General features: G+C 47.3%; 50 protein-coding genes and 1 other RNA gene (1 of these 51 running past the window's edge). 43 read left to right on the top strand and 8 right to left on the bottom strand.

Features of this window, described 5'->3' with window-relative positions; translation table 11 throughout:
* From HMPREF0240_RS20680 to trpA, 6 genes are all read left to right on the top strand, one after another.
* On the top strand, positions 1 to 360 hold the 3' portion of the coding sequence (locus HMPREF0240_RS20680; RefSeq protein WP_009005353.1) for an aminodeoxychorismate/anthranilate synthase component II. The gene continues 216 nt to the left of window position 1, outside the view; the window shows 360 of its 576 coding nt (coding positions 217-576); the start codon falls outside the window, past its left edge; it ends in the stop codon at positions 358 to 360.
* 87 nt (positions 361 to 447) lie between these two features.
* Positions 448 to 1,464 carry an anthranilate phosphoribosyltransferase gene (trpD, locus tag HMPREF0240_RS20685; protein ID WP_009005354.1) on the top strand — a complete coding sequence of 339 codons (1,017 nt, stop codon included), beginning with the start codon at positions 448 to 450 and terminating at the stop codon, positions 1,462 to 1,464.
* 12 nt (positions 1,465 to 1,476) lie between these two features.
* Positions 1,477 to 2,340 (top strand): indole-3-glycerol phosphate synthase TrpC, encoded by an 864-nt coding sequence (trpC, locus tag HMPREF0240_RS20690; protein WP_009005355.1) that lies wholly within the window; start codon positions 1,477 to 1,479, stop codon positions 2,338 to 2,340.
* The gene (locus HMPREF0240_RS20695) at positions 2,337 to 2,960 is read left to right on the top strand and encodes a phosphoribosylanthranilate isomerase (RefSeq protein WP_035314414.1); all 624 of its coding nucleotides are present in this window, start codon (positions 2,337 to 2,339) and stop codon (positions 2,958 to 2,960) included. Before trpC ends, HMPREF0240_RS20695 begins: the two co-directional genes overlap by 4 nt.
* Positions 2,938 to 4,122: a tryptophan synthase subunit beta gene (gene trpB / locus HMPREF0240_RS20700; RefSeq protein WP_035314417.1), complete on the top strand. Its 1,185-nt coding sequence runs from the start codon at positions 2,938 to 2,940 to the stop codon at positions 4,120 to 4,122. Before HMPREF0240_RS20695 ends, trpB begins: the two co-directional genes overlap by 23 nt.
* Positions 4,115 to 4,891, top strand: a complete 777-nt coding sequence (gene trpA / locus HMPREF0240_RS20705; RefSeq protein WP_009005356.1) for a tryptophan synthase subunit alpha — start codon at positions 4,115 to 4,117, stop codon at positions 4,889 to 4,891. The genes trpB and trpA overlap by 8 nt, the downstream gene beginning before the upstream one ends.
* A gap of 43 nt (positions 4,892 to 4,934) precedes the next feature.
* On the opposite strand, the gene HMPREF0240_RS20710 is transcribed toward trpA, so the two are convergent.
* Positions 4,935 to 5,558: an HAD family hydrolase gene (locus HMPREF0240_RS20710; RefSeq protein ID WP_009005357.1), complete on the bottom strand. Its 624-nt coding sequence runs from the start codon at positions 5,556 to 5,558 to the stop codon at positions 4,935 to 4,937.
* A 370-nt stretch (positions 5,559 to 5,928) separates the two neighbouring features.
* On the opposite strand from HMPREF0240_RS20710, the gene polA reads away from it, so the two are divergent.
* Genes polA through HMPREF0240_RS20740 form a run of 6 tightly spaced genes read left to right on the top strand, consistent with a single transcriptional unit; the run spans position 5,929 to position 12,515 of the window.
* Positions 5,929 to 8,544 carry a DNA polymerase I gene (gene polA / locus HMPREF0240_RS20715; protein ID WP_009005358.1) on the top strand — a complete coding sequence of 872 codons (2,616 nt, stop codon included), beginning with the start codon at positions 5,929 to 5,931 and terminating at the stop codon, positions 8,542 to 8,544.
* Between the two features lie 26 nt (positions 8,545 to 8,570).
* The gene (gene coaE, locus HMPREF0240_RS20720) at positions 8,571 to 9,152 is read left to right on the top strand and encodes a dephospho-CoA kinase (protein ID WP_009005359.1); all 582 of its coding nucleotides are present in this window, start codon (positions 8,571 to 8,573) and stop codon (positions 9,150 to 9,152) included.
* Complete coding sequence (locus HMPREF0240_RS20725; RefSeq protein ID WP_009005360.1) at positions 9,149 to 9,946, top strand: MBL fold metallo-hydrolase; 798 nt, start codon at positions 9,149 to 9,151, stop codon at positions 9,944 to 9,946. Before coaE ends, HMPREF0240_RS20725 begins: the two co-directional genes overlap by 4 nt.
* Before the next feature lie 20 nt (positions 9,947 to 9,966).
* Positions 9,967 to 10,239, top strand: a complete 273-nt coding sequence (locus tag HMPREF0240_RS20730) for an ACT domain-containing protein (protein ID WP_009005361.1) — start codon at positions 9,967 to 9,969, stop codon at positions 10,237 to 10,239.
* 37 nt (positions 10,240 to 10,276) lie between these two features.
* The gene (locus HMPREF0240_RS20735; protein ID WP_009005362.1) at positions 10,277 to 11,641 is read left to right on the top strand and encodes a PFL family protein; all 1,365 of its coding nucleotides are present in this window, start codon (positions 10,277 to 10,279) and stop codon (positions 11,639 to 11,641) included.
* Positions 11,642 to 11,657: 16 nt separating this feature from the next.
* Positions 11,658 to 12,515 carry a DegV family protein gene (locus tag HMPREF0240_RS20740; protein WP_009005363.1) on the top strand — a complete coding sequence of 286 codons (858 nt, stop codon included), beginning with the start codon at positions 11,658 to 11,660 and terminating at the stop codon, positions 12,513 to 12,515.
* Between the two features lie 793 nt (positions 12,516 to 13,308).
* On the opposite strand, the gene HMPREF0240_RS20750 is transcribed toward HMPREF0240_RS20740, so the two are convergent.
* Positions 13,309 to 14,595: a nucleotidyltransferase gene (locus HMPREF0240_RS20750; RefSeq protein WP_035314421.1), complete on the bottom strand. Its 1,287-nt coding sequence runs from the start codon at positions 14,593 to 14,595 to the stop codon at positions 13,309 to 13,311.
* Positions 14,596 to 14,747: 152 nt separating this feature from the next.
* Between HMPREF0240_RS20750 and mgtE the strand changes: the two genes are divergently transcribed.
* The 13 genes from mgtE to HMPREF0240_RS20820 all read left to right on the top strand — a co-directional run bounded on the left by mgtE (position 14,748) and on the right by HMPREF0240_RS20820 (position 29,364).
* Entirely contained in the window at positions 14,748 to 16,088 is a 1,341-nt protein-coding gene (gene mgtE / locus HMPREF0240_RS20755) for a magnesium transporter (protein ID WP_035314424.1), read from the top strand.
* Positions 16,089 to 16,292: 204 nt separating this feature from the next.
* On the top strand, positions 16,293 to 17,288 hold the full coding sequence (gene pta, locus HMPREF0240_RS20760; RefSeq protein ID WP_009005366.1) for a phosphate acetyltransferase: 996 nt from the start codon (positions 16,293 to 16,295) through the stop codon (positions 17,286 to 17,288).
* Between the two features lie 61 nt (positions 17,289 to 17,349).
* The gene (locus HMPREF0240_RS20765; protein ID WP_009005367.1) at positions 17,350 to 18,540 is read left to right on the top strand and encodes an acetate kinase; all 1,191 of its coding nucleotides are present in this window, start codon (positions 17,350 to 17,352) and stop codon (positions 18,538 to 18,540) included.
* A gap of 174 nt (positions 18,541 to 18,714) precedes the next feature.
* Positions 18,715 to 19,242, top strand: coding sequence for a DUF177 domain-containing protein (locus HMPREF0240_RS20770; protein ID WP_009005368.1), 528 nt, complete (start codon positions 18,715 to 18,717; stop codon positions 19,240 to 19,242).
* 3 nt (positions 19,243 to 19,245) lie between these two features.
* Positions 19,246 to 19,425 (top strand): 50S ribosomal protein L32, encoded by a 180-nt coding sequence (gene rpmF, locus HMPREF0240_RS20775; protein WP_004068723.1) that lies wholly within the window; start codon positions 19,246 to 19,248, stop codon positions 19,423 to 19,425.
* 368 nt (positions 19,426 to 19,793) lie between these two features.
* Entirely contained in the window at positions 19,794 to 20,057 is a 264-nt protein-coding gene (locus HMPREF0240_RS20780) for a Mor transcription activator family protein (protein ID WP_009005369.1), read from the top strand.
* Between the two features lie 765 nt (positions 20,058 to 20,822).
* The gene (plsX, locus tag HMPREF0240_RS20790; RefSeq protein WP_347462637.1) at positions 20,823 to 21,833 is read left to right on the top strand and encodes a phosphate acyltransferase PlsX; all 1,011 of its coding nucleotides are present in this window, start codon (positions 20,823 to 20,825) and stop codon (positions 21,831 to 21,833) included.
* Between the two features lie 30 nt (positions 21,834 to 21,863).
* A complete protein-coding gene (gene acpP / locus HMPREF0240_RS20795) occupies positions 21,864 to 22,094 on the top strand; it encodes an acyl carrier protein (RefSeq protein ID WP_035314469.1) in 231 nt (76 codons plus the stop codon).
* A gap of 98 nt (positions 22,095 to 22,192) precedes the next feature.
* Entirely contained in the window at positions 22,193 to 22,882 is a 690-nt protein-coding gene (gene rnc, locus HMPREF0240_RS20800) for a ribonuclease III (protein WP_035314430.1), read from the top strand.
* A 12-nt stretch (positions 22,883 to 22,894) separates the two neighbouring features.
* Positions 22,895 to 26,455 carry a chromosome segregation protein SMC gene (smc, locus tag HMPREF0240_RS20805; protein ID WP_009005373.1) on the top strand — a complete coding sequence of 1,187 codons (3,561 nt, stop codon included), beginning with the start codon at positions 22,895 to 22,897 and terminating at the stop codon, positions 26,453 to 26,455.
* A gap of 18 nt (positions 26,456 to 26,473) precedes the next feature.
* Positions 26,474 to 27,412 (top strand): signal recognition particle-docking protein FtsY, encoded by a 939-nt coding sequence (gene ftsY / locus HMPREF0240_RS20810; protein ID WP_009005374.1) that lies wholly within the window; start codon positions 26,474 to 26,476, stop codon positions 27,410 to 27,412.
* A gap of 57 nt (positions 27,413 to 27,469) precedes the next feature.
* On the top strand, positions 27,470 to 28,684 hold the full coding sequence (gene ilvA / locus HMPREF0240_RS20815; RefSeq protein ID WP_009005375.1) for a threonine ammonia-lyase: 1,215 nt from the start codon (positions 27,470 to 27,472) through the stop codon (positions 28,682 to 28,684).
* A 182-nt stretch (positions 28,685 to 28,866) separates the two neighbouring features.
* Entirely contained in the window at positions 28,867 to 29,364 is a 498-nt protein-coding gene (locus HMPREF0240_RS20820) for a DUF1653 domain-containing protein (RefSeq protein ID WP_009005376.1), read from the top strand.
* A 936-nt stretch (positions 29,365 to 30,300) separates the two neighbouring features.
* On the opposite strand, the gene HMPREF0240_RS20825 is transcribed toward HMPREF0240_RS20820, so the two are convergent.
* Entirely contained in the window at positions 30,301 to 31,476 is a 1,176-nt protein-coding gene (locus HMPREF0240_RS20825; protein WP_009005377.1) for a ribose-phosphate pyrophosphokinase, read from the bottom strand.
* A 173-nt stretch (positions 31,477 to 31,649) separates the two neighbouring features.
* Here HMPREF0240_RS20825 and HMPREF0240_RS20830 point away from each other — a divergent pair, with 173 nt between their 5' ends.
* From HMPREF0240_RS20830 to HMPREF0240_RS20900, 15 genes are all read left to right on the top strand, one after another.
* A complete protein-coding gene (locus tag HMPREF0240_RS20830) occupies positions 31,650 to 32,957 on the top strand; it encodes a DUF512 domain-containing protein (RefSeq protein ID WP_009005378.1) in 1,308 nt (435 codons plus the stop codon).
* A 38-nt stretch (positions 32,958 to 32,995) separates the two neighbouring features.
* Entirely contained in the window at positions 32,996 to 34,324 is a 1,329-nt protein-coding gene (der, locus tag HMPREF0240_RS20835; RefSeq protein WP_009005379.1) for a ribosome biogenesis GTPase Der, read from the top strand.
* Between the two features lie 2 nt (positions 34,325 to 34,326).
* Entirely contained in the window at positions 34,327 to 34,971 is a 645-nt protein-coding gene (gene plsY / locus HMPREF0240_RS20840; RefSeq protein WP_009005380.1) for a glycerol-3-phosphate 1-O-acyltransferase PlsY, read from the top strand.
* 25 nt (positions 34,972 to 34,996) lie between these two features.
* Positions 34,997 to 36,016 carry an NAD(P)H-dependent glycerol-3-phosphate dehydrogenase gene (locus tag HMPREF0240_RS20845; RefSeq protein WP_009005381.1) on the top strand — a complete coding sequence of 340 codons (1,020 nt, stop codon included), beginning with the start codon at positions 34,997 to 34,999 and terminating at the stop codon, positions 36,014 to 36,016.
* 143 nt (positions 36,017 to 36,159) lie between these two features.
* Positions 36,160 to 37,632 (top strand): stage IV sporulation protein A, encoded by a 1,473-nt coding sequence (gene spoIVA / locus HMPREF0240_RS20850; RefSeq protein WP_009005382.1) that lies wholly within the window; start codon positions 36,160 to 36,162, stop codon positions 37,630 to 37,632.
* 870 nt (positions 37,633 to 38,502) lie between these two features.
* Positions 38,503 to 39,324 (top strand): purine-nucleoside phosphorylase, encoded by an 822-nt coding sequence (locus HMPREF0240_RS20860; RefSeq protein ID WP_035314434.1) that lies wholly within the window; start codon positions 38,503 to 38,505, stop codon positions 39,322 to 39,324.
* Positions 39,325 to 39,389: 65 nt separating this feature from the next.
* Complete coding sequence (locus HMPREF0240_RS20865; protein ID WP_009005384.1) at positions 39,390 to 40,667, top strand: amidohydrolase; 1,278 nt, start codon at positions 39,390 to 39,392, stop codon at positions 40,665 to 40,667.
* A gap of 174 nt (positions 40,668 to 40,841) precedes the next feature.
* Complete coding sequence (locus HMPREF0240_RS20870; RefSeq protein WP_009005385.1) at positions 40,842 to 41,306, top strand: molybdopterin-binding protein; 465 nt, start codon at positions 40,842 to 40,844, stop codon at positions 41,304 to 41,306.
* Positions 41,303 to 42,037 carry an MBL fold metallo-hydrolase gene (locus tag HMPREF0240_RS20875; protein WP_035314436.1) on the top strand — a complete coding sequence of 245 codons (735 nt, stop codon included), beginning with the start codon at positions 41,303 to 41,305 and terminating at the stop codon, positions 42,035 to 42,037. The genes HMPREF0240_RS20870 and HMPREF0240_RS20875 overlap by 4 nt, the downstream gene beginning before the upstream one ends.
* A gap of 59 nt (positions 42,038 to 42,096) precedes the next feature.
* The gene (rnhA, locus tag HMPREF0240_RS20880; RefSeq protein WP_009005387.1) at positions 42,097 to 42,570 is read left to right on the top strand and encodes a ribonuclease HI; all 474 of its coding nucleotides are present in this window, start codon (positions 42,097 to 42,099) and stop codon (positions 42,568 to 42,570) included.
* Positions 42,571 to 42,659: 89 nt separating this feature from the next.
* An RNA gene (rnpB, locus tag HMPREF0240_RS23630) (RNase P RNA component class A) lies at positions 42,660 to 43,009 on the top strand.
* A gap of 133 nt (positions 43,010 to 43,142) precedes the next feature.
* Positions 43,143 to 44,174 (top strand): 3-deoxy-7-phosphoheptulonate synthase, encoded by a 1,032-nt coding sequence (locus tag HMPREF0240_RS20885; RefSeq protein ID WP_009005388.1) that lies wholly within the window; start codon positions 43,143 to 43,145, stop codon positions 44,172 to 44,174.
* A 340-nt stretch (positions 44,175 to 44,514) separates the two neighbouring features.
* Positions 44,515 to 45,414 carry a tyrosine-type recombinase/integrase gene (locus tag HMPREF0240_RS20890; protein ID WP_009005389.1) on the top strand — a complete coding sequence of 300 codons (900 nt, stop codon included), beginning with the start codon at positions 44,515 to 44,517 and terminating at the stop codon, positions 45,412 to 45,414.
* A 126-nt stretch (positions 45,415 to 45,540) separates the two neighbouring features.
* Positions 45,541 to 46,038, top strand: coding sequence for a MarR family transcriptional regulator (locus HMPREF0240_RS20895; RefSeq protein ID WP_009005390.1), 498 nt, complete (start codon positions 45,541 to 45,543; stop codon positions 46,036 to 46,038).
* A complete protein-coding gene (locus HMPREF0240_RS20900; protein WP_009005391.1) occupies positions 46,025 to 46,564 on the top strand; it encodes a flavodoxin domain-containing protein in 540 nt (179 codons plus the stop codon). Before HMPREF0240_RS20895 ends, HMPREF0240_RS20900 begins: the two co-directional genes overlap by 14 nt.
* 37 nt (positions 46,565 to 46,601) lie before the next feature.
* Here HMPREF0240_RS20900 and HMPREF0240_RS20905 read toward each other — a convergent pair whose 3' ends face one another.
* The 4 genes from HMPREF0240_RS20905 to HMPREF0240_RS20920 form a co-directional block, all read right to left on the bottom strand.
* A complete protein-coding gene (locus HMPREF0240_RS20905) occupies positions 46,602 to 47,042 on the bottom strand; it encodes an aspartate carbamoyltransferase regulatory subunit (protein WP_347462636.1) in 441 nt (146 codons plus the stop codon).
* A gap of 74 nt (positions 47,043 to 47,116) precedes the next feature.
* Positions 47,117 to 48,037 (bottom strand): aspartate carbamoyltransferase, encoded by a 921-nt coding sequence (gene pyrB, locus HMPREF0240_RS20910; protein WP_009005393.1) that lies wholly within the window; start codon positions 48,035 to 48,037, stop codon positions 47,117 to 47,119.
* A 39-nt stretch (positions 48,038 to 48,076) separates the two neighbouring features.
* A complete protein-coding gene (locus HMPREF0240_RS20915) occupies positions 48,077 to 48,613 on the bottom strand; it encodes a nitroreductase family protein (protein WP_009005394.1) in 537 nt (178 codons plus the stop codon).
* Between the two features lie 93 nt (positions 48,614 to 48,706).
* The gene (locus HMPREF0240_RS20920; RefSeq protein ID WP_009005395.1) at positions 48,707 to 49,084 is read right to left on the bottom strand and encodes a hypothetical protein; all 378 of its coding nucleotides are present in this window, start codon (positions 49,082 to 49,084) and stop codon (positions 48,707 to 48,709) included.
* Positions 49,085 to 49,168: 84 nt separating this feature from the next.
* Between HMPREF0240_RS20920 and pheA the strand changes: the two genes are divergently transcribed.
* Genes pheA through HMPREF0240_RS20935 form a run of 3 tightly spaced genes read left to right on the top strand, consistent with a single transcriptional unit; the run spans position 49,169 to position 52,452 of the window.
* On the top strand, positions 49,169 to 50,299 hold the full coding sequence (gene pheA, locus HMPREF0240_RS20925; protein WP_009005396.1) for a prephenate dehydratase: 1,131 nt from the start codon (positions 49,169 to 49,171) through the stop codon (positions 50,297 to 50,299).
* A gap of 26 nt (positions 50,300 to 50,325) precedes the next feature.
* Positions 50,326 to 51,618, top strand: coding sequence for an ATP-binding protein (locus HMPREF0240_RS20930; protein WP_009005397.1), 1,293 nt, complete (start codon positions 50,326 to 50,328; stop codon positions 51,616 to 51,618).
* Between the two features lie 12 nt (positions 51,619 to 51,630).
* Positions 51,631 to 52,452, top strand: coding sequence for a DUF6612 family protein (locus HMPREF0240_RS20935; RefSeq protein WP_009005398.1), 822 nt, complete (start codon positions 51,631 to 51,633; stop codon positions 52,450 to 52,452).
* Between the two features lie 149 nt (positions 52,453 to 52,601).
* On the opposite strand, the gene HMPREF0240_RS20945 is transcribed toward HMPREF0240_RS20935, so the two are convergent.
* Positions 52,602 to 54,335, bottom strand: coding sequence for an NFACT RNA binding domain-containing protein (locus HMPREF0240_RS20945; RefSeq protein WP_009005400.1), 1,734 nt, complete (start codon positions 54,333 to 54,335; stop codon positions 52,602 to 52,604).
* Between the last annotated feature and the right edge of the window lie 391 nt (positions 54,336 to 54,726).

Genomic DNA, 54,726 nt, shown 5'->3' on the forward strand with positions numbered 1-54,726 from the left:
ATTCCCATTCTGGGAGTCTGCCTGGGGCATCAGGCAATCTGCCAGGCTTTTGGTGGAAAAGTGACTTATGCAAAACAGCTGATGCACGGGAAAACTTCGGACACAGTACTTGACAGGGGCAGCAGGTTATTTCAGGGAATGAAGAATAGTATCCCGGCTGCCAGGTATCATTCGCTGGCAGCAGACGAGGAAAGCCTTCCGGATGTGCTGCGGGTTACTGCACGGACCCGGGACAAAGAAATAATGGCCGTGGAGCACAGTACGTATCCGATCTATGGCCTGCAGTTTCATCCAGAATCTATCTTAACACCGGATGGGGCACAGATTATCCGAAATTTTCTGAATACAGGCAAGGGATAAGGCAGCCGGGGATCAATACAGACAGGACAGAACAGTGACGGCAACATAAAAGACGAGAGCAGCAGAACAGGAAGGGAGCAGAATATCATGATTAAAGAAGCAATTTTAAAACTGGCAGGAAGAGAAAATTTAACCTATGCGGAAGCGTATCAGGTGATGGACGAAATTATGAGCGGGGAGGCAAGCAATGTTCAGATGAGTTCCTATCTCACGGCTATGAGCCTGAAGGGGGAGACCATTGACGAGATTACGGCATCGGCGGCAGGTATGAGAGAACACTGCGTAAAACTGCTGCACAATGTGGATGCCCTGGAAATCGTAGGAACCGGAGGGGACGGAGCCAATTCATTTAACATCTCCACCACATCCGCACTGGTAATCGCGGCAGCAGGCGTACCGGTTGCAAAGCACGGAAACAGAGCGGCATCCAGCAGATGCGGGGCTGCAGACGTACTGGAGGCACTGGGCGTAAAAATTACGATTCCCCCGGAAAAAAGTGCAGAGCTTCTGGAGAAAATCGGGATCTGCTTTCTGTTTGCGCAGAATTATCACATTGCCATGAAATATGTGGCGCCGGTCAGAAAAGAACTGGGGATCAGAACCATTTTTAATATCCTCGGCCCGCTTGCCAATCCGGCAGGCGCTAATATGGAAGTCATGGGAGTCTATGAGGAGGCTCTTGTAGAACCTCTTGCCAGAGTGCTGGAAAAACTGGGGGTTAAAAACGCCATGGTAGTGTACGGGCAGGATAAGCTGGATGAGATTTCAATGAGTGCCCCTACAACGGTATGTGAGATTAAAAACGGAGAATTTCACTCCTATGTAATCACACCGGAACAGTTTGGGTTTACCTCCTGCGATAAAACCGAACTTCAAGGCGGAACACCTCAGGAAAATGCAGAGATTACAAGAGCAGTCTTAAGCGGCAGAGAAAAAGGGCCCAAACGCAGTGCCGTGCTGCTTAATGCCGGTGCAGCCCTGTATGTGGCCGGCAGGGCGGAAACACTTGAGGAAGGAGTAAAGCTCGCACAGGAAGCCATAGACAGCGGAAAAGCACAGGAAAAATTAGAACAGTTTATCCGATATTCAAATGAAGAAATATAAGGCAGGAGAAAGATGATATTAGAAGAAATTGCAGCCAGAACCAGAGTAAGAATAGAAGAAAGAAAAAAAGAAATTCCAGAAAACGTGATCAGGGAGAGGGCATACCAGAAAGCAGAGGCAGATAAAGAAAAATACGGCGGAGTTTTTTCGTTTCCCTTTGAGGGGGCCCTAAAGCAGGAGGGAATGTCATTTATCTGTGAAGTAAAAAAGGCTTCCCCATCAAAAGGTGTGATAGCAGAACAATTTCCCTATATAGAAATTGCAGAGGATTACGAGAAGGCCGGTGCCGCTGCTTTATCGGTACTGACAGAACCGTTTTATTTTCAGGGGAGCAATGAATATCTTAAGGCGATTGCCGCAAGTGTACGGATCCCCATTTTGCGGAAAGATTTTACCATAGATGCCTATATGCTTTACGAGGCCAAATGCATGGGAGCTTCGGCAGTACTTCTGATCTGTGCAATCCTGGATGACGGGGAACTTCGTGAATATATCCGGATAGCAGATAAACTGGGAATGTCGGCGCTTGTGGAAGCACATACAGAGGAAGAAGTCAAAAGAGCCCTGCAGTGCGGCGCAAGAATCGTTGGAGTAAACAACCGGGACCTGAAGACCTTCCGGGTAGATATCCATACAAGCAGGCGGCTGCGCTCCCTGGTGCCCGGTGAGGTACTCTACGTATCCGAAAGCGGAATAAAAACAGCAGGGGACGTCCAGTGCCTGAGGGAAAACGGAACCGATGCAGTACTGATCGGCGAGACACTTATGCGTTGCTCAGACAAAAAGAAAATGTTGGATGAGTTGAAAGGGGTCAGACCCCTTTGCACTCCATTTTCAGAATATTCTCAAGATTTGTCATCCGGGGAGGCTTTATGAAGATTAAGATATGTGGTTTGAGCAGGACAGAGGACATTGAAGCGGTGAACGAAGTGCAGCCGGATTATATCGGGTTCGTGTTCGCACAGGGTAGTAAAAGATATGTGACACCCCGGCAGGCTGCCGTACTGAAGAGCCGGCTATCGCCGGGGATTACGGCGGTGGGAGTGTTTGTGGATGACTCACTGGAACGGATCCTGCAGCTGGTATATCAGCAGGTGATAGATGTTGTCCAGCTCCATGGAAATGAAAATGTGGAATTTGCCAAAGAGCTGAAGTGCCGCTTTGACGTGCCGGTCGTGAAGGCGGTCTCTATGACGAAGGATACCTTTAAGGAAGAGCTCAGGCTATGGGAGCACAGCTGTGCGGATTATCTGCTGCTCGACAGCGGCGGAGGCGGAACCGGCACACGATTTGATTACGGGAGAATCACAAACCCTGCCAGACCCTTTTTCCTGGCCGGGGGACTGACCCCGGAAAATGTGGCGGAAGCGGCCCGGCAGGTGCAGCCTTATGCGGTAGATATAAGCAGTGGTGTGGAGACAGACGGGAAAAAAGACAGAGATAAAATAAAAGAAGCGGTCAGGAGGATTCGAGATGTCGAAAGGAAGATACGGTGAATTCGGAGGTCAGTATATCTCCGAAACATTAATGAATGAGTTGATTCAGCTGGAGGAACAGTACGAATACTATAAAAAGGATGCAGAATTCCAACGGGAACTGAAGCAGCTGTTAAATGAATACGCGGGGCGCCCGTCCCTTCTATATTATGCAGGGAAGATGACGGAGGAGCTTGGCGGAGCCAAAATCTATCTGAAGAGAGAAGATCTGAACCATACAGGTTCACACAAGATTAATAATGTGCTGGGGCAGGTTCTGCTTGCGAAAAAGATGGGAAAGACCAGGGTAATCGCGGAAACCGGGGCAGGACAGCATGGCGTGGCAACAGCGACGGCTGCGGCCCTTCTCGGAATGGAATGCGAAGTCTTTATGGGAAAGGAAGATACCGACAGGCAGGCACTGAATGTATATAGAATGGAGCTGTTGGGTGCAAAAGTTCATGCGGTAACGACCGGTACACAGACACTGAAAGACGCGGTGAATGCAACCATGCGGGAATGGTCGAACAGGGTATCGGACACCCATTATGTACTGGGCTCCGTTATGGGGCCGCATCCGTTTCCCATGATCGTGCGGGACTTCCAGAGCGTTATCAGTCAGGAGGCGCGGCAGCAGATTCTGGAAGCCGAGGGAAAACTGCCATCTGCAGTGCTGGCCTGCGTGGGCGGCGGAAGCAATGCCATGGGCATGTTTTACCATTTTATTGAGGATGAAAATGTAAGACTGATCGGCTGCGAGGCGGCAGGAAGAGGAATTGACACAGACCAGCATGCGGCAACCATGGCCAAAGGAACCCTGGGAGTCTTTCACGGCATGAAATCATATTTCTGCCAGGATGCATATGGACAGATTGCACCGGTATATTCCATTTCTGCAGGTCTGGATTATCCCGGAATCGGACCGGAACATGCATATTTACGGGATTCGGGCCGCGCGGAGTATGAGCCGGTAACAGACGATGAGGCGGTAGAAGCGTTTGAGTATCTGGCAAGAACAGAGGGGATTATCTGTGCCATAGAGAGTGCACATGCCGTAGCCCATGCCAGAAAAATTGCACCGAAGATGGGGAAAGACGAGAACATTATCATCTGCCTGTCCGGAAGAGGTGATAAAGATGTAGCGGCCATTGCAAGATATAAGGGGGTAGATATTCATGAGTAAAATAGCAGATGCATTTGCAAAGGGAAAGGCATTTATTGCATTCTTAACGGCAGGAGATCCTTCCGGGGAGAAAACAGCAGAATATATTCTGGCAATGGAGGAAGCCGGGGCAGATCTGGTAGAGATCGGGATTCCATTTTCCGATCCGACCGCTGAGGGCGTTGTAATTCAGGAGGCCAATATCAGAGCGCTGAATGGTAAGATGACGACAGACGGTGTGTTTGATATTGTAAAAGCAGTAAGAGAAAAAAGCCAGATACCACTGGTTTTCATGACCTACCTGAATCCGGTATTTCACTATGGATACGAAGCATTTTTCCGGAAATGTGAGACACTGGGGGTAGATGGAATTATAATCCCGGATCTGCCCTATGAGGAAAAAGAAGAAATGTCAGATATTGCAGAAAAGCATGGTGTAGATATCATCTCCATGATCGCGCCGACATCCAGACAGCGCATCCAGACGATTGCAAAAGACGCGAAAGGTTTTCTGTACGTTGTATCCTCCATGGGAGTAACAGGAGTGAGAAATAACATCGAGACAGACATTGTGTCTATGATCTCTTCTATCCGGGAGGTAACCGATACTCCGGCGGCCGTAGGTTTCGGAATCAGCACACCAAAGCAGGCCGGAGCGATAGCAGAGGTATCAGACGGTGCGATTGTGGGAAGCGCCATTGTAAAGATAATTGAAACGTACGGTGACGATGCGGCCGAAGCCCTAAAAACGTATGTCACTGAGATGAAGAATGCAGTACACAGCTGCTGAGCACTGCATTCCAAAGCACTCGATGCTCTTTGGGTCTATATCTTTATAGAAGAAACAGTTCCAGAAGTTCACTGATCCGGGAGATTCTTACTTCCGCGGCGGGAACATTGCCGAAGCCGTATTCCGCAAAAATAAAAGGGATACCGGCTTCCTGGCAGGCATCGTAATCACCCTGAGTGTCTCCCACATAGACCACATCTTCCAGCCGTCTGCGCTCCATCAGGGTCCGGATCGTCTGTCCCTTAGAGGTCAGGGTATCACCAAAGCAGAGATGGTCCTGTACAGCAGCTTCGAGTCCTGTTGTCTTTAAAAAGACTTCAATATAACCGCACTGGCAGTTGCTGACAATGAAAAGCCGGGTGCTCTGGGAAAGCTTCTGCAGGGTTTCCCGGACACCTTCGTATAAGATACCGGGTTTCGTCTCGAGAAGCCGGTTTTCATATTCAAAGCAGATCTCTCCCAGTTTTTGCTGTTCTTCCTTAGATAAGGAAGGAAAAACTGCATCATATATTTCATCCATCGGTTTTCCGAAAAGATTCTTCAGCATCAGGGCATCTATTCTGACATCCAGGTCAGAATGTTCGGCAATGGCCTGATTCCAGGACTCTGCAACTGAATTGGTTGAGTTCCATAAAGTTCCGTCTACATCAAAAATAATTCCATCCATTTTCTGTACTCCTTACATCGCAAACAATCAATAGTCGTTTTTATGATGTTACTGTGCGCACCCTCTGTGTGTGCACAGTAACGGCATCTGCCCATTTAAAGTCGTCTTCGGCGAGGGGCGGATGCCCCGAGACCGTCACCTTATTGGCTCCGATGCCGTGCAGCGGAGTGCACGGCACGGTCTGAACAGTATCTTTATGATATCATAAAAATGGCCTTTTAAAAAGAAAGATTTTAGTGTATACTCTAATATGATATAAATTATGGCAAAACCTATACCTGTAGGGATGGCGCCGTTTGATGCAAAATACGGCCTGATTTCTGCGGTTTAAGAGTCTATGCAATATCAACCAGGATGTGGAGAATAAATCATGAATAAAAAAATCGTATTAATAGATGGCCACAGTATTTTAAACAGGGCGTTCTATGGAGTACCGGATCTGACGAATTCAGAGGGGCTTCATACGAACGCTATTTATGGGTTTTTAAACATTATGTTTAAAATTCTGGATGAAGAAAAGCCAGAATATCTGACCGTAACATTTGATGTGCATGCACCAACGTTCCGGCATGAGATGTATGCGGATTATAAGGGAACCAGAAAGCCGATGGCAGAAGAACTGAGGCAGCAGGTACCGGTGATTAAGGAAGTTCTGCAGGCCATGAACATCGAGATTATTGAGCAGGCAGGCCTGGAGGCGGATGACCTGCTGGGAACAATTTCACATATCTGTGAAGAAAAAGGGATGGATGTTGCCATCATATCCGGAGATAGGGATACACTGCAGCTCGCTACGGAACACGTTAAAATACGCATTCCCAAGACAAAACAGGGCCGGACGGAAGTAGAGGATTATTACGCAGCAGACGTAAAAGAAAAGTACGGAGTTACCCCCACGGAATTTATTGACGTCAAAGCGCTGATGGGTGATGCTTCGGATAACATCCCGGGAGTTCCGGGGGTGGGAGAGAAAACCGCCACCAAGATTATCGTAGAGTATGGGACCATAGAGAATGCCTATGCCCATGCAGAGGAGATCAAGCCCCCGCGGGCCAGCAAGAACCTGCAGGAGTACTGGGATCAGGCGTGTATGAGTAAGACGCTTGCCACCATCAATACCCATGCGGATATTGCATTTAATCTGGAAGCGGCGGAACATGGGAATCCTTATACAAAGGAAGCACATGATTACTTCCAGAGGCTGCAGTTTAAAAACCTGCTGAGCCGGTTTGATGTAGAGACCTCTGCCAATAAAGTGGAATCCCATTTTAAGGAAATTACAGATAAAAAGGAAGCAGAAAAAATATTAAAAGAGGCATCCCAGGCAGAATGTGTAGGAGCCGTTATCACAGAAGATGCAGGAAATGTGCTGCCTCTGTTTGCGCATCCGTCAGGATACGGAAGAGTGAGCATTGCATATGGACCGGAGCAGATCTATTCCATTCTCTGCGATACCAATATGGATATAGAATATCTCTTTGGAAAATTAACGGAAATAGCAGGAAGCGTAAAGACATTTGCCATGTTCGACCTGAAAAAATACCTGCCCCATGTGAAGGCACCGGATCAGGAGAAGTGCTTTGACGTGACAGTAGCCGCCTATCTCCTGAACCCTCTGAAAAATAATTATGACTATGAGGACGTGGCCAGGGAACAGCTGGGGCTGATGATTGATGAAAAAGCAGATGTCATGACCAAAGCCTGTTATGAAGCATACACTGCATTCGCAGCAGTAAAACCTCTGAGAGATAAGATGCAGGCAGAAGGAATGTACCATCTGTTTACAGATATAGAGATGCCGCTTGTTTTTACCCTGTTCGATATGGAGCAGGCAGGAATTCAGGTGGAGGCGGAAGCATTAAAGTTTTATGGAGAACAGCTGGGCGGAAGGATCGTAGAACTGGAGAAGGAAATCTATGAGATGGCAGGGGAGACCTTCAACATCAACTCTCCGAAACAGCTGGGAGTTGTCCTGTTTGACCATATGCAGCTTCCAAATGGCAAAAAGACGAAGACTGGATATTCAACGGCCGCCGATGTGCTGGACAAGCTGGCACCGGATTATCCGGTAGTGGAGAAGATTCTGGAGTACAGACAGCTGACCAAGCTGAAGTCTACCTATGCGGACGGGCTTGCCGTCTACATTGGGGCAGACGGAAGGATCCACGGAAAGTTCAATCAGACGATCACGGCGACCGGCCGGATCAGCAGCACGGAGCCGAACCTTCAGAACATACCTGTGAGGATGGAACTGGGACGGCTGATTAGAAAAGTATTTGTGCCAAAAGAAGGCTATGTCTTTATTGATGCGGATTACTCACAGATTGAGCTGAGGATACTGGCGCACTGCTCCGGGGATGAACAGCTCATTCAGGCATATAAAGATGCGAGGGATATCCACCGGATGACGGCATCACAGGTATTCCACACCCCGTTCGAGGAAGTAACGGAACTGCAGCGGCGCAATGCAAAAGCAGTCAACTTTGGGATCGTATACGGGATCAGCTCTTTCGGGCTAAGCCAGGATTTGAGCATCACAAGGAAGGAAGCGGCACAGTATATTGAAAATTATTTCGAGACTTATCCGGGAATCAAGCGTTTTCTGGATGATACGGTGGCTCATGCAAAGGAAGAAGGATATGTAGTGACGCTTTTCGGACGAAGAAGACCGGTGCCCGAACTGAAATCCAGTAACTTTATGCAGCGGAACTTTGGGGAGAGGGTGGCAATGAATGCTCCGATCCAGGGATCTGCCGCAGATATCATGAAGATTGCAATGATCGGTGTAAACCGGGAGCTGAAGGAAAAAGGACTCCGGTCCAGGATGATCCTGCAGGTGCACGATGAGCTGCTGATAGAGGCACATCGGGAGGAAATCGGGGAAGTGCAGGAGATACTGAAGCGGCAGATGGAGCAGGCAGCGGATCTGGATGTTCCTTTGATTGTAGACATGCATACAGGCGAAAACTGGTACGAGGCTAAATAGGGCCCGCACAAGAAGAGGAACGAATCATGAAAGTACTGGGAATTACAGGCGGTGTAGGTTCTGGAAAAAGTAAGGTCCTGCGTTTCCTTGAGGAAGAGTATGGTGCGGTAGTCTGCCAGCTGGATGAGGTGGCAAAAGAGCTTCAGAAAAATGGCGGAAGCTGCTATAAGAAGATTGTAGAACTGTTCGGTACAGATGTTGTGGGGCCGGATGGTGAGCTGGACCGTGGCCATCTGGCTGCCCTGATTTTTCAGGACGAAAAAAAGCGGAAGCAGATCAATGAGATCGTCCACCCGGAAGTGAAAAAATGGGTGAAACAAGATATAGAAGAGATGAAAAGCCGGAAAGTGCCGCTGTATGTAATAGAAGCGGCACTTCTGCCGGAGGCGGGATATGAGGATATATGCGGGGAAATGTGGTATATTTATGCCGCAGCAAGCGTTAGAAGAGAACGTCTGAAGCGTTCCAGAGGGTACTCCGATGAGAAGATTACCCGGATGATGGAAGCCCAGTCCCCGGAACGGGTATTTCGAAGCGCATGCCAGGCTGTGATAGACAACAGCGGGACATTTGACAATACAAAGAAGCAAATAGGAGAACGATTATGAGGTTATGCAGCATTGCCAGCGGCAGCAGCGGCAACTGTATCTATGTGGGAAGCGATCATACGCACCTGCTTGTAGATACAGGAATCAGCAAGAAAAAGATTGATGCAGGGCTTAAGGAGCTGGAAATCAAAGGAGAGGAACTGGACGGGATTCTGATCACCCATGAGCATTCAGACCACATCCAGGGGCTGGGAGTTTTCAGCCGGAAATATGAGGTGCCCATTTATGCAACACCGGGCACGATAGAGGGAATAGAAAATTATGCCCCGCTGGGAAAGATGCCGGAAGGACTTCTGCATCCGATACATACAGACGAAAGCTTTATGCTGGGGGACATTATGATTGATCCGTTCCGGATCTCACACGATGCCAGGGAGCCGTCAGGATACCGGATGAATTGCGGCGGCAAAGCGGTGGCAGTGGCTACGGATCTGGGAATCTATGATGATTACACGGTAGAGAAACTGAAAGATCTGGATGCGGTGCTTCTGGAGGCGAATCACGACATACATATGCTGGAAGTAGGTTCCTATCCTTATTATCTGAAACGGAGGGTAATGGGAGATAAGGGACATTTATCCAACGAATTGTCAGGACGGCTTCTATGTGATATACTACATGATAATTTGAAACACATTCTGCTGGGACATCTCAGCAAGGAAAACAACTATGCAAAGCTGGCATATGAGACGGTGAAGCTGGAGGTTACCTTAAGCGACTGTGCTTATAAGGGTGAGGAACTCAATATGGCTGTTGCAAGAAGAGATATGATATCAGAGATCATTACAGTTTAGACAATCAGGAGGATGAGAAGATGAAAAAATGTATCGTAACAGTGCTGGGACAGGACACTGTAGGAATTATTGCAAAGGTTTGTACATATCTGGCGGAGAATAAGATTAATATCCTGGATATTTCACAGACAATTATCCAGGGATATTTTAATATGATGATGATCGTGGATGTGAGCAGTCTGGAAAAAGACTTTAAGCTGGTCTGCGATGAACTGGATAAACTGGGAGAAGAGATCGGAGTGAATATCCGCTGCCAGAGAGAAGAGATTTTTGAGAAAATGCACAGGCTGTAAGAGAGAAGCGTGAGGATAGAAGGCGAGGATAAGTACTATGATTAATATGTATGAAGTATCAGAAACCAATAAAATGATTGAGCATGAGAATCTGGATGTCCGTACAATCACGCTGGGAATCAGCCTGCTGGACTGTATTGATTCAAATCTGGAGGAGCTGAACCGCAAGATTTACGACAAGATTACAACAGTCGCGGCCAGGCTGGTTTCTACAGGAAGTGATATTGAAAAAGAATTCGGGATACCGATTGTAAATAAACGGATTTCGATTACGCCGATTGCCCTGGTAGGAGGGGCCGCATGCAAATCCCCGGAGGATTTCGTGACGATTGCCAGGACTCTGGACAGAGCGGCAAAAGAGGTTGGCGTGAATTTTATCGGCGGATATTCAGCCCTTGTATCAAAAGCAATGACTAAGAGTGATGAGAATCTGATCCGTTCGATTCCACAGGCTCTGGCAGAGACAGAGAGAATCTGCAGTTCTGTCAATGTGGGCTCTACAAAGACTGGAATCAACATGGATGCCGTGCGTCTTTGCGGTGAGATTGTCAAGGCAACTGCCGAGGCAACAAAAGACAATGATTCCCTGGGCTGTGCAAAGCTTGTTATCTTCTGCAATGCACCGGATGATAACCCGTTTATGGCGGGCGCATTCCTGGGAGTGACTGAAGCGGATGCAGTGATCAATGTAGGAGTCAGTGGACCCGGAGTGGTAAAAAAGGCCCTGGAAAAAGTGCGCGGTAAGGGGTTTGAGGAACTTTGTGAGACCATCAAGAAGACGGCATTTAAGGTTACCCGTGTGGGACAGCTTGTTGCCGGAGAGGCTTCTAAAAGGCTGGGTGTTCCGTTCGGTATCGTGGATCTGTCACTGGCGCCGACACCGGCCGTGGGAGACAGCGTGGCAGAGATTCTGGAAGAAATCGGTCTGGAGCGTGTAGGAGCCCCGGGGACAACGGCAGCTCTGGCATTGCTCAATGACCAGGTGAAAAAGGGCGGTGTCATGGCCTCCTCTTATGTGGGCGGCTTGAGCGGCGCATTTATTCCGGTCAGCGAAGACCAGGGAATGATAGATGCTGTAATCGCAGGATCCCTGACACTTGAAAAACTGGAGGCAATGACCTGTGTATGTTCCGTAGGCCTGGATATGATCGCAATTCCAGGGAAGACCAGCGCCAGCACCATTTCCGGAATTATCGCCGACGAGATGGCAATCGGTATGGTAAATCAGAAGACAACAGCAGTGCGTCTAATTCCGGTTATCGGCAAAGACGTGGGAGAAACAGCGGAATTCGGCGGCCTGCTCGGTTATGCACCGATTATGCCGGTCAACGAGTTTGGATGCGAGGCATTCGTTGGGCGTAAAGGAAGAATCCCGGCTCCAATCCACAGTTTCAAAAACTAAAACAGGGGAAATGTTTATGAAGAAAATTGCAATTGTAACGGACAGTAACAGCGGAATTACGCAGAAACAGGGGAAAGAGATGGGGATCTCAGTGGTGCCTATGCCGTTTTTTATAGATGAAAAGCTTTTCCTGGAAGATATAACACTGTCACAGGAGGAATTCTACAGAAAATTGGGAGAGGACTCCGATATTTCTACTTCCCAGCCGTCGCCCGGAGAGGTTCTGGAACTTTGGGACAAACTGCTTGAGGAGTATGACGAGGTCGTGCATATTCCGATGTCCAGCGGGCTGAGCAGCAGCTGCGAAACTGCTGTGACACTTTCAGCGGACTATGACGGCAGAGTGCAGGTTGTGGACAACCAGAGGATATCTGTCACTCAGGTGCAGTCTGTTCTGGATGCAATAGAGCTGAGAAACGCCGGCAAATCGGCTGCTGAGATCAAAGAAATTCTGGAAAACGAAAAGATGGAGGCCAGCATCTACATCACAGTAGATACGCTGAAATACCTGAAAAAGGGTGGCAGAATCACTCCGGCAGCAGCCGCCCTCGGTACCGTGCTGAATCTGAAGCCCGTTTTGCAGATTCAGGGAGAAAAACTGGACGCCTTCGCAAAAGTGCGTGGATGGAAAGCCGCAAAGCGCACGATGCTTGGAGCCATCGAAAAAGACCTGAAAGAAAGATTTGCCGGCCGGGAAGACCAGATGGTCCTTGGAATGGCATATACATGCGGCCCTGAAGAGGCAGAGGAATGGAAAAAAGAAATCCAGGAAAGATTTCCGGGATATCAGATCGTGGAGGGACCGCTGTCACTCAGCGTTGCCTGTCATATTGGACCGGGTGCGATGGCTGTTACCTGTATGAAGAGAGTTTAGGGGGAGGTCGCTCCGGGGAATGCGTGCCGGGAGGTTCCGGGGGATGCACATGCCGGTTGGGATGCGGACCCGCTTATTAAGGGATTCTAAAAGGAAAAAGGCAGAAAATACGGACACGGCTGACACAGCACGGGAAATTTGATAATTTCCCGCGCTGGGTCAGCCAAAAACATGATTCGGAATCATGTTTTTGTCCGTATTTTCTGCCTTTTTCCTTTAAGAATCCCTAAATGCGCTCTTACGCATCCCCAACCGGCATGTGCATCCCCCGGAACCTCCCGGCACGCATTCCCCGGAGCTGGGCGCATCCAGGCGGGAGACCGGCGGACTTTATACGAAGGTAAATGGGGAGGATGAGAGGGGACGGGGATGGGAGAAGAGGACATAGCACTAACTATTTGTAATACTTCCGAGGCGTAAAACCTGTGCGTAGCTCATATAAATACGCTGCTCCCGTCCAGCTGCCAGCGCTGGCCAAGGGATCCGTCCTACCGACAGGATGCGCCCAGCGGTGTTGAGGGACAGGCGGGGAGGCGTGTATATGCTGTTTGAAAAATGCTAGAGTGCATCTTACGAATTCTTGGAAGGAACCAGGCCGGTAACAGGGGAGAATCCGTGATTCCGAATCACGGATTCGGGCGACCCAGCGCGAAAAATTATCAAATTTTTCGTGATGTGTCGTCCCGTGCCCCTGTTACCGGCCTGGTTCCTTCCTAGAATTCGTTGATAAACGGGTGCATTTTCAAACAGCATATACACACCTCCCCGCCTGTCCCTCAACGCCGCGCCCCTCCTAAACCTTAATAATCCCCTGCTTATACTCATTCTCGAAAGCGGTTTTGTATTTGTCTGTGATGACTGATGTATAGAGATTGGAAGCGAGGATGTCGTGATACAGCATTTTCTGCCCCACCTCGGGGATTTCGTCTGTCTCGTACAGGCTGGTGAGTAATGGCAGTGTGCCTTTTCTGACTACGCTGCCCAGGATTTTTTCGCGGTCTTTGCGGTAGCCGAGCAGGCGGGCATAGTAGTGGTACCCTCCCTCGATGTATTCTTCCACACTGTTTTTTTTGATACCCAGCATGATGTGGAGGAGAGCGCGGTTGATGCGGGTCTGGGTGATCTCTTTTGTTTTGAGCAGCTCACAGAACTGCTTGTAGTTAAAAAAGTTGTTCAGCTGATTGATTATACGGTTGGCCAGCTCCGTGGAGACGTCCATGTAACGGCTCAGGTCACCGGGAGATTTATTCAGCAGTTTGTACTTCATGATGAGTGAAAAGTCGTTCTGATAGACAGGATACTTTACACGATGATAGTCCTTCAGCAGTTCCAGACAGCAGGAAGGGACCTGATCTTCGAGCTCGCTTAAGATGTTGGAAAACGGGGTGTTTTCAAAGGTACTTCCCACAGTGTGGGTGCTGATCGCTGAGCCGGAATAAGCCAGCAGCGAGCGGATGGCGGATGCGGAACTGTAGTTTGACTGCAGGTCTTTGTCATGGTAATTGGATTCCTGACGTTTGATTGTATATGGCAGGATCGGGCTGTTTAACTTTTTTAATGCCTTCAGGTATTCAATTCCGAGAATATTGTTCGGATCGCTCAGCAGGAAGGTGTAGTCTGTATTCCTCATATAGGCGGACAGGGCCTCCTGCCTGGCCGCGGGGAAGGAAAGACCGTCTCTTAGTCCGTTCTGCAGAAAATTCTTATATTCTATTGGTTCATCATACAAAATATCCGCGATTTTCTGAAGGCCGTGCAGGTCATTGCATTCGCTTCCAAAACAGATAGAGTCTACGATGCCCAGGCTGTCCAGAAAAGAGACAGCACCTATCGCGAAAAGCTCGGCACTTCCGGTAGAATAGCAGACCGGCAGTTCGAAGACTGCTCCGGCGCCGCATTTTAAAGCCATCTCAGCCCGTATGTATTTGGGCATGATGGCAGGCGTGCCTCTCTGGACATAATCCCCGGTCATGATAACGATGGCGGTGTCAGCACCGGTGACTTCCTTGGCTTTTTCAATATGGTACTGATGTCCGTTATGAAACGGATTGTATTCTGTAATTAAACCGACGATTTTCATAAGATTCTCCTTGTATATCAATTTATTAACCATTATACTATAAAATGACAGGATGTTATAGGCGAAAATGTGTTTATTACGGATGATTTCTGTTAAATATAAGTAAGTATAGATATTTTTAGAATAAATCAGAACAAAAGAGGGTGTATGGCATGGAGAGAGAAAAAATTGAAAAACTTCTGGGACAGCGCAGATTTAAGGAATTGAAAGAAGAGTTAGAAACCATACATCCAGTCGATATTGTGGAGATGCTGGAGGATTTTGACAGAAAACAGGCACTCCTGATCTTCCGCCTTCTGGCGAAAGAGGAGGCTGCAGAGGTTTTTACGGATATGAACAGCGATATGCGTGAAGACCTGATCAATGCCCTGACGGATTCCGAGCTGGAAGAAGTCATGGATGAGATGTATGTGGATGATACAGTGGATGTCCTGGAAGAGATGCCTGCCAATGTGGTGGACCGTCTGCTTCTGGCCACGGATGAGGAGACAAGGAAGAAGATTAACGTGCTGCTGCAGTATCCCGAGGACAGTGCAGGAAGCATTATGAATGTGGATTACATCAGCCTGCGCAAAGAGATGACGGTGGCCGATGCGATCCTGAAAATACGTCAGGTAGGTATTAATAAGGAAACGATTTATACCTGCTATGTGACGGAGAAGAAGCGGCTGATCGGTGCGGTGGATGTAAAAGATCTGCTGACTGCCGGCGATACCTGGCTGATCGAGGAGATCATGGACGAGAATGTGCTCTGTGCCAAGACGCTGGATGACCAGGAAGACGTAGCCGTGACGATTAAAAAGTACGGACTGATAGCGATTCCGATTATAGATCACGAAAACTGTCTGGTAGGGATTGTTACGGTTGATGATGCTATGCTTGTACTGCAGGATGAGACAACAGAGGATATCAGTATCATGGCCGGTGTAAGCCCCAATGAGGATTCCTATTTCGGAACATCGGTATTTCGGCATGCAAAGAACAGAAGCCTCTGGCTGATGCTGCTGATGCTTTCTGCCACTGTGACAGGGGAGATTCTGGGTTATTATGAGGAAGCGATGGCGGTAATGCCTGTTCTGATTACATTTATCCCCATGCTCATGGGGACGGGCGGTAACTGCGGATCTCAGAGTTCTACGCTGGTGATCCGGGGGCTGGCCGTGGGAGAGATCCAGTTCAAAGACATTTTCCGGGTTATTTTTAAGGAAGTCCGTGTTGCGCTTGTGGTCAGCGTCCTGCTGGCTGTGGTGAACGGTATCCGTATTTATATCATGTACGGGCAGAATATTACGCTGTCAATTGCCCTGGGCATCACGATGATGGCGGTGGTTGTCATGGCAAAGTGTATTGGGTGCACCCTGCCTCTGCTGGCAAAAAAACTGGGGCTGGATCCGGCCATCATGGCGGCCCCGCTGATTACGACCATTCTGGATACATGTACAATTCTGGTCTATTTTAATATTGTAACGGCCATTTTTCATCTGAATGCGTGATATAATGAGCGTTAGAGAGGAAAGCGTGCTTGCACATTTTCCGAACGGCGAATGGCGATCATGAATCTTTGATTCATGATATATTGATCATATTTGACCAAAAAGGAGATTGTATTTAAAAATGCACATGGTATCTACTTGTATACAAAAATCCTTTGGGGTATAATGGAAAGAGTGAGAAAAAATGAAAGGTGGCTTTAAATCATGGGATTTATTGACGAAATTAAGGCGAGAGCAAAATCTAATAAGAAAACAATCGTACTTCCTGAGACAGAAGATGTAAGGACTTACCAGGCTGCAGAAGCAGTCCTGAAAGATGGTACGGCAAATTTGATCCTCGTAGGCAGCAAAGAAGAAATTGAGAAGAACGGGGCGGGATATGATCTCTCCGGCGCTGTAGTTGTAGACCCTGCAACGAATGAAAAGACAGCGGCTTATATTGCTAAATTAGTAGAACTCAGACAGAAAAAGGGAATGACAGAAGAGCAGGCCAAAGAACTTCTCCTTGGCAATTATCTGTATTACGGAGTTATGATGGTGAAGATGGGGGATGCAGACGGAATGGTATCCGGTGCATGCCACTCTACGGCAGACACACTTCGTCCATGTCTGCAGATTCTCAAGACAAAACCGGGAACAAAGCTGGTTTCCGCATTTTTCGTAATGGTAGTCCCGGACTGTGATATGGGCGCAGACGGAACATTTATTTTTGGAGATTCAGGTCTGGAGCAGAATCCGGATCCGGAGAAGCTTGCCAACATCGCAGTTTCTTCCGCAGAGTCTTTCCGTACACTGACTGGAAAAGAACCAATCGTAGCCATGCTGTCACACTCCACAAAGGGAAGTGCCAAGCATGCGGATGTAGATAAAGTAGTGGAAGCAACGGCAATTGCAAAAGAACTGGCACCGGAATTAAAGCTGGACGGAGAATTACAGCTGGATGCAGCGATCGTACCGTCAGTCGGAGAGTCAAAGGCTCCGGGCAGCCCGGTTGCAGGACATGCCAACGTATTGATCTTCCCGGATCTGGATGCAGGAAATATCGGATACAAGCTGGTGCAGAGACTGGCAAAAGCAGAAGCTTACGGACCTCTTACACAGGGAATTGCTGCTCCTGTCAATGATTTATCACGTGGATGCAGCGCAGAGGACATCGAAGGCGTTGTAGCAATCACAGCAGTGCAGGCACAGGCGCAGTAAATCAGTGATGGATAAGAGAGGCAATGATGCCCCTTATATATAAATTCAGGAGGATAATAAAATGAATGTATTAGTAATCAACTGCGGAAGCTCTTCTCTGAAGTTCCAGTTAATCGACTCTGACTCAGAGAAGGTGCTTGCGAAAGGTCTCTGCGAGAGAATCGGAATCGATGGCAGCCTCACCTATCAGCCGGCGGGTGGAGAGAAGGTTAAGACCGCAAAGGACATGCCTACCCACACAGAGGCAATCCAGTTTGTCATTGATGCTTTGACAGACGCAAAGACAGGTGTTGTTAAGAGCCTGGATGAGATCGGGGCCGTTGGACACCGTATGGTTCACGGAGGAGAGAAGTTCGCGTCTTCCGTAGTGATCACAGATGAAGTAAAGAACGCAGTAGAAGAGTGTAACGACCTTGCGCCGTTACATAACCCGGCCAACCTGATCGGTGTGAATGCATGTGAGAAGCTGATGCCGAACACTCCTATGGTAGGGGTATTTGACACTGCATTCCATCAGACAATGCCTGAAAAAGCATATATGTACGGACTTCCATATGCTTACTATGACAAATACAAAGTAAGACGTTACGGCTTTCACGGGACAAGCCACAGCTTCGTATCCAAGAGAGCTGCTGAGATCGTGGGCAAACCTTATGATGCTACAAAGACGATTGTCTGCCACCTTGGCAACGGTGCAAGCGTATGTGCTGTATTAAACGGCAAGTCGGTAGACACTTCCATGGGTCTGACTCCGCTGGAAGGTCTGGTAATGGGAACACGTTCCGGAGATATTGATCCGGCTATCCTTGAATTTATTGCAAAGAAAGAGAATCTGGATATCGAAGGACTGATGAAGGTTCTGAACAAGGATTCAGGAGTATTCGGTCTGTCAGGCCTGTCCAGTGATTTCCGAGATCTCTCATCCGCAGCAGCAGAAGGCAATAAACAGGCACAGATTGCCCTGGAAGTATTCGCCTACAGAGTGGCAAAATACGTAGGAAGCTACGCAGCAGCCATGAACGGCGTTGACAATATTGTATTTACAGCCGGAATCGGCGAGAACGACGGAGAGATCCGTGAGGAAGTATGCAGCTACCTGCAGTTCCTTGGCATAGAGCTTGATAAAGAAGCCAACACTAAGAGAGGCGAGGAAGTGATGATCTCCACCCCCGACTCAAAAGTAAAAGTCCTTGTAATCCCTACAAATGAAGAACTGGCAATCGCGAGAGAAACAGTTGCACTTGTAAAATAAGACAAAAGGCCAAAGGATGAGCGGATGGATATGATGTCTGTCCGCTTATATATTTTGTCAGAATATTCTGAAAACGGAGCGCAAAGGGGTCTGACCCCTAAAAATCTGTATTTTTTAGTTGACAAACTTATTTTACATGATATAATAATTTAGGTATGAATAGGAGTAATGAAGATGTTAATTAACCTATCAGACGTTCTGTCAGACCAGCATAAGACAGTTGAAGAAACAGTGCCTGTTGAATTGGAAGAGCTGCAGTTGAAGACTGGTTCTTTTCCAATTGTCAGTAAAGACCCCGTGCACGTTGTCGTTACGCATGTAAAGGACAAGGAATTACAGATTAAGGCGGAGACAAAAGTCTCGGTTATGGTACCATGTGACCGCTGCCTGGAAGATGTAAAGCAGGAGTTTATACTGGATTTCATCAAGCGCGTGGATTTGAATGTAGCAGATGCTGATTTGCCGGAAGGATTAGATGAATCAAATTTCATTGACGGATATCATCTTGACGTGGACAAAATGCTCTTTAATGAGATATTGATAGGATGGCCGACGAAAGTTCTATGCAGCGATGACTGTAAAGGCATTTGTAACGTTTGTGGTCAGAACCTAAATGTGGGTACCTGTAACTGTGAAGATACTGGGCTTGACCCAAGAATGTCAGTTGTCCGTGATTTATTTAAGAATTTTAAGGAGGTGTAACCTATGTCTATCTGTCCAAAGAATAAATCTTCAAAAGCTAGAAGAGATAAGAGAAGAGCTAACTGGAAGATGAGTGCTCCAAACCTTGTGAAATGCAGCAAGTGCGGAGAACTTATGATGCCTCACAGAGTATGTAAGGCTTGCGGCTCTTACAACAAAAAAGAAATCATTTCTGTTGACTAATGAAGACAGGACAAGGCTTTCCGGGAAACCGGGAAGCCTTTTTTCATTTCACAGGAATTACCCTGTGAAATAAAAAGCCCTTCCGGCGGGATGCACACTGCGGCGTAAACAGCAGACGTCGAGATGCGGCCGCCGCAGGAGCAGGTCTTGCAAGCGAACATTAATTTATAAGATAGGATCATAAAATGATAGAAAATGGCCGGGAGCACAAGATTGTTCCCGGCTTTTTTGTGATACAGGAGAAAAAATTGATGCAAGAGGCAGGAATATGTAAATATTTGGAAATACACAAGGGATAATTCAATGTAATAAGCAGATGATAAAATATTGAAATTTCTGTATAGTTACCGCAGGAAGGAGGGATTGGCTTGCTAATCACAGCAGAGAAACGAGAGGGCCTGGCAGAGATATATAATCAGCTGGTTGATCTTGTGGGTATAGAGAATACGGAAGAAATCTATAAAAACTTGAAGGGACAGCAAATAACCTTCCCCATGCGGCTTTACAGAACTGATTACATATCTAAAAAAGTAAATGAGCAATATGACGGTAAAAATCTAAAGGCTCTTGCCAGAGAGTACGGATATACGGAAAGACACTTGAGAAATCTTTTGAATAAAAGACAGAATTAAACAGTTATTCATGAAAGACAGCTCACCTAAGAAATAAGAACATACAAAAACGGCAGCAAGCAGAGCTTAGTACAAAAGATAAAGGAGGCAGGGAGTCCCGATGGGAATCGTTTTATTCATTATTTTGTTCCACTTGTTTGGCAGAGCAGAAATTTGTTCGATGTGTTTATCAACAATACTAATACCTGGAATATTTTTCTGGCAGCCGGGAATTGGCAGCATTCTGGTATGGATTATATTAATTTTTGAAAATATATAAAACACAGCTCCGCATAGCCAGTTTCCATCCGCTGCCCCCCCCCCTTGGATTCCCCCGTTGGAGGCGCCCCCACTACCGGCTGGATGAACCAGCTCCATGAAGGGATCGGCGCAGGCCGTCTTACGGGCATACCTGTCCTTTCAGAGTGCTAAAGCGGAGCTTAGAAATTCTTGGCGGGAAGCAGCCGTGAAAATGGAGAGAATCTTTGATTCCGAATCAAAGATTCATCTGACCCAGAGCGAGAAATCATCAGATTTCTCGTGAGGTGTCAGATGTGCTCCATTTTCACGGCTGCTTCCCGCCTAGAATTTCTTAGTTCCGTGTCCGCACTCTGAAAGGACAGGTATGCCCGTAAGACGGCCTGCGCCGATCCCTTCATGGAGCGTCTCATCTTTGTCCATAAACTGTAGTGGCTCCTTCAACTATTTCCCATTTTCTTATTGATTTTTATAATGATGTCTAGTAGAATTAATGCAGTAGCGTTAGGAGGAAAAAAAATGTCTGATATTACAAGAATCGCGTTAGATGCCATGGGCGGTGACAATGCCCCTGGTGAGATGGTTAAGGGCGCGGTAGAGGCTGTCCGGCAGAGAAAAGATATCAAAGTTCTGCTCACAGGACAGGAGGAACTGCTTAAGAAGACGTTATCAGAATATACTTACCCGAAAGACCAGATTGAGATAGTGAATGCAACAGAAGTCATTGAGACTGCAGAACCACCGGTAATGGCGATTCGCAGGAAGAAAGACTCTTCCATTGTAGTAGCCATGAATCTGGTGAAGAAAGGCGAGGCAGATGCCTTCGTATCTGCGGGAAGTTCTGGTGCGGTACTGGTTGGAGGCCAGGTGCTGGTAGGGCGCATTAAGGGCGTGGAAAGACCCCCGCTCGCTCCATTGATTCCAACTGCAAAAGGTGTATCACTTCTGATAGACTGCGGGGCCAATGTAGACGCAAGGCCGTCGCATCTTGTCCAGTTTGCAAAGATGGGATCCATTTATATGGAGAATATTATAGGAAAGAAGAACCCCACTGTCGGCATTGTGAATATCGGGGCGGAGGAAGAGAAGGGGAATGCCCTTGTGAAAGAGACTTTTCCGCTGCTCAAGGAATGCAGAGATATTAATTTTGTGGGGAGTGTGGAAGCAAGAGATATCCCGTCAGGGGCTGTGGATGTGGTAGTATGCGAAGCTTTTGTGGGCAACGTAATCCTGAAGCTCTACGAAGGGGTAGGCGGCACTCTGATCAGTAAGATTAAGGGAAGCATGATGACCTCTCTGCGGACAAAGATAGGCGCGCTTCTGGTCAAACCGGCGCTGAAAGCAACACTGAAAGACTTTGATGCCAGCGAATACGGCGGAGCACCGCTGTTGGGATTGAATGGACTGGTTGTCAAGACACATGGAAGCTCTACTTCAAAAGAAGTATGTAATTCAATTATTCAATGCGTCACATTTAAGGAACAGCAGATTAATGAAAAGATCAGATATGCTATCCAGGCGCAGGAAGAAAAAAAGTAAATGAATGTAACGAAGAAAGGGAAGAGGACTATGGAATTTGAAAAATTACAGGAAATTATTGCAGACGTATTAAATATTTCTACAGAGGATATCCGCATGGATACAACATTTGTAGATGATTTAGGAGCTGATTCATTGGACATTTTCCAAATAATCATGGGAATTGAAGAAGAATTCGACATTGAGATTGACAACGACGATGCAGAGAAAATTGTAACAGTTGGAGATGCAATCGAGCAGATTAAAGCGGCTATAGAATAACAGGTAACAGATGAAAAAGCCCCCTATGGGCTTTTTCATTTTAATAGAAGGGCAGTTTTCAATATAAAAGCACGGCCCTTTTTTGAAAGGTGAAATATATGAGTGACAACTTAAAAGAACTGGAGAAGAAGATTGGGTACAAGTTCCGGGATTTTTCGCTTCTGCGCCGGGCCATGATGCACAGTTCCTTTACGAATGAGAAGCATCTGGAAAAGTACCATTGCAATGAGCGGCTGGAGTTCCTCGGCGATGCGGTGCTGGAGCTGGTTTCCAGTGAATATCTGTTCCTGGAATCTCCGAAAGTGTCGGAAGGGGAGCTGACGAAGACAAGGGCCAGCATGGTATGCGAACCTTCGCTTGCCTTCTGTGCAAGGGATATAGATCTTGGATCCTATCTGCTGCTGGGCAGGGGCGAAGAGGCAACCGGAGGAAGAGCACGGGATTCCATAACATCAGACGCTCTGGAAGCTCTGATCGGAGCGATTTACCTGGACGGTGGTTTTACTAATGCAAAAGAGTTTATTCATCGGTTTATACTGACGGATTTAGAAGACAAAAAGCTCTTTTTCGATAGCAAGACTATTTTGCAGGAGATTGTACAGGCAAGAATGGCGGGAAGCATTTCCTACCGTTTGATCAAGGAGGAAGGTCCTGACCACAACAAGGCTTTCTTTGTGGAGGTCATGATCGAAGAAAATGGTTATGGCATAGGAAAAGGAAGAACCAAAAAGGCCGCGGAGCAGGAAGCCGCGTATAAAGCGATACTAGAATTGAGAAAAGAAAAATAGAGCAGGTGTTATATGTATTTAAAGAGCATTGAGGTACAGGGCTTTAAGTCTTTTGCCAACAAAATCAAATTCGAATTCCACAACGGAATTACCGGTATCGTAGGCCCTAACGGCAGCGGGAAGAGTAACGTGGCAGATGCGGTCCGCTGGGTTCTCGGTGAGCAGCGGGTTAAGCAGCTCAGAGGCGGAACCATGCAGGATGTCATTTTTTCCGGTACAGAGAACCGGAAGCCTCTGAGCTATGCATCGGTTGCAATTACGCTGGACAATTCGGACCATCAGCTTCCTGTTGAGTACGAGGAGGTTACAGTTACGAGAAAGCTGTACCGTTCCGGTGAAAGTGAATATCTGATTAACGGTGCAGGATGCCGTCTGAAGGACATCAATGAGATGTTCTATGACACCGGAATCGGTAAAGAGGGATACTCGATCATTGGACAGGGACAGATTGATAAGATTCTGAGCGGAAAACCGGAGGAGAGAAGAGAGCTGTTTGACGAGGCGGCGGGTATTGTGAAGTTCAAGAGGCGCAAGAACCTGTCCGTCAGAAAGCTGGATGAGGAAAGACAGAACCTGACCCGTGTCAATGATATTCTCTCAGAGCTGGAAAAGCAGATCGGTCCGTTAAAACGACAGTCAGAGGTGGCGAGAGAATACCTGAAGAAAAAGGAAGAACTCAAGACCTACGATATTAATATGTTTCTGCTGGAGACGGAGCGGATCAAAGAACAGATACGGGAACTGGACAGCAAGTATCAGATCGCTTCGGACGAACTGGAAGAGGCAAGCGTCCGTTATGAGGACATGAAGACGGAGTATGAGGCCATAGAGGAGGAAGTGGACAGCATTGATTTTTCCATTGAGAAGGCAAAAAGCCAGCTCAATGAGACCACCCTGCTCAAACAGCAGCTGGAAGGGCAGATCAATGTCCTGAAAGAACAGATCAACACGGTTCGGATGAATGACGAGCACTATGACAATCGTCTTGGCACGATCCGGGTGGAGATAGAGACGAGACAGGCCCAGAGGGCAGAACTGGCTAAGGAACAGACCTCTGTGAGAGCCAGGCTCCAGGAAGTGGCCAAAAGCGATGCAGGGGCCAAGGAAGAGCTGATTGACGTGCAGAGCAGGATTGCATCAGGCACCGCGCAGATCGAGCAGAGCAAGGCGGAGATCATGGAGCTTCTGAATAACAGAGCTTCCACGAAGGCGAAGATCCAGCATTATGCAACGACGCAGGAGCAGATCACAACAAGAAAGTCTGAGTTGGGCAGAATGATCCTGGAGGTGTCATCGGAGGCGGAGAAGCAGAATGATATCCTCTCTTCCTATGAAAATGAACTGCAGCAGATTTCCGGGAAAATTGCAGCATATACAGAGCAGATCAGCAGCAATGAGCAGGAGATTGAAAAGCTGCAGCAGGAACTGTCCGGGAAGCAGGAACAGCTGCGCATCGGACAGACGGCCTATCACAGGGAGTCTTCCAGACTGGAATCCCTGAAGAATATTACCGAGCGATACGACGGATACGGCAACAGTATCCGCAGGGTCATGAGCAATAAGGACAGAGAAAAGGGCCTGATCGGCGTTGTAGCGGATATTATAAAAGTAGAAAAAGAATATGAGATTGCCGTGGAGACGGCTCTGGGTGGTAATATCCAGAATATTGTTACCGATAATGAAGAGACAGCCAAGAGGATGATCGCATACCTCAAGCAGAATAAATTCGGCCGCGCCACATTTCTGCCGCTTACAAGCATGCACGGAGGCGGTGGTATCCGTCAGCAGGAGGCGTTGAAAGAGCCTGGCGTGATTGGGCTTGCCAGTACACTGGTGCAGGTGGAGGACAGATTTCAGGGACTGGCCGAGCAGCTGCTTGGCAGGACCATTGTAGTAGACAACATTGACAACGGTATCCGTCTGGCCAGAAAATACAAACAGTCGCTGCGTCTTGTCACTCTGGAAGGCGAACTGATGAATCCGGGAGGTTCCATGACCGGAGGTGCATTCAAGAATTCTAGCAACCTTCTGAGCAGACGCCGTGAGATAGAAGAATTTGAGAAAACGGTCGGGATGCTGAAGAAGGAGATGGATGACTGCGAGCAGTCGGTGAACGAGATCAAGGCAAAACGTGCCGCATGCTACAGCACCATTGATGAGATCCAGCAGAAGCTGAGAAAGGCATCCGTCATTGAGAATACTGCAAAGATGAATGTAGAGCAGGTCCAGAACAGGCAGCGGGAAGCAAAGCTGCGCTGTGAAGGTTATCTCAAAGAGCAGGAGGGGCTGGAACTGAGGCTGCAGGAGATTCTGGACAATGAAGACTCCATACAGATGGAACTGGAGACCTCCGAGGCTCTGGAGAAGGAGCTGAATGCCCGGATAGAAGAACTGCAGAAGAGCCTGGAGTCCGACCGGGAAAAGGAAACCATCCAGCTGAGACATTCGGAGGAGGTGCATCTGTCATATGCAAGCCTGGAACAGCAGAATGCATTTATCCTGGAAAATATCACCCGTATCCAGGAGGAGACAGAGAAGTTCGAAATAGAGTTAAAAGAACTGGATATCAATAAGGGCAATGCTTCTGAAGAGATTCAGGAGAAAGAGGAAAAAATCAGAGACCTCAGAGAAACCATTGAAAATTCCAAAGAGCTTTTTGCGGAAATAGATGCCGAGATTAAGAGTCAGGTTGCAAAGCGGGAGGAACTAAATCAGAAGCACAAAGAATTCCTTGGAAAGCGGGAAGAACTCTCCAAACATATGTCGGAGCTGGACAAGGAGTGTTTCCGTCTGAGCAGCCGCAGGGAGTCTTATGAGGAGGCTTCTGAAAAACAGATCAATTATATGTGGGACGAGTATGAACTGACCTACAATCACGCCATGGAGCTGCGCAATGAAAATCTGACAGATCTGTCCTATATGAAGCGCCAGATCCAGGCTTTGAAAGGCGAAATTAAGAAACTGGGCTCTGTGAATGTCAATGCGATTGATGACTATAAAAGCGTATCAGAGCGCTATGAATTTCTCAAAGGCCAGCACGATGACCTGGTCGAGGCCGAGGCCACACTGATGAAGATCATCGATGAACTGGATGCGGCCATGAGAAAACAGTTTGAAGAGCAGTTTGCACTGATTTCAAAGGAGTTTGACATTGTATTCAAACAGCTTTTCGGAGGCGGCAAGGGAACACTGGAGCTGATGGAGGACGAGGATATCCTGGAAGCGGGAATCCGGATCATCGCACAGCCGCCGGGTAAAAAACTTCAGAATATGATGCAGCTGTCCGGAGGAGAGAAGGCGCTGACAGCGATTTCACTGCTGTTTGCGATTCAAAACCTGAAGCCTTCCCCATTCTGTCTGCTGGATGAGATTGAGGCGGCGCTGGATGACAACAATGTAGTGCGTTTTGCGCAGTATCTGCATAAGCTGACAAAGAACACACAGTTCATCGTGATTACCCACAGAAGAGGAACCATGACTTCGGCGGACAGGCTGTATGGGATTACAATGCAGGAAAAGGGAGTGTCCACACTGGTATCTGTGGATCTTCTGGAAGATGAACTGGACAAATAGATAGCAAGGGAGAAAAAGATGGAGGAAAAGCAGGGCTTTTTTAAACGGCTGGTATCCGGCCTGACAAAAACAAGAGATAATATCGTTTCCGGTATGGACAGCATTTTCCATGGCTTTTCGAAAATAGACGATGATTTTTATGAAGAGCTGGAAGAAACGCTGATCATGGGAGATCTGGGCGTTCACACGACCATGGAGATTATTGAGGATCTGAAAGCAAAGGTGAAGGCGCAGCATATCAAGGAACCGATAGAATGCAGGGAACTTCTCATTGAAAGTATCAAGGAGCAGATGAATGTGGGGGAGACCGCCTATGAATTCGAGGACAGGACCTCCGTTGTGTTCGTGATCGGTGTAAATGGAGTCGGCAAGACAACCACCATCGGAAAGCTGGCTGGAAAATTCCATGAGCAGCATAAAAAAGTGATCCTGGCGGCAGCGGATACCTTCCGTGCGGCGGCAGGAGAACAGCTCAAAGAGTGGGCAAACCGTGCAGAGGTAGAGATGATAGGAGGTCAGGAGGGGTCAGACCCCGCATCCGTGGTCTTTGATGCAGTGGCGGCGGCAAGAGCCAGAAAGGCCGATATTCTTCTGTGCGATACAGCAGGGCGCCTTCACAATAAGAAAAACCTGATGGAAGAACTGAAAAAAATAAACCGGGTTATCGACAGAGAATACCCGGAGGCCCATAAAGAAACGCTGGTTGTTCTGGATGCCACAACAGGGCAGAATGCACTGTCACAGGCAAAAGAATTCAACGAAGTATCTGATATTACCGGAGTCATACTGACGAAGATGGACGGAACTGCAAAAGGTGGAATTGCAGTGGCAATCCAGGCAGAGCTGGGAATCCCGGTAAAATATATCGGAGTAGGCGAGACGATAGAAGATTTACAGAAATTTGATGCAGATGAATTCGTAAACGCTTTATTCTACAGTGATTCAAAGGAGGAATAGGCGGGACTGTCCGTAGTTCCAAACAGATACGAATAGCCAAAAGAAAGAAGGGGTAAAATGTTAACATTAGAGAAGTTTGAAGAAGCAAGCGAAATTGTAAAACAGGTTACAAACCCGACCAAGCTGGTTTACAGCGAATATCTGAGCGAGGCAAGCGGCGGCAGGGTATATCTGAAGCCGGAAAATATGCAGCATACCGGCGCCTATAAACTCCGCGGTGCCTATTACAAGATCAGCACGCTGTCCGAGGAAGAGAGACAGAAAGGCCTGATTACTGCATCCGCCGGCAATCATGCCCAGGGAGTTGCCTATGCCGCGAAAAAGTATGGATGTAAAGCGACAATCGTAATGCCTACAGTCACACCATTGATCAAAGTGAACCGCACGAAAAGTTACGGGGCTGAAGTGATCCTTTACGGGGATGTGTATGACGATGCCTGTGCTTACGCCTACGAGCTTGCCGAAAAAAACGGATACACCTTTGTCCACCCGTTTGACGATCTGGACGTTGCAACCGGACAGGGAACCATTGCCATGGAGATCGTCCAGGAACTGCCCACGGTAGACTATATCCTCGTTCCTGTAGGCGGAGGCGGCCTCATATCGGGAGTTGCAACACTTGCGAAAATGCTGAATCCGAAAATCAAAGTAATCGGCGTGGAACCGGCTGAGGCAGCCAGCATGAAAGCTGCTCTTCAGGCCGGGGAAGTGGTTGAGCTGGAGAGCGCCAATACAATAGCAGACGGTACGGCCGTCAAGGCGGTGGGAATACAGAACCTGCCTTATGTACAGGAAAATGTAGACGATATCCTGCTGGTAGAGGACGATGAGCTGATCGGAGCATTTCTGGATATGGTAGAGAACCATAAGATGATCGTGGAGAATTCCGGCTTACTCTCTGTTGCCGCATTAAAGCAGTTGGAGTGTAAAGGAAAAAAAGTCGTGTGTATCCTGAGCGGCGGCAACATGGATGTGATCACCATGTCCTCCATCGTACAGCACGGCCTGATCCAGAGAGACAGGATCTTCTCTGTATCTGTTCTCCTTCCGGACAAACCGGGTGAGCTGGTGCGTGTGGCAGCGACAATTGCAGATGCGCAGGGCAATGTTATCAAGCTGGAGCACAACCAGTTTGTAAGCACGAACAGGAACGCAGCGGTAGAACTGCGTATTACAATGGAGGCTTTCGGAACAGAGCATAAGCACAAGATTCTGGACGCCCTGGAGAAAAAAGGGTTCCGTCCAAAAATGATCAGTGCAAAATTATACTAAAGAAAAAAGATATTCAAAGGTATCCTGGAATTCATGCCCTTTGGATATGTCAATAACAGCAGCCGGCAGATGAATGAAAATTGATTTGCCGGCAGTTTTTTCAGCCGGTTGTAGGATTTTAGTCTACACAGGCATGTGCGTCCAGAAAAAAGAAAACGTTGAGTAGAAAAGGAGTGTTTCATATGAGCCGCAGAAGGCCAAAAGACGGAGAAATATATACACATTTTAAAGGGAAACAGTACAAGGTGCTGCACATTGCAGTCAATACAGAGACTGAAGAAGAACTGGTAATCTATGAAGCACTGTATGACGGCCACGGCATCTATGCCCGCCCGCTGGAAATGTTCTTAAGCCCGGTGGACCGCCGTAAATATCCGGATGTCCTGCAGGAATACCGCTTTGAACTGACCGGTTATGCGGCACCCGCAGAGCCGGCAGAGGAAGAGCAGCCGGTAAAAGAAGAAGTACCCCTGATCATCCGGTTCCTCGATCTGGAATCCAACGAGGAAAAAATCAAGTTCCTCCAGCGCCACAGAGCAGAACTGAACAGACAGTTTCTGAGCGCCGCAGCAGAAAGCCTGGGATATACAGAGACGGGGAAAACTGTGGAAATGCAGTATGAAGGGGTAGTAAACTGCCTGCGTATGAAAATCAAATACGAGACGGGGAGGCTTAGATAAGGCGGGGGGATGGCTGGTATGGGGACGCGTCAGTCCTGCTGTGCCGGTGCGGGGGCTGGCCGGGCGCTAACGTTTTCTAAGCGGAAAAACCGGGCAGGATGCGGACACCGCTGACATTCAACGGGAAACCTTGATGGTTTCCCGTCTCAGGTCAGCTTGAATCGTGATTTGGTAATCACGATTCAGTCCGCATCCTGCCCGGTTTTTCCGCTAAGAAAACGTAATACGCCCTCTGAAGCCCCCGCACCGGCACAGCAGGACTGACGCTGGGACATTCCGGCCGGAACACCTTATCCTGAAGCCGACGCACCCTTTGGGTGGCGCGGCGGATTGAATTGGAGTAGCGGAGGGAGGTTGAGTGGGGGAGGTGTTGATGAATATTGACCAATCAGGAGATAGGTAAGTTTTTTGTTTCAGGAGATAGGTAATAGAGTGGTCCATATGCATGGACACTTTTAACATTAGTACCTTTATTGGAAAGAACTAGAAAGGGCTGATACTAGCAAGGTTACGGGCAATAGGATAATTCAGGAGGGATCAGGGCGCAGCTTTCATCAGGCAGTTGAACCCGCCGGTACATATCCGCATCCTCCAGTACACATCCACTGCGTCCCGGCCGCGGGCACCTCCAAAGAGGGAATGTTCCGCCTGGAAGTACGCAGCCTCAGAGAAGGGGCAGGTGTTTTCGGGGGCATGAATGTGGGGGATTAGCATTTCTTTACAGAAAAAGAAGGATGAATCAGGCTGAACTCATGGCTACAAGCCATGAGTTCAAGGGGACCTGCAGGGGAAAATTATCGAATTTTCCCCGAATGTCCCCGGTGCCGCAATTCATCCTTCTTTTTCTGTATAGAAATGCTTCCCCCACATTCCCGCCCCCGAAAACACCTGCCCCTTCTCTGAGGCGGACCTGTGAGTCAATCTCACTTCCCCCTTCTACCCCCTGCGTTTTTTTTCGAGAAGTGCGTGGATTTTGTCGGTTGGGTTCAGTACCGAACCGATGGAAGTATCGTGGTTTAGTGAATCGATGATGAGTGCCAGGAATTTGCTCATATCTGCTGTTACGAAGTAGGGTTTTTCTTTTACTATAGGCGGCAGATAGGTGAGGTTGGTTGTGATTACCCGGTCGATGTAGCCATTTTGGTAGTATTCGTCGAATTTTTCAAAGCCGTCTGTGAAGAGGCCGAAGGTGGTACATACGAATACTCTGGCCGCGTTGCGGTCTTTTAATTGTTTGGCTACATCCAGCATGCTTTCGCCGGATGAAATCATGTCGTCTACGATGATGACGTCTTTTCCGTTGACATCATCGCCCAGGAATTCGTGGGCTACGATGGGGTTCTTGCCATTGACTACTGTGGAATAGTCGCGGCGCTTGTAGAACATACCCATCTCTACGCCGAGTACGTTGGAGAAGTATACTGCACGATGCATCGCTCCCTCGTCAGGGCTGATGATCATCAGATGCTCCTTGTCTGCCTTTAAGTCGGGTACCGAGCGGAATAATGCTTTCATGAACTGATAAGGCGGATTGAAACTGTCGAAGCCTTTCAGCGGAATTGCGTTCTGAACCCTTGGATCGTGGGCATCGAAGGTAATAATGTTGGTGGTTCCCATGGCAGTCAGTTCTTCCAGGGCGATTGCACAGTCAAGAGACTCCCTCTTGGTTCTCTTGTGCTGGCGGCTCTCATACATGAACGGCATAATGACATTGATCCGCCTCGCCTTGCCTGTAGCGGCGGATATGATTCTTTTCAGATCCTGAAAATGATCGTCGGGGGACATGTGGTTGAGATGTCCGTTGACGGTATAGGTGAGACTGTAGTTACACACGTCGGTCATAATGAACAGATCTGTGCCGCGGATTGTCTCCTTGAGGATTCCCTTAGCCTCACCGGAACCGAAACGAGGGCAGCAGCAGTCCACCAGATAGTTGTTAGATTCATAATTTACATAGAGGGGAGAGGATGACTTTACCTCACAAATCGTATTCTCGCGGAAGGATACAATATAGTCATTTACCTTTTTCCCCATTTTTTCACAGCTTTCCATGGCCACAATCTTGAGGGGGGCTACAGGAAGAGTTTTTTCTAATAATTCAATATTTGACATGATTTTCTCCTATGTTAGACGAAATTTAAAAGGACTGGGACTCAGCCTATTCTACATATATGGTTATATCATTTTTTATGCCTAAATTCAAGCATAGCTTGCGCAAACTGCTAATTATGCTATAATGAATAGCAGACTTAGCAAGTCTATTCTGGACTTTGAGGAGATATGAGATGAAACATGAGCACATTGTGAGTACTGTACATCCGGGAAGCATCGGAGAAGAGATGGGGATCGAGCCCGGGGACAGGCTTCTGGCGATTAATGGCAATGAGATAGAAGACGTATTTGATTATCATTATTACGTTGATGATGAAAATATTGTATTATTAATAGAGAAACAAGGCGGTGAACAGTGGGAGCTGGAGATTGAGAAGGACGAAGATGAGGGGCTGGGGCTGGAATTCGGGCAGAGCCTGATGGATGAGTATCGATCCTGCCGGAATAAGTGTATGTTCTGCTTTATCGACCAGATGCCCGCAGGGATGAGGGATACGTTGTATTTTAAGGACGATGATTCCAGGCTGTCTTTTTTACAGGGAAATTATATTACGCTGACCAATATGAGTGACCATGATGTGGAGCGGATTGTAAAGTACCACCTGGAACCGATTAATATTTCTTTCCATACAACAAATCCTGAACTGCGCTGTAAGATGCTTCATAACCGTTTCGCGGGTGATGCTCTGAAAAAGGTGGATATACTGTATCAGGGCGGGATCGAGATGAACGGGCAGATTGTACTCTGTAAAGGTGTGAATGACGGGGCGGAGCTGGAGAGAAGCATTCGGGATCTGACCGGATACCTGCCTCTGCTGCAGAGTGTATCCGTTGTGCCCGTTGGTCTGACAAAGTTCAGAGACGGTCTTTATCCGCTGGAACCATTTTCGAAGGAGGATGCAAAGGAAGTTCTTCGGGTGATCCATAAGTGGCAGGATCGGGTATACGAGGAATATGGGACCCATTTCATTCATGCAGGTGATGAGTGGTATATTCTGGCAGGGGAGGAACTGCCGGGGGAGGAAAGGTACGACGGTTATCTCCAGCTTGAGAACGGTGTGGGAATGCTGCGGCTTCTGATGGATGAATTCGAGGAAGGAATGGAGCATATCACAGGTGATGACAGGAAAAGAGAACTTTCATTTGCAACAGGGCGGCTTGCTTACCCATATTTGGAGCGCATGCTGGGCAGACTAACAGAGAAGTTTCCTAATATAATTGTACACCTCTATGAAGTGAGAAACGACTTTTTTGGCGAACTGATTACGGTATCGGGACTGATCACGGGCCGGGATCTTACCGTACAGATGAAGGACAGGCCGCTGGGAGATGCGCTGCTGATTCCGTGCAATATGTTAAGGACCGGTGAGGACGTATTTCTGGATGATTTTACCGTTCAGGATGTGGAGAAGGCTTTACAAGTGCCGTTAGATATTGTAAAATCAAGCGGGCAGGATCTGATTGACGCGGTCCTGGGATGAAACTGATAATATGAATATAAGAAAGGTAGCAGATAAATATGAGTAAACCAGTAGTAGCGATTGTAGGAAGGCCGAATGTTGGAAAATCTACATTATTCAATGCTCTGGCGGGTGAGATGATTTCAATTGTAAAAGATACGCCGGGTGTCACGAGGGACCGTATCTATGCAGATGTGAGCTGGCTGGACAGGGAGTTCACAATGATTGATACCGGGGGAATCGAGCCGGACAGCAGGGATGTGATCCTCTCACAGATGCGGGAGCAGGCGCAGATCGCCATTGACACGGCGGATGTCATTATTTTTATAACGGATGTAAAGCAGGGACTGGTGGATTCTGACTCCAAAGTGGCCGATATGCTGCGCAGGTCAGGAAAACCAGTGATTCTTGTCGTTAATAAGGTCGATAATTTTGACAAATTTATGCCGGATGTATATGAATTCTATAATCTGGGAATCGGTGATCCGGTTCCAATTTCAGCGGCCTCCAGGCTGGGATTAGGGGACATGCTGGATGAAGTTACGGCACATTTCCCGAAAAGTGCGGGGGAAGAGGAAGAGGATGACAGGCCGAGGATTGCCATTGTAGGCAAGCCCAATGTCGGTAAATCTTCTATTATCAATAAACTTTTGGGCGAGAACCGCGTGATCGTTTCGGATGTCGCGGGCACCACAAGAGATGCGATTGATACAGAGATCCTTCATGACGGTAAGGAGTACATTTTTATTGATACGGCAGGGCTGCGGAGGAAAAGCAGGATTAAAGAAGAGCTGGAGCGCTACAGCATTATCCGCACTGTTACGGCGGTGGAGCGCGCCGATGTAGTTCTTATTGTGATTGATGCCGAGGAAGGCGTAACGGAGCAGGATGCGAAGATCGCAGGGATTGCCCATGAACGCGGAAAAGGCATTATCATCGTTGTAAACAAATGGGATGCCGTTGAGAAGAATGATAAGACAATGCGGGAATACGACAATAAGATCCGTCAGGTTTTATCCTATCTGTCCTATGCAGAGATCATGTATGTTTCGGCGGTAACCGGACAGCGGCTGAACAAGCTTTATGAGATGATTGATATAGTAATTGAGAACCAGACACTGAGAGTGGCTACAGGAGTTCTCAATGAGATTATGACGGAAGCGGTCGCGATGCAGCAGCCGCCGTCCGACAAGGGAAAGAGGCTGAAACTGTATTATATTACGCAGGTATCCGTTAAGCCGCCGACCTTTGTTATATTTGTAAATGATAAAGAACTGATGCATTTTTCTTACACCAGGTATCTGGAAAATAAAATCAGAGAGGCATTTGGTTTCAGAGGGACATCTCTGAAGTTTTTCATCAGGGAGAGAAAGGAAAAGGAGCAATAGTTATGGAACGTATTATCTGCCTTTTAATAGGATATGTCTTCGGACTTCTGCAGACGGGATATCTTGTGGGGAAGATCAATCATATTGACATCAGAAAAGAGGGGAGCGGCAACGCCGGCTCCACCAATGCGGTGCGTGTTATGGGCTGGAAGGCCGGACTTCTGACATTTGCCGGAGATGTCCTGAAATGTGTGGCTGCGATTTTTCTTGTGCGGTATCTATACAGGGGGAGCGAATACCTGCCCCTCCTGGCAATGTATGCCGGAATGGGAGCGACTCTGGGTCACAACTTTCCATTTTATCTGCGTTTTAAGGGCGGAAAAGGGATTGCCGTACTGGCAGGGCTGGTTGTATCCACAAACCCGCTGCTGGTGCCGATTCCGCTGGCGGCATTTCTGATTGCTGCGATTTTTACAAGATACGTGTCTCTGGGTTCGCTTCTTGCTTCATCACTGTTTTTTATTGAAATCGTGATTTTCGGGTATCTTGGAGAATTCCATATGGCGGCCCCGTATACATATGAGCTGTATATATTAGTACTTCTGCTCACATTACTTGCATGGTACAGACATAAAGAAAATATCGGCCGGCTGCTTGCAGGCACAGAGAATAGATTTGGTTCAGGCAAGAAAAAAGAAGCAAAATAATATATATCATTAAGGGAGGAACATTATGGCGAATGTAGGTGTGTTAGGAGCCGGAAGCTGGGGGACAGCACTTTCTGTGCTGCTGTACGAGAACGGACATCAGGTTACCGTGTGGTCAATTGACAAAGAGGAAGTAAAGATGCTGACCGAGAAGAGAGAGCATGCTTCGAAACTTCCGGGTGTAAAGCTGCCCGGGGATATGGTGATTACGAATGAACTGGAAGAGGCAATCGCTGGGAAAGACTTTCTGGTGCTGGCGGTGCCGTCACCGTTTACCAGGGCGACCGCAAAATCAATGAGCCCATATGTAAAAGAAGGACAGATCATTGTGGATGTGGCCAAGGGAATCGAGGAAACAACACTGATGACGCTTTCTCAGCAGATCGAGGAGGAGATCCCCCAGGCGGATGTTGCCGTACTGTCCGGTCCAAGCCATGCTGAGGAAGTGGGCAGAAAGCTTCCGACAACATGTGTGATCGGTGCAAAAAGCAGAAAGACTGCGGAGTATCTTCAGTCCATGTTTATCAGCCGTGTGTTCCGTGTGTACACAAGCCCTGACATACTGGGCATTGAGCTGGGCGGATCTTTGAAAAATGTCATAGCGCTTGCAGCCGGTATTGCAGACGGTCTGGGTTACGGAGATAATACGAAAGCGGCCCTGATCACGAGAGGAATTGCGGAAATTGCAAGGCTTGGTGTGAAAATGGGCGGCAAGATTGAGACATTTACCGGGCTGACCGGAATCGGCGACCTGATTGTAACCTGTGCCAGCGTGCACAGCCGCAACAGAAAGGCTGGATACCTGATTGGCCAGGGAAGAACTATGGAAGAGGCCATGGATGAAGTAAAGATGGTCGTTGAGGGTGTGTATTCTGCAAAAGCGGCCGCAAAACTGGCCGTAGAATACGATGTGGCCCTGCCCATCGTGACCCAGGTCAATGCAGTGCTCTTCGAGGGCAAGAACCCTGCGGAGGCGGTAGATGAACTGATGCTGAGGGAACTGAAAAGCGAGCATTCCTCCCTGCCGTGGCCGGATGACAAATAGTTCGGATGTAAAAACCGCCGGGAGATAAAGTACGATATGGCCAGGCCGTTTTTGGAAACATATTCTGAATGATAAAAAAGAAAGATGCATAAACCCCCTTATCTGCGCATAAATTGGTATCAGCAGAACAAGGGGGTATTTTTATGGATTCATTTCAGTTATACAAAGACATGAAAGCTAGAACAAACGGTGAGATTTATATTGGAGTGGTTGGTCCGGTTCGGACAGGCAAGTCAACCTTTATTAAACGGTTTATGGATTTACTTGTACTCCCCAATATGACAGATGAACATGCAAGAGAAAGGACGAAGGACGAACTGCCCCAGTCCGCGTCCGGCACCACAATCATGACTACGGAACCCAAATTCGTGCCCAAGGAAGCGGCTGCCATTAAACTGTCGGATGATGTGGAAGTGAAGATCCGCCTGATCGACTGTGTGGGGTATATGGTAGACGGAGCCTCCGGGCATATTGAAAATGATACAGAGAGACAGGTGAAGACACCCTGGTTCGAGTATGAGATTCCATTTACCAAAGCGGCAGCAATCGGTACACAGAAAGTAATCCATGACCATGCAACAATAGGAATTGTGGTTACGACGGACGGGAGTATTGGTGATCTCCCGAGAGAAAATTACATAGCAGCAGAAGAAAAGACAATCAAAGAACTGCAGTCGATCGGCAAGCCATTTATTATCCTGCTGAACACACAAAAGCCTTATACGGATGATGCAAAAGCACTGAAGGAAGAGATGGAGGAAAAATACGGGGTATCCGTGCTGCCGGCCAACTGTGAGCAGCTCCGAACTGAGGATATCCACAATATTATGCGCCAGGTACTGTACGAGTTCCCGATAGCAGAAGTGGAGTTCTACATTCCAAAATGGGTGGAGATGCTTTCCAGAGATCATCGGATCAAGGCGGATCTGCTCCAGAATGTAAAGTCTGTTATGGGAGAGCTAAAAGACATCCGGAGCGCAGCAAATAAAGCGCCGCATACGGACAGTCCCTACATAGATCAGGTAAATGTAGAAAAGATCGAGATGGATACCGGCAGAGTCAAGATACGGATCGGCTTTGCAGAGCAGTACTATTATGAAGTCCTCAGTGAGTTAACCGGCACGGACATAAAAGGCGAGTACGAGCTGATTTCCGCCATGAAAGAGCTGGCAGCCATGAAGGAAGAGTACACGCAGATCAAAGACGCATTTGCGGACGTTAAAATGAAGGGATACGGGGTTGTAAGTCCGAAGAAAGAGGAAATCATGCTGGATGAGCCGCAGATCATCAAGCAGGGCAACAAATACGGAGTGAAGATCCATTCGGAAGCACCGTCGATCCATATGATAAGGGCCAACATAGAAACAGAGATAGCACCGATCGTAGGAAACGAAAAACAGGCCGAGGATCTGGTAGAATACATCAAGGCAGAAAGCGAGACACCTGAAGGTGTATGGGGAACCAACATTTTTGGAAAATCAATCGAGGAACTGGTCATGGACGGAATGCGGAACAAGATCACCATGATCAACGACGAAAGCCAGGCAAAACTGCAGGACACCATGCAGAAAATAGTAAACGACAGCAACGGAGGACTTGTCTGCATTATCATTTAGAGGTGAGGGCAGGTTAGGTCGAAGGGGGCCGCTGTATGGAATCGAGACAGGGGGCTTTTGGATACGGGTTTAGGGGATAACTGTCCCTAATCAAAATGAAAGCCGGCATGATGAACACCGACGACAAACACGGGAATGCCGGATGCATTCCCGTATAAGTCGTCTTTTCCGCAGGACTGGAAGTCCTGCGGAAAGTTCATATGCCGGCTTTCATTTTGATGAAGGGACAGTAATCCCCTAAACACGCATCCAAAAGCCCCCTGTTTCGATTCCATACAGCTACGTTCATCCGGTCCCAGGAAGGCCTTCATCTCCGGGAGGCTGATAGCGGGGGAGACGGATGGGGCTGGATACGCGGATCAATGTGGCTGGAGGAATAATTAATCCGCATATCCAGCTTCATCCGCTGCTCCCGTCGAATTCCCCCCAGGGAGCTTACCTGCCGCCTTGAAGAACATAGCCAGCGGGGAGAGGGACTTCCGAAGGGCCGGGGAAAAAGAAAAAGCCCTTTCTGGATGCATAGAATGCGCGCTAGAACGGCTTAATGGAAATCCTGCCGGATGTTGAGGCTAAAAGCGGCTCACAAAGCCGATTTTAAAGAGGCCTGAGCTGCATAATCATCAAGATTATGCAGTGAATGCCTCTGATGCCTCAACATCCGGCAGGATTTCCATTTAGCCGTTCTCAGCAAATGCAAAGCACCCAGAAAGGGCTTTTTCTTTTTCCCCGGCCCTTCGGAAGTCCCTCTCCCCGCTGGCGTCCCCCTTAAAACCGCCTCCAAGCCCCCCAAAATTCTTCTTGTGGGATTGGGGGGGACGGGGTATAATATTCCCAGGTGTATATTTAGTATTAATGATGAGGAGAGTCAGTATGAGCAGACAATATGAAAAGGTGATGAAGTGTTATGAATACTATCAGTCCGTAACAACATTTAAGCCGCGCGCGGGATTGATCCTTGGCTCCGGGTTGGGCAACTATGCCAGAAATATGCGGGTGGAGTGCGAGATTCCGTACGGTGATATTCCTGGATTTCCGGTGTCCACTGTGGAAGGACATGACGGAAGGTTTCTGCTGGGATATATTGGAAACGTGCCGGTTGTTGTCATGAAGGGACGGGTGCACTACTATGAAGGATATTCGATTGAAGATGTTGTGCTCCCTGTCAGGCTGATGAAGATGATGGGCATTGAGGTTCTGTTTCTCACGAATGCGTCGGGCGGGATCAACAGATCTTTCCGTGTAGGAGATTTTATGATGATTACGGACCAGATTTCCAATTTTGTGCCGTCGCCTCTGATCGGTGAGAATGTGTCGGAGCTGGGAACACGTTTTCCAGACATGACGCATATTTACGATGTGGAGCTGATGGAACTGATCCGTGCAACAGCCGAAGAGGAGAAGATCCAGATTCAGGAAGGGGTTTATGTACAGTCCTCGGGACCGAACTTTGAGAGTCCGGCAGAGATCAGGATGTTTGCAGCTATTGGGGCGGATGCGGTCGGCATGAGCACTGCCTGTGAAGCAATTGTGGCGCGTCATGCGGGCGTGCGGGTATGTGGAATTTCCTGTATTTCCAATATGGCATGTGGCATTACAGGGGAAGAACTGAGCCATCTGGATGTACAGGCTGTGGCGAATACACGCTCAGAGGAGTTTGAAAGACTGGTAACGAAGATAATTGAGAAGATATAGCCGGGGATTTTGTGAAGCGTATGGAAACGTATAAACGTAAAATATACAGATAAGAGGGAAAAGATATGAATATTCGAATTTATAATGTGAGAATCCTTACAATGGAAGCCGGGAAAGGCATTTTCAGAGGTGAGGTCTGGGTTAAGGGGGATGCGATTGCTTATGTCGGTCCGGTCGTGATGGATGCAAAGGAAACATGGGACAGAGAAATTGACGGGCAGGGCAATCTTCTGATGCCCGGATTTAAAAATGCACATACCCATTCCGCTATGACGTTTTTACGTTCCCATGCGGATGATATGAAGCTGGACGAATGGCTGAATACCAGGGTATTTCCGGCAGAAGCAAAGCTGACGGGGGAGGACATTTACTGGCTGAATAAGCTTGCGATTATGGAATATCTGACCAGCGGTATTACGTCCATTTTTGATATGTATATTAATAAACCGGCGGGAGAACGCGCGGCTGTGGATACCGGGTTCAGGACAGTAATCTGCGAGAGCATCAATGATTTCGGGGGGACGCTGGATGAAGTTGAGGCGGATTATAAGCGCTATAACCAGGATCCGGACAGGCTGGTTTCCTATCAGCTTGGATTTCATGCAGAATATACCACCGGCCGTGAGATGATGGAAGGCCTGGCGGCGCTCTCTGAAAAATATCAGATTCCGGTTTATGTACACTGTTCAGAGACGAAAAGAGAAGTGGAGGACTGCAGAAGCAGAACGGGGATGACTCCGGTTGCTTACATGGACTCCCTGGGACTTTTTGTACATGGCGGCGGACTGTTCCACGGCGTACATCTGGACGATGCGGATTTTGATATTGTAAAAGAACGCGGCCTTTACGTTGTGACCAATCCTGCATCCAATCTGAAACTTGCAAGCGGTATTGCTCCGGTGAAACGGTATCTGGATATGGATATCCCTGTAGCCATTGGTACAGACGGGCCGGCAAGCAACAACTGTCTGGACATGTTCCGGGAGATGTTCCTGACAACGGGACTCCAGAAGGTACTCTGCGATGACCCGGAAGCAGTTCCGGCCATGGAAGTCCTGAAGATGGCAGCTGTAAACGGTGCTCATGCAATGGGACTGCCGGAGTGTGATACACTGGCAGAGGGTAAGAAAGCCGATATGGTCCTCATTGATCTTCAGCAGCCTAACATGCAGCCCATCCAGAATTTGGAGAAAAACCTGGTTTATAGTGGAAGCAAACAGAACGTAAAGATGACGATGGTGGCAGGAAAAGTGCTCTACGAAAATGGAGAATATTACCTGGATTCAACTAAGGAAGAGATTTTTGCCAGGGCAAATCAGTCTGCACGGCGCATTCTGGGATAATTATCAGATAATATAAATAGAATGTTAAGAAATGACGCAGGAAAAAATGTTGCCTAACAGAAGAAATACACGTATAATAAAGAGAATGGTGGAATAAGCCATTCTCTTTATTTTACGAATATTCAGAAAACGGACAGCAAAGGGGTCTGACCCCTATGGAAAGGAGTACTATAGATGAAAGCAGCAATTTTTACTTTGAATACGGGTTTATATAAAGCGAGGAAAGAAAGCGCCGCGGCGACTGCGCTGAAACGCATGCTGGAGCAGGTGGGCTTTGAGGTGAAGGCGGCGGGAGTTCTGCCCGAGGATAAAAAAGTGGCGTTTGCAGTATTGAAGAGGCTGGCTGATACGGGAGCAGTGGAATTGATTCTGACTACCGGCGGGACGGGGATCCGCAAAAAAGATTGTGCGCCTGATGTAGTGATGGAAGTCTCTGAGCGGCTTCTTCCGGGAATACCGGAAGCCATCCGCGCTTATAACATCCGGTATTCAAAAAAAGCGATTCTGGACCGTTCTGCGGCGGGAATCCGTAAACACACGCTGATGGTAAATCTGCCGGAGGGGGCAAAGTCGGCTAAGGAGAGCCTGGAGTACATCCTGCCGGAATTAGTACATGTTGTGGAGATGTTGAGTGTATGATGCAAATTACATATTTAGACCACAGTGGATTTCTTGTGGAGCTGGAGACAGCATATTTTTTGTTTGATTATTACAAAGGAGAACTGCCCAGGCTGAATACTGGCAAAAAGTTTTATGTATTTGTCAGTCATTCACATTATGATCATTTTAAAAAGGATATTTTTAAAATGAGGGAGTTTCTGCCGGATATTTCATTTATCCTGTCTGACGATGTGGAGCCGGACGGCGTCAGTGATGTCATACTCCTGGGACCGAACGTGGAGAAAAATGTGGACGGCTGTAAGATCCGTACACTGCGATCCACCGATGAAGGCGTGGCATTTCTCGTTCAGTATGGAGAGTATATGGTTTATCACGCCGGAGATTTGAACTGGTGGCACTGGGAGGAAGAGAGCAAGGCTTATAATACGATGATGCGGCGGAACTATCAGTATGAGATCAATAAGCTGCATGGGGTGAAGATTGATGCAGCGTTTGTACCGGTGGACCCCAGGCTTGGAGAGCAATATTTCTGGGGACTGGACTGCTTTATGAAGCGGACAGAGACCAGGGCTGTATTTCCCATGCATTTCTGGGAAAATTACGGGATATTCGACCGTCTGGCAATGGAAAAAAGTACGGAGGAATATGCAGATAAAATTTACCGGATAGAAAAAGAAGGACAGGTATTTGTGCTGGAAAAGAGCAAAGATAAGTCTTTTCATGAAAGCGTCAGGGAAATTATGCAGTAAAAGGAGCCAGTGAAAACAGGCCGCTTAAAATAAGACTGAATATGGAGTGATTGGTAATTATGCAAGTAAAATTATATACAGATGGTGCTGCAAGAGGAAATCCGGACGGACCAGGGGGCTATGGAGCTGTTCTGGAATACGTGGATGGCAAGGGCAGCCTGCACACAAAGGAACTGTCCCAGGGGTATGTTAAGACAACAAATAACCGGATGGAACTGATGGCCGTGATCAGCGGTCTGGAAGCGCTGAATCGTCCTTGTACGGTGGAAGTTTATTCCGACTCAAAATACGTGGTGGATGCGTTTAATCAGCACTGGATAGACGGCTGGCTGAAGAAAGGCTGGAAGAGGGGAAAGAACGAACCTGTAAAAAATGTGGATTTGTGGAAAAGGCTTTTGGCGGCAAAAGCGCAGCACAGGGTTACTTTCCACTGGGTGAAGGGACACGACGGGCATCCACAGAATGAGCGCTGCGATGAACTGGCAACGACTGCGGCAGACGGCAGCGGCCTGATCATCGATGAAGGAGTGTAAGCAGAAATTCTGGATTAAGGCGATTTATCTGTTTTCTGAAATAGATTCTGGACAGATATCAAAATACATAGTATAATATACAACTGTGTTAAGTAAGACAGACAATCGCGGCTGCGGGAGCTGAAAAGCTGCAGACGAGGAAAGTCCGGGCTTCACAGGGCAGGATGCCGGATAACGTCCGGTGGAGGTGACTCCAAGGCCAGTGCAACAGAAATATACCGCCGGGATATTCCCGGTAAGGGTGGAAAGGCAGTGTAAGAGACTACCGCCTCGCTGGTAACAGAGAGGGCACATGTAAACCCCATCCGAAGCAAGACCGAATAAAAGCCACGTGGCGGCCCGTCACGCTTTAGGTAGGTCGCTTGAGCCTGGTGGCGACATCAGGCCTAGATAGATGATTGTCCAACGACATAACCCGGCTTATCGTCTTGCTTAACCACAGTAATAATAAACGGCTGACGGAAATGACATGCCGTGCAGGATAGAAACTAAGTCATGGCGCCGTTTTTTTGCAGGTGCCATTTATTTTTAATGAACACGGAAATATATACCATAAGAAAGCAGGTAGTAAAATGGGAATGAAAGTAAATGCGGAGCTGCCGCTGCCGGCAGATTTGAAGGCAGAATACTCGCTGTCAGACAAGATCATTGAATTAAAGAGCCGGAGAGACCGGGAGATCCGGGATGTATTTACCGGAAAATCAGATAAATTTCTGGTTGTTGTAGGTCCCTGTTCAGCGGACAATGAGGATGCAGTATGTGAATATGTGAGCAGGCTGGCACGGGTAAATGAAAAAGTTTCTGACAGACTTGTTCTGATTCCGAGGGTTTACACCAACAAGCCGAGAACCACAGGCGAAGGGTACAAGGGCATGCTTCATCAGCCGGAGCCGGATCAGGCGCCGGATTTACTTGCAGGGATCATTGCAATTCGGAAAATGCATATCCGGACGATAGAAGAAAGCGGCCTTACGGCGGCAGATGAAATGCTGTACCCGGAAAACAGAAGTTATCTGGACGATATTTTGTCCTATGAGGCAATCGGCGCCCGTTCTGTTGAGAATCAGCAGCATCGTCTGACAGCCAGCGGTATGGATATTCCGATCGGAATGAAGAACCCGACCAGTGGTGATTTTTCCGTTATGCTGAATTCCGTGATTGCTGCACAGAACTCCCATAATTTTATATATCGGGGGATAGATGTGACAACAGAAGGAAATGATCTTGCACATGTGATATTAAGAGGCGGCGTTGATAAATATGGGACATGTATACCTAACTATCATTATGAAGACCTGGTGAGACTGCTGGATATGTATGGGAAGAAGGATTTGAAGAATCCGGCCGCGTTGATAGATGCGAACCATTCCAATTCAAATAAGCAGTTCAAAGAGCAGATAAGAATCGTGAGCGAAGTAATGCACAGTAGAAATTACAATCCTGATCTGAAAAATCTGATCAAAGGCGTTATGATCGAAAGTTATCTTCTGGAAGGCTGTCAGAGCATAGAATGCGACCGGGCATATGGAAAATCCATTACCGATCCGTGCCTGGGCTGGGAAGATACGGAAGAACTGATTTATAAAATCGCAGAGAGCTGTTAGGAAAGAGAAGAAGATACACACAATGCATGCAAATTCCACAGACAGGGGAATGGAAAGAAGCTGTATAAAATTAAAGCGCAGCGTAGTTTAAAGCCAGGAGAAGGCACTTTTTATTAGTGCATTTCCCCTGGCCTTTTATATCGGATTTGAGCCTGGTAAAATTTTGCAGTACGTCATGATTCATATTTTTTAGTCAAAAGGGCAGACAGTTGGAAAAATAGTTAAAATATAAGCGTTGTTGGTATAAAGTATATTGCAAAATGTTACAGTAGGAAGTATACTGGTAACAAATCAAGGATTCCGCTTCGCGGTTTTACGGACAAGAAAGGGGAGGGCTGACATGGCGGCACAAATATTCAGAATAGCAGAACATCGTATCTGGAGGGAGTATGCTGAGCATTTTAAAAGCAAAGATACAGCGGAGGCATATCTTACAGAGATTACAGAATTTGAAAAAACATGTAAAATAAACTTCTTCCATATGACCGGTAAGAATGCAGAAATGTATTATACATATCTCCTGGAAAAAGAAGCGTCTGGAAAGATGAGTATGAGTACCCTGTCCAAAAAATTCTGGGAATTGCATTCTTTTGCCTCATATGCTGCAGATAGAAAAGCAGAGTATGAGCTGCCGGATACATTTGAAGATTACTTTTATCCATGGCTGAAGAGGCTCAGACAGCAGGAGAAGTTTGTACATTCTGTTCCCGTGGAAGATATGGATGCGCTCTATCAGGCGGTACAGGAAGATCCGATGTCTTACACAATCATAGCTCTGATTCACAGGGCAGGGCTTTCCTCCAACGAGATAGCAGAACTGAGGCCGGAGAATCTGGCGGTCTATGAAAATGGAACATTTGCTTATATTGAAGGCAGGGAAACGGTGTGCTATATACCGGAAGATGTATCCGTTATCTTAGAGAATTATTTAAGCAGAAGAGAGCCGGCAGATTACCTGTTTTATAATAGAACCGGCGGGCCTCTTAATAAAATGTATATCAGCCGCATGCTTAAAAAGTATACACAGAAGGCGGGGATTCCGGCATACAGCGCAGAAAAGATACGTACCACATGCGGAACCGCCATGTTTGCCTACGATGCAAAGCCCGGACAGGTGGCAAAGCAGATGGGAATTACGAAGACTCAGATCCAGAAATATCATAACAGGCAGTACCGGGATCATCTTCTCGTAAAGGCCAATGAGCTGGTGAAAATTAAAATTGAACCCCCATCTTATTAAGGTTCTCATTTTTTAGCAATGTTTTAACTTAAGAAATTTTCTTATAAAATTATTAGTTGACAAAAGCGCAACATGTTACTAAAATAAAAAGGGTAACATGTTGCGCTTTCCTTAAAAGGAGAAAGTATGGAATTAAAACAATTGATGGATGAATATGCAGATACCGAAATCATGAGAAGACAGGGGATTTTTGCAAGTATTTTCCTCATACAGAACCGTCTGCAGACTGCCTGTGATAAGCTGGACGAAGAAATCACTATGAAGCAGTGGCTTCTGCTGGCAATGGCAGGAACCTCGGAGAGTCCCATGTCGCTAACCGATCTGGGCAGGTTAATGGGCTGTTCCAGACAAAATGTCAAGAAAATCGCAGCCTCTCTTGAGCAGAAGAAATTTTTAAGATTAGAGCGGCGGGACGAGGATTCCAGGGCGGTATGCGTGATGCTGGAAGATAAAGTGAAGGAATATACGGAACGGGTGGGAGAAATGCAGCAGAAAGTACTGGAAATTTTATTTCATGAATTTACGGATGGGGAAACATGTGCATTGTATCAGGGGATTATGAAACTGCAGGAGAATATTTCAGAGATTGAAAAATATGTGGAGGAAAGCCATGGACAGCAATAATACGAACAGGAAAGTAGTAGTTTATACTTCTGAAACCGGATTTACAAAAAAATATGCAGGATGGATCGCAGAAGATTTAAAGTGTGAGGTTATGGATATCAAAGACTGGAGGAATCAAAAGCCAGCGGATTATCAGACTGTGATTTACGGAGGAGGATTCTACGCGGGATCGATTAAGGGCCTGAAAAAAATAAAAGAGCAGATGAAAGCATATCCGGATGTTAAGCTCATCGTATTCGCCACCGGCGCCACCCCTGCGGAGTCAAAAGAAATAATTCAGGGCGCTATGGATGCAAATTTTACAGCAGAAGAGAAAAAGAACATTCCGGCATTCTATTTTCAGTCCGGATTGAACTACGAGAAAATGAGCCTCAAATATAAAATAATGATGAAGATGTTTGCCGGGATGATGAAGAAAAAGGCGGATAAAACCCCGGAAGAACAGGCGATGGCAGAGATGTTGACGCATTCATATGATTATTGCAAAAAGGAAAACATGAAAGAATTGTTAGAATATTCTGAATAAGAAGAGCAAAGGGGTCAGACCCCTTTGCTCTTCCTTCTTACTTGTTATCTGTATATTTTTCTTCGCAGTATTTGCAGCGGTAGATCTGATTTATTTCATCTGTGAGGACAAACACGTGATCCAGGCCCTGCTCGATGGATGTGATACAGCGGGGGTTTTTGCAGCGGATGACATTCCGGATCTCTTTCGGAAGGGTCAGACGCTTTTTGTCTACGATTTCCTCATTCTGGACGATGTTGACCGTGATCTTATGGTCGATAAAGCCCAAGATGTCCAGATCCATAAAATCGATCGGACACTCGATCTTCATGATGTCTTTTTTGCCCATTTTGCTGCTCTTGGCATTTTTGATGATGGCCACACAGCAGTCAAGCTTATCGAGATGTAAGTATTTGTATATTTCCATGCTTTTGCCGGCTTCGATGTGGTCGAGTACAAAGCCTTCTGAGATGCGGCCGACGTTTAATGTATTTTTCACCATAGTTCTCCTTCTTTCTTAAAATATGCCATCTTTTGTGTATTTAAGCTGACGTAAAAGATGATTGCCTCTTTTTAATCTACATGGATATCCAGAAGAGTGAGTATGAGTGCCATACGGACATAAACTCCGTACTGCATTTGCTTGAAGTAGGCGGCCCTTGGGTCATCATCTATCTCAACGGAAATCTCATTCACTCTTGGAAGCGGATGAAGTACATACATGTCTTCCGGTGCAAGCCGCATTTTTTTCTTGTCCAGTATATAGAAATCTTTCATGCGCACATAGTCTTCCTCATTGAAGAAACGCTCTTTCTGGACTCTCGTCATATACAGTATGTCCAGTTTGGGGATTGCATCTTCCAGACGGACCACTTCCTGATAAGGGATATTCAGCTTGTCCAGTACATCGTGGCGCATGTAATCCGGAAGTCTTAATTCTTCTGGTGAAATCAGAACAAACTGGATTCCTTCATAACGTACTAATGCATGGATCAGAGAATGAACGGTGCGGCCGAACTTTAAGTCTCCGCAAAGTCCTATGGTCATTTTGTTCAGGCGTCCTTTAACATTCAATATTGTAAGCAGATCGGTCAGCGTCTGTGTCGGATGCTGATGGCCTCCGTCACCGGCGTTGATTACCGGGATAGAAGAGTGCTGGCAGGCAACCATAGGCGCACCCTCTTTCGGGTGGCGCATCGCGCAGATATCTGCATAACATGAAATGGTTCTGATCGTATCAGAAACGCTCTCTCCCTTTGCAGCTGAGCTTGATTCAGCGGAAGAAAATCCCATGATGCTGCCGCCAAGGTTCAGCATAGCCGCTTCGTGGCTCAGCCGTGTACGTGTGCTTGGTTCATAAAATAAAGTCGCAAGTTTTTTCCCGTCGCAGGCATGTGCATATTTATCGGGATGTGCCTCAATATCCTGTGCCAGGCCCAGCAGTTCGTCTAGTTCCTCAACGGAAAAATCCAGAGGACTCATTAAGTGTCTCATAAATAACCTCCTTATATGCCGAATAGGGGCATCTTTAATCTATCTGTATTGCAGTAAATCTTCTACAGATTTACGATTTGGCGCTTCCGGCTCGTGATCCGGATAACCAACGGCAATCAATGCAGCCAGTTCCTGATCCTCGGGCAGCTCCAGAAGCCCGGATATTCCGTCCTCATCAAAAATTCCCATAATCACGGTGCCAAGTCCATACTCCTGCGCCGCCAGACAAAAAGACTGGGAAGCGATCCCGGCGTCAAACATCTGCCATCTGTCCCCCTTTTTTGTAGTGTAAGAGCCATCGCGCTCAAAACCAGACCTTCCCTTCAGAAAAGTAACAGCAATCAGCATGGGTGCCTGTTTAATAATACCGGCATTGTGCTCATACGTGAATTCCTCTGTGATTTTTCCGATAATGGATGGATCTTCAATTGCAATATAGCGGGTAATCTGGGTGTTTTTCCAGGAAGGAGAATAAGATGCTGCAGAAACAATAGAATCAATCATAGAATGGTCAATGGGATCCGGCTTGTATTTGCGGATGCTTCTTCGACTCTTAATACATTCAATAGTGTTCATTTGTAAACCTCCCTATTCAAAATTCTCTTCAACTAATCATATACTAAAATAAGTCGATTTTCAACAGGAATTTTGAAAGGGAGCTGCCAAAAGTCAGCGCAGGATTTTTTCAAACAGGAGACCGGCGCCGAACCATAAAGGCGCATAGTCAAACCGTATGATGCCTTTTAAATTGTATTTTGCTTTGCTGTAATCCCAGGGACAGGCATGGTGCCTTTTCAGGACGCTGCCCGAGAGAAATTCACCGAGAAAAATACAGCAGGTATAAACGCCGCCTCTCAAAAGGGGATTTTTCCCTTTTAACAAACGGCAGACAGGCGTGAGAAGGCATGCCGCGCCGTAAATGGGAAACATCCATATAGAGGTGCGCCCGACAAGGGTAAATTCTTTCTTTTTAAAAGAATGGAGGGCTGTAAATACAATTTCCATGCACCAGCCCAAAGTGCCGCATATGATAAATTTATTCTTCATAATGAAAAGTATGTTTAAGAAACGTAGATTTTATACGTAAAATGTATTATAATGTTTTTTAGTTTGTGCAAAGGAGAAGTAGAAATGGCAACATTGGAAGAACTGAGATTACAGTTGGATGAGATCGATAACCAGCTTGTAAAGTTATACGAAAACAGGATGCAGGTGTGCAAAGAGGTCGGCGAACTGAAGGTAAACACTGGCAGAAAGGTGTTTGACAAACAGCGGGAGAAGGAAAAGCTGACTGATGTTTCGGCAAAAGTGTCCGGTGATTTCAACAAGAAGGGGATCCAGGAACTGTACGAGCAGCTCATGTCCATGAGCCGGAAACTTCAGTATCAGCAGCTGGTGGAAGCAGGGGCCCTAGGCCGGCTTCCGTTTATTGAGGTGGAGTCTCTGGAGGGACACAATGCCAGGGTCGTATTCCAGGGAGTCGAAGGTGCTTATGGCCAGGCCGCCATGCAGCATTACTTTGGAGAAAACTGCAATGCTTTTCATGTCAGAACATTCCGGGATGCCATGGAGGCAATCGAAGAAGGCTCCGCGGACTATGCCGTACTGCCCATCGAAAATTCTTCTGCCGGAGCGGTCAATGAGATGTACGACCTTCTGGTAGAATTTGAAAATTTTATCGTAGCGGAGACGATCATCCCGATTACCCATACACTGTCAGGCCTGCCCGGAACCAGCCTGAATCAGCTGCAGAGAGTCTATTCCAAGGCGGAAGCTCTGATGCAGACAAGCCGTTTTCTGGATGAACACAGTGGCTGGCAGCAAATCAGTGTTGTGAATACCGCAATTGCAGCAAAGAAGATTCTGGAGGACCAGGACCGGACACAGGCCGCAGTATGCAGCGCTTATGCCGCAAAAGTACACGGACTGTCCGTTCTTCAGGATAATATTAATGATGAACCAAACAATTCCACAAGATTTATTGTTGTGACCAATCAGAAAATTTTTCTGCAGGATGCGTCCAAGATCAGTATCTGTTTTGAGGTGACCCATGAAAGCGGATCTCTGTACCGGATTCTGTCTCATTTCATTTATAATGATCTGAATATGACCAAGATCGAATCACGCCCGGTGGAGGGGAAGAACTGGGAGTACCGTTTCTTCGTGGATTTCGAAGGCAACATGGCTCAGCCGGCTGTTAAGAATGCTATCCGTGGCCTTAGGGAAGAAGCCAGAAATCTGAAGATACTGGGCAATTATTAAGAGATTATGTAAAAGAGGAAGAGGCAATGCGTACAAACGAATTAATGCTGTATAAGAATATGGAATACGGAGATATCCTGCTCGACATGACATTTCTTATGGAGAACTTTGAGAATGAATATTACAACAGAGAGGACTTAAGAAGCCTGTTTTTTGAGTGTGTGAATGCCCTGCTCGAGCTTTCCGCAAGCCATGGCTTTGAGGGAAATCTGTGGCATACATACCTGGCGTTTCTGCTGGCCAGCGACGAGAATGCATACAGTACCTCATGCGAAATCATCGGACCTGTGGAGGGAAGTATCAACGAGATCGCCCGCTATGATTTCGGTGTTTTTAAAGAGCTGTTCGATTATGATTTCAGTAAAATGGAAGAAGCGCTGGAGTTAAAATGTTTTTCCATCCTGAAGGATTATCAGAATGTCAATGAGAGCAGCAAGGTGTTTAACAAGCGCATCAGGGACAGGATCTGCGGGCTGGGGCGTGCACTGGAAGCAGCGGGGAATGTGGCTGCTTTCCAGGAGATATTGACGCAGTTCTACAAAGAATTCGGCGTTGGAAAACTGGGGCTTCACAAGGCTTTCCGGGTAGAGCATCCGGAGGAGGAAGGCGTGCAGATTGTTCCCATAACAAACATTGCGCACGTTCATCTCGATGACCTTGTGGGATATGAGATTGCAAAGAAAAAACTGATCGACAATACAAAAGCCTTTGTGGAGGGAAGGAGGGCAAACAACTGCCTGCTGTACGGGGATGCGGGAACCGGCAAATCCTCATCTATTAAGGCGGTTTTGAACCAGTATTATGACCAGGGATTGCGTATGATTGAAGTTTACAAGCATCAGTTTCAGGATTTGAATGATGTGATAGCGCAGATTAAAAACAGAAACTATAAGTTTATCATCTATATGGATGATCTGTCTTTTGAGGAATTTGAGATAGAGTATAAGTATCTGAAAGCAGTCATCGAAGGCGGGCTGGAGAAAAAGCCTAACAACGTACTGATTTACGCTACATCAAACAGACGCCATCTGGTAAGGGAGACATTTAAGGATAAGGCGGACAGGGATGAGGAGCTGCACACCAATGATACGGTGCAGGAAAAGCTGTCTCTTGTCGCAAGATTCGGCGTGACAATATATTTTGGCTCTCCGAGCAAAAAAGAATACCAGCAGATCGTAAAAGAACTGGCAAAGCAGAATCAGATAGCAATGCCCAAGGAAGAACTGCTTCTGAAGGCAAACCAGTGGGAACTTACCCATGGCGGCCTGTCAGGAAGAACGGCACAGCAGTTCATTGATTATCTGCTCGGGCAGGAATAAGAAAGGTAATTCATGAATAAAAAGGTAAAAAATACGGGATGCGCACTGATCATGCTGGCTCTATGTGTCGGTGCGGTGACCGGTTGCAGCGGGAAACTGACTCCAAAAAAGATGATGTCAGCGGTTACAGAAAATCTTGCGGAAGTAAAATCAGTTTCCAATTCATTAGAGATGGACATTGAGCTGGAAGATGTACTTGATTTAACAAAAATCTCAATGGACATGCAGATGGAGAATACAACAAAGCCAAAAGCCGGACATGCGAAAGGGTCCGCGGAAGTAAATTTCAGCGGAACCCAGGTAGGCAGTGATATGGAGATCTATCAGGTGACGGAGGGCGATGAGTTTGTCACATACAGCAGTATGTATGGGCAGTGGAGCAGAGAGGCTGCAGAAGGTGCACAAAAGAGCACATTTAACGGAAATCTGTTCCAGGAGGCAGGAGATTCCATCAAATCCTTTCATATAGCAAAAGAGACCGTTTTGGTGGAAAATAAAGAGTGCTATGAGATGTATGGTGATATTAGCGGTAAAGAACTTCTGAAGTTCATGGGTCTGGACATGATGGGGGCCTTTGGTTTGGTGGAGCTTCCGGAAGAAGATGCGATTTCAGGACTATCGATTCCGATCACGATCGATATCTATAAAGAAGAAATGCTCCCTGCACGCATCATCGTAGACATGACAGATGTTATGAACGATCTGTATGATAAATATGAAAAAACTACCAATGTAAACGACTTTACAATCAAGCTGGGGTATACTGGTTTTGATCAGGTAGAGAAGATAGAGGTGCCTCAGGAAGTCCTGCAGGCGTGCGGACAGGCGGGTTAGAAAGAAGCACAGCCGAACACTTTTTCATAAGAGTGATAATTGTATATGCCCTGTCCGAATTTGAAACGGCGGTCATCCGCATCGGTCTCATATCCGGGCAGGGCATTTTATATTATGAGCAGCCTTTTAGTTCCGTTCAGGTATATTGCCTAAACTTCCTGGATCTGTGAGATATCGCTGTCGATGATCAGCGAGTAGTTTGTATAATACACTACAAATCCAGGCTTGGCGCCTTTCGGTTTTTTCACATGTTTCTTTTCAACGTAGTCTATTTCTACTTTTTCTCCTCCGCGTGCTTTCGAGTAATGGGCGGCAAGCCGGCCGGCCTCCTCAAAGGTTCTGTCGGGAAGTTCTTCACCGTTTGTTTTTACAATAACATGGGAACCAGGGGCGTCTTTCGCATGGAACCACCAGTCATTGCCTGTTGCAAAGCTGAAAGTGAGTTCGTCATTTTGAAAATTATTTTTCCCTACATACATATGAAAACCGTCGCTGGAAAGATAATGCAGCGGCGTGTTTTTTATTTTAACCTTCTTTTTGGTAAACTTCCTGCGCATATAGCCAGAGCCAATCAACTCCTCTTTGATCTGGGCAAGATCGTCCTCTGTCAGGGCGATATCCAGTGCCGTGCTTACGGAGTCCAGATAAGTGATATCATCCTGTGTCTCCTGGACAAAACGGGAGAGAGCCTCATAGGTTCTTTTCTGCTTATTATATTTATCAAAGTAGCGCTGGGCATTTTCCTGCGGTGTTTTCGCGGCGTCCAGCGGGATGGTGATCATCTCATTCGTATAATAATTCAGTGCTTCCAGCTGCCGGGCGCGCTCCTTCAGGTTGTAGCCGTAAGTATTGATTAACTCCCCGTAAACCTTATATTTGTCCCGGTTCTCGGTATCGGCGAGCTGCTTGAGCTGCAGATCACATTTTTTGCGGCTGCGCTCCAGGGCCGTCTGCACAATATGGCGCAGATCAGCTGACTTCTGCCGGATGCGGGTCAGAGCATTTTTAGAGGCGTAATAAGTCTCCAGCACTTGGGACATGGAATCAAAATCCATCCGTGTGCAGTTTTCTAAATGAGTCAGCGGCAGCGCAGAAAATTCTTTTGGTTCCTGTCCATCGTAATAGATCGCAGGAGAGTAGCATCCTTCTTTTACATAAGTAAAGACAAGAGAAAACTGACGATACAGATGCCGCAGTGTCTCATCTTCCAAAGTCTCGGTTGTGACGGTAGAATCAATGTCTGACAAAAAGCAGATCTCCCTGGCTGCCACGGGACTTACTCCGGTAAAGCTTGTATAAATGGCCTTGGCGAGCGGAAGCTGCTTTGACTTAATCTTTTCAAGAAAGGCAGATTCATCCGTGGACAGCGGATCGGACTTGTCCATAGTATCAGGGACAAAATAGTCTCTTCCTGGAAGCACTTCCCGGACAGAACTCATCTGGGCGGAAACGTGCTTGATACTGTCGATGATCATTCCTTCGCTGCTACAGAAGATAATGTTGCTGTGTTTGCCCATAATTTCCACAACGAGATCCTTCCTGCAGAGATCCCCCAGCTCATCCAGATGTTCAATGGTAAAGTGGATGATGCGCTCCAGACCTGGCTGACAGATATCGATAATCCTGCCGTTGCTGATATGTTTTCTCAGCAGCATGCAGAAATTAGGGGCCGTCATGGGGCTGGGTTTGTTGGAGTCCGTTAGATATATAAGGGGGAGGGATGCGCTCGCAGAAATACACAACCGCCTCTGTCCGGCCGGTGTTTTCAGTGTGAGAAGCAGTTCGTCTGTTTCAGGCTGTGCAATTTTGGCAATCCTTCCACCCTGCAGCTGTTCTTTTAATTCGTGGACCAGAGAGGCCACGGTAATTCCATCAAATGCCATGATATAATCCTTCCTTCAGATGTTGAATCATCGTGAAATTAATATTTCTATATTGTATCATAAAGCGGGGCATCGGGAAAGTCCTGAATCGGGATTTAGGCAACGAGCTTTAGTCGCGTTGGCGGACGGGGACGCTTAATGACAGGGATGCCGGGGAGGTACTGGGGCTGTATATGCCGTTGCGAAATGCACCCGTGCGGTCAAGTGCTTCTAGAACCCCCGCTGCCGGACAGACGGGTACGCTGAACACATCACGGGAAATCTGATGATTTCCCGCGCTGGGTTCAGCAAAAACTTGATTCGGTGATCAAGTTTTTCCCCGTCTGTCCGGCAGCGGGGGTTCAAGAAGCACTAAACCACACTCTCAGCATTCTCGCAACGGCATATACAG

It is taken from the genome of Clostridium sp. D5 (assembly GCF_000190355.1).
GTDB lineage: Bacteria > Bacillota > Clostridia > Lachnospirales > Lachnospiraceae > Faecalicatena > Faecalicatena fissicatena_A.

Coding starts and splice junctions, on each gene's coding strand:
- HMPREF0240_RS20845 (WP_009005381.1), top strand. CDS start 34,997: ATGGCGAATGTAGGTGTGTTAGGAGCCGGAAGCTGGGGGACAGCACTT.
- pyrB (WP_009005393.1), bottom strand. CDS start 48,037: ATGAGACACTTAATGAGTCCTCTGGATTTTTCCGTTGAGGAACTAGAC.
- HMPREF0240_RS20915 (WP_009005394.1), bottom strand. CDS start 48,613: ATGAACACTATTGAATGTATTAAGAGTCGAAGAAGCATCCGCAAATAC.
- pheA (WP_009005396.1), top strand. CDS start 49,169: ATGGCAACATTGGAAGAACTGAGATTACAGTTGGATGAGATCGATAAC.
- HMPREF0240_RS20750 (WP_035314421.1), bottom strand. CDS start 14,595: ATGAAAATCGTCGGTTTAATTACAGAATACAATCCGTTTCATAACGGA.
- polA (WP_009005358.1), top strand. CDS start 5,929: ATGAATAAAAAAATCGTATTAATAGATGGCCACAGTATTTTAAACAGG.
- trpC (WP_009005355.1), top strand. CDS start 1,477: ATGATATTAGAAGAAATTGCAGCCAGAACCAGAGTAAGAATAGAAGAA.
- HMPREF0240_RS20930 (WP_009005397.1), top strand. CDS start 50,326: ATGCGTACAAACGAATTAATGCTGTATAAGAATATGGAATACGGAGAT.
- ilvA (WP_009005375.1), top strand. CDS start 27,470: ATGTTAACATTAGAGAAGTTTGAAGAAGCAAGCGAAATTGTAAAACAG.
- trpD (WP_009005354.1), top strand. CDS start 448: ATGATTAAAGAAGCAATTTTAAAACTGGCAGGAAGAGAAAATTTAACC.
- HMPREF0240_RS20825 (WP_009005377.1), bottom strand. CDS start 31,476: ATGTCAAATATTGAATTATTAGAAAAAACTCTTCCTGTAGCCCCCCTC.
- HMPREF0240_RS20860 (WP_035314434.1), top strand. CDS start 38,503: ATGAGCAGACAATATGAAAAGGTGATGAAGTGTTATGAATACTATCAG.
- HMPREF0240_RS20945 (WP_009005400.1), bottom strand. CDS start 54,335: ATGGCATTTGATGGAATTACCGTGGCCTCTCTGGTCCACGAATTAAAA.
- HMPREF0240_RS20920 (WP_009005395.1), bottom strand. CDS start 49,084: ATGAAGAATAAATTTATCATATGCGGCACTTTGGGCTGGTGCATGGAA.
- HMPREF0240_RS20770 (WP_009005368.1), top strand. CDS start 18,715: ATGTTAATTAACCTATCAGACGTTCTGTCAGACCAGCATAAGACAGTT.
- HMPREF0240_RS20730 (WP_009005361.1), top strand. CDS start 9,967: ATGAAAAAATGTATCGTAACAGTGCTGGGACAGGACACTGTAGGAATT.
- HMPREF0240_RS20865 (WP_009005384.1), top strand. CDS start 39,390: ATGAATATTCGAATTTATAATGTGAGAATCCTTACAATGGAAGCCGGG.
- pta (WP_009005366.1), top strand. CDS start 16,293: ATGGGATTTATTGACGAAATTAAGGCGAGAGCAAAATCTAATAAGAAA.
- rnc (WP_035314430.1), top strand. CDS start 22,193: ATGAGTGACAACTTAAAAGAACTGGAGAAGAAGATTGGGTACAAGTTC.
- HMPREF0240_RS20765 (WP_009005367.1), top strand. CDS start 17,350: ATGAATGTATTAGTAATCAACTGCGGAAGCTCTTCTCTGAAGTTCCAG.
- HMPREF0240_RS20895 (WP_009005390.1), top strand. CDS start 45,541: ATGGAATTAAAACAATTGATGGATGAATATGCAGATACCGAAATCATG.
- coaE (WP_009005359.1), top strand. CDS start 8,571: ATGAAAGTACTGGGAATTACAGGCGGTGTAGGTTCTGGAAAAAGTAAG.
- plsY (WP_009005380.1), top strand. CDS start 34,327: ATGGAACGTATTATCTGCCTTTTAATAGGATATGTCTTCGGACTTCTG.
- HMPREF0240_RS20820 (WP_009005376.1), top strand. CDS start 28,867: ATGAGCCGCAGAAGGCCAAAAGACGGAGAAATATATACACATTTTAAA.
- rnhA (WP_009005387.1), top strand. CDS start 42,097: ATGCAAGTAAAATTATATACAGATGGTGCTGCAAGAGGAAATCCGGAC.
- HMPREF0240_RS20870 (WP_009005385.1), top strand. CDS start 40,842: ATGAAAGCAGCAATTTTTACTTTGAATACGGGTTTATATAAAGCGAGG.
- HMPREF0240_RS20830 (WP_009005378.1), top strand. CDS start 31,650: ATGAAACATGAGCACATTGTGAGTACTGTACATCCGGGAAGCATCGGA.
- HMPREF0240_RS20735 (WP_009005362.1), top strand. CDS start 10,277: ATGATTAATATGTATGAAGTATCAGAAACCAATAAAATGATTGAGCAT.
- spoIVA (WP_009005382.1), top strand. CDS start 36,160: ATGGATTCATTTCAGTTATACAAAGACATGAAAGCTAGAACAAACGGT.
- HMPREF0240_RS20935 (WP_009005398.1), top strand. CDS start 51,631: ATGAATAAAAAGGTAAAAAATACGGGATGCGCACTGATCATGCTGGCT.
- HMPREF0240_RS20710 (WP_009005357.1), bottom strand. CDS start 5,558: ATGGATGGAATTATTTTTGATGTAGACGGAACTTTATGGAACTCAACC.
- HMPREF0240_RS20725 (WP_009005360.1), top strand. CDS start 9,149: ATGAGGTTATGCAGCATTGCCAGCGGCAGCAGCGGCAACTGTATCTAT.
- HMPREF0240_RS20875 (WP_035314436.1), top strand. CDS start 41,303: ATGATGCAAATTACATATTTAGACCACAGTGGATTTCTTGTGGAGCTG.
- HMPREF0240_RS20695 (WP_035314414.1), top strand. CDS start 2,337: ATGAAGATTAAGATATGTGGTTTGAGCAGGACAGAGGACATTGAAGCG.
- rpmF (WP_004068723.1), top strand. CDS start 19,246: ATGTCTATCTGTCCAAAGAATAAATCTTCAAAAGCTAGAAGAGATAAG.
- acpP (WP_035314469.1), top strand. CDS start 21,864: ATGGAATTTGAAAAATTACAGGAAATTATTGCAGACGTATTAAATATT.
- trpB (WP_035314417.1), top strand. CDS start 2,938: ATGTCGAAAGGAAGATACGGTGAATTCGGAGGTCAGTATATCTCCGAA.
- HMPREF0240_RS20885 (WP_009005388.1), top strand. CDS start 43,143: ATGGGAATGAAAGTAAATGCGGAGCTGCCGCTGCCGGCAGATTTGAAG.
- HMPREF0240_RS20900 (WP_009005391.1), top strand. CDS start 46,025: ATGGACAGCAATAATACGAACAGGAAAGTAGTAGTTTATACTTCTGAA.
- ftsY (WP_009005374.1), top strand. CDS start 26,474: ATGGAGGAAAAGCAGGGCTTTTTTAAACGGCTGGTATCCGGCCTGACA.
- trpA (WP_009005356.1), top strand. CDS start 4,115: ATGAGTAAAATAGCAGATGCATTTGCAAAGGGAAAGGCATTTATTGCA.
- smc (WP_009005373.1), top strand. CDS start 22,895: ATGTATTTAAAGAGCATTGAGGTACAGGGCTTTAAGTCTTTTGCCAAC.
- mgtE (WP_035314424.1), top strand. CDS start 14,748: ATGGAGAGAGAAAAAATTGAAAAACTTCTGGGACAGCGCAGATTTAAG.
- der (WP_009005379.1), top strand. CDS start 32,996: ATGAGTAAACCAGTAGTAGCGATTGTAGGAAGGCCGAATGTTGGAAAA.
- HMPREF0240_RS20890 (WP_009005389.1), top strand. CDS start 44,515: ATGGCGGCACAAATATTCAGAATAGCAGAACATCGTATCTGGAGGGAG.
- HMPREF0240_RS20740 (WP_009005363.1), top strand. CDS start 11,658: ATGAAGAAAATTGCAATTGTAACGGACAGTAACAGCGGAATTACGCAG.